General features: G+C 72.7%; 55 protein-coding genes (2 of these 55 running past the window's edge). 37 read left to right on the forward strand and 18 right to left on the reverse strand.

The window, feature by feature from the left end; all coding sequences use genetic code 11:
- From rimO to ACLJPY_RS31465, 7 genes are all read left to right on the forward strand, one after another.
- A protein-coding gene (rimO, locus tag ACLJPY_RS31435; RefSeq protein WP_410593898.1) for a 30S ribosomal protein S12 methylthiotransferase RimO crosses the window boundary here: on the forward strand, nt 1-845 show its 3' portion. Its footprint begins 583 nt before the window's first position; 845 of the gene's 1,428 nt are visible here — the last part of the coding sequence; its start codon lies off the left edge, out of view; its stop codon occupies nt 843-845.
- A complete protein-coding gene (gene pgsA, locus ACLJPY_RS31440; RefSeq protein WP_410593900.1) occupies nt 842-1,483 on the forward strand; it encodes a CDP-diacylglycerol--glycerol-3-phosphate 3-phosphatidyltransferase in 642 nt (213 codons plus the stop codon). Before rimO ends, pgsA begins: the two co-directional genes overlap by 4 nt.
- 2 nt (nt 1,484-1,485) lie before the next feature.
- On the forward strand, nt 1,486-1,947 hold the full coding sequence (locus tag ACLJPY_RS31445; protein ID WP_410593902.1) for a CinA family protein: 462 nt from the start codon (nt 1,486-1,488) through the stop codon (nt 1,945-1,947).
- 99 nt (nt 1,948-2,046) lie between these two features.
- The gene (locus tag ACLJPY_RS31450) at nt 2,047-2,505 is read left to right on the forward strand and encodes a helix-turn-helix domain-containing protein (protein WP_410593904.1); all 459 of its coding nucleotides are present in this window, start codon (nt 2,047-2,049) and stop codon (nt 2,503-2,505) included.
- 422 nt (nt 2,506-2,927) lie between these two features.
- On the forward strand, nt 2,928-3,767 hold the full coding sequence (locus tag ACLJPY_RS31455; protein WP_410575073.1) for a PspA/IM30 family protein: 840 nt from the start codon (nt 2,928-2,930) through the stop codon (nt 3,765-3,767).
- Between the two features lie 31 nt (nt 3,768-3,798).
- A complete protein-coding gene (gene pspM, locus ACLJPY_RS31460) occupies nt 3,799-4,782 on the forward strand; it encodes a phage shock envelope stress response protein PspM (protein ID WP_410593906.1) in 984 nt (327 codons plus the stop codon).
- Between the two features lie 571 nt (nt 4,783-5,353).
- Nucleotides 5,354-6,748, forward strand: coding sequence for an amidase family protein (locus tag ACLJPY_RS31465; protein ID WP_410593908.1), 1,395 nt, complete (start codon nt 5,354-5,356; stop codon nt 6,746-6,748).
- Here ACLJPY_RS31465 and ACLJPY_RS31470 read toward each other — a convergent pair.
- The 4 genes from ACLJPY_RS31470 to ACLJPY_RS31485 all read right to left on the reverse strand — a co-directional run bounded on the left by ACLJPY_RS31470 (nt 6,720) and on the right by ACLJPY_RS31485 (nt 10,566).
- A complete protein-coding gene (locus ACLJPY_RS31470) occupies nt 6,720-7,757 on the reverse strand; it encodes a quinone-dependent dihydroorotate dehydrogenase (RefSeq protein WP_410593910.1) in 1,038 nt (345 codons plus the stop codon). The genes ACLJPY_RS31465 and ACLJPY_RS31470 overlap by 29 nt on opposite strands.
- Before the next feature lie 66 nt (nt 7,758-7,823).
- Nucleotides 7,824-8,384, reverse strand: a complete 561-nt coding sequence (locus tag ACLJPY_RS31475) for a GNAT family N-acetyltransferase (protein WP_410593912.1) — start codon at nt 8,382-8,384, stop codon at nt 7,824-7,826.
- 475 nt (nt 8,385-8,859) lie between these two features.
- The gene (locus ACLJPY_RS31480; RefSeq protein WP_410593914.1) at nt 8,860-9,669 is read right to left on the reverse strand and encodes a DNA-formamidopyrimidine glycosylase family protein; all 810 of its coding nucleotides are present in this window, start codon (nt 9,667-9,669) and stop codon (nt 8,860-8,862) included.
- Nucleotides 9,670-9,672: 3 nt separating this feature from the next.
- On the reverse strand, nt 9,673-10,566 hold the full coding sequence (locus ACLJPY_RS31485) for a ParA family protein (protein WP_410593916.1): 894 nt from the start codon (nt 10,564-10,566) through the stop codon (nt 9,673-9,675).
- A gap of 106 nt (nt 10,567-10,672) precedes the next feature.
- On the opposite strand from ACLJPY_RS31485, the gene ACLJPY_RS31490 reads away from it, so the two are divergent.
- The 3 genes from ACLJPY_RS31490 (at nt 10,673) to ACLJPY_RS31500 (ending at nt 13,360) form a co-directional block, all read left to right on the forward strand.
- Complete coding sequence (locus tag ACLJPY_RS31490; protein WP_410593918.1) at nt 10,673-11,398, forward strand: methyltransferase domain-containing protein; 726 nt, start codon at nt 10,673-10,675, stop codon at nt 11,396-11,398.
- An 86-nt stretch (nt 11,399-11,484) separates the two neighbouring features.
- Nucleotides 11,485-12,705 (forward strand): DNA polymerase IV, encoded by a 1,221-nt coding sequence (gene dinB, locus ACLJPY_RS31495; RefSeq protein WP_410594072.1) that lies wholly within the window; start codon nt 11,485-11,487, stop codon nt 12,703-12,705.
- 250 nt (nt 12,706-12,955) lie between these two features.
- Nucleotides 12,956-13,360 (forward strand): DUF3040 domain-containing protein, encoded by a 405-nt coding sequence (locus tag ACLJPY_RS31500; RefSeq protein ID WP_410575081.1) that lies wholly within the window; start codon nt 12,956-12,958, stop codon nt 13,358-13,360.
- A 570-nt stretch (nt 13,361-13,930) separates the two neighbouring features.
- Here the strand turns inward: ACLJPY_RS31500 and ACLJPY_RS31505 are convergent.
- The 3 genes from ACLJPY_RS31505 to ACLJPY_RS31515 form a co-directional block, all read right to left on the reverse strand.
- Nucleotides 13,931-16,462 carry a transglutaminaseTgpA domain-containing protein gene (locus ACLJPY_RS31505; RefSeq protein ID WP_410593920.1) on the reverse strand — a complete coding sequence of 844 codons (2,532 nt, stop codon included), beginning with the start codon at nt 16,460-16,462 and terminating at the stop codon, nt 13,931-13,933.
- A gap of 307 nt (nt 16,463-16,769) precedes the next feature.
- A complete protein-coding gene (locus ACLJPY_RS31510; RefSeq protein WP_410593922.1) occupies nt 16,770-18,044 on the reverse strand; it encodes a DUF58 domain-containing protein in 1,275 nt (424 codons plus the stop codon).
- A 92-nt stretch (nt 18,045-18,136) separates the two neighbouring features.
- On the reverse strand, nt 18,137-19,204 hold the full coding sequence (locus ACLJPY_RS31515) for an AAA family ATPase (RefSeq protein WP_410593924.1): 1,068 nt from the start codon (nt 19,202-19,204) through the stop codon (nt 18,137-18,139).
- Nucleotides 19,205-19,498: 294 nt separating this feature from the next.
- Here ACLJPY_RS31515 and ACLJPY_RS31520 point away from each other — a divergent pair, with 294 nt between their 5' ends.
- The 17 genes from ACLJPY_RS31520 to ACLJPY_RS31600 all read left to right on the forward strand — a co-directional run bounded on the left by ACLJPY_RS31520 (nt 19,499) and on the right by ACLJPY_RS31600 (nt 38,158).
- Nucleotides 19,499-19,849, forward strand: coding sequence for a hypothetical protein (locus ACLJPY_RS31520; protein ID WP_410593926.1), 351 nt, complete (start codon nt 19,499-19,501; stop codon nt 19,847-19,849).
- A 4-nt stretch (nt 19,850-19,853) separates the two neighbouring features.
- Nucleotides 19,854-20,399 carry a DUF3558 domain-containing protein gene (locus ACLJPY_RS31525; protein WP_410593928.1) on the forward strand — a complete coding sequence of 182 codons (546 nt, stop codon included), beginning with the start codon at nt 19,854-19,856 and terminating at the stop codon, nt 20,397-20,399.
- A gap of 14 nt (nt 20,400-20,413) precedes the next feature.
- The gene (locus tag ACLJPY_RS31530; RefSeq protein WP_410593930.1) at nt 20,414-20,971 is read left to right on the forward strand and encodes a PPE domain-containing protein; all 558 of its coding nucleotides are present in this window, start codon (nt 20,414-20,416) and stop codon (nt 20,969-20,971) included.
- Nucleotides 20,968-21,693, forward strand: a complete 726-nt coding sequence (locus ACLJPY_RS31535) for an ESX secretion-associated protein EspG (RefSeq protein WP_410593931.1) — start codon at nt 20,968-20,970, stop codon at nt 21,691-21,693. Before ACLJPY_RS31530 ends, ACLJPY_RS31535 begins: the two co-directional genes overlap by 4 nt.
- Before the next feature lie 609 nt (nt 21,694-22,302).
- A complete protein-coding gene (mraZ, locus tag ACLJPY_RS31540; protein WP_004561064.1) occupies nt 22,303-22,734 on the forward strand; it encodes a division/cell wall cluster transcriptional repressor MraZ in 432 nt (143 codons plus the stop codon).
- A gap of 212 nt (nt 22,735-22,946) precedes the next feature.
- Nucleotides 22,947-23,900, forward strand: coding sequence for a 16S rRNA (cytosine(1402)-N(4))-methyltransferase RsmH (gene rsmH, locus ACLJPY_RS31545; protein WP_410593933.1), 954 nt, complete (start codon nt 22,947-22,949; stop codon nt 23,898-23,900).
- Nucleotides 23,897-24,628, forward strand: coding sequence for a hypothetical protein (locus ACLJPY_RS31550; protein ID WP_410593934.1), 732 nt, complete (start codon nt 23,897-23,899; stop codon nt 24,626-24,628). Before rsmH ends, ACLJPY_RS31550 begins: the two co-directional genes overlap by 4 nt.
- Entirely contained in the window at nt 24,628-26,553 is a 1,926-nt protein-coding gene (locus ACLJPY_RS31555; protein WP_410593936.1) for a peptidoglycan D,D-transpeptidase FtsI family protein, read from the forward strand. Before ACLJPY_RS31550 ends, ACLJPY_RS31555 begins: the two co-directional genes overlap by 1 nt.
- 233 nt (nt 26,554-26,786) lie before the next feature.
- Entirely contained in the window at nt 26,787-28,331 is a 1,545-nt protein-coding gene (locus ACLJPY_RS31560) for a UDP-N-acetylmuramoyl-L-alanyl-D-glutamate--2,6-diaminopimelate ligase (protein ID WP_410594074.1), read from the forward strand.
- Nucleotides 28,328-29,830, forward strand: coding sequence for a UDP-N-acetylmuramoyl-tripeptide--D-alanyl-D-alanine ligase (locus tag ACLJPY_RS31565; protein WP_410593938.1), 1,503 nt, complete (start codon nt 28,328-28,330; stop codon nt 29,828-29,830). The genes ACLJPY_RS31560 and ACLJPY_RS31565 overlap by 4 nt, the downstream gene beginning before the upstream one ends.
- A complete protein-coding gene (mraY, locus tag ACLJPY_RS31570; protein ID WP_410593940.1) occupies nt 29,827-30,909 on the forward strand; it encodes a phospho-N-acetylmuramoyl-pentapeptide-transferase in 1,083 nt (360 codons plus the stop codon). Before ACLJPY_RS31565 ends, mraY begins: the two co-directional genes overlap by 4 nt.
- A gap of 1 nt (nt 30,910) precedes the next feature.
- Entirely contained in the window at nt 30,911-32,317 is a 1,407-nt protein-coding gene (murD, locus tag ACLJPY_RS31575) for a UDP-N-acetylmuramoyl-L-alanine--D-glutamate ligase (RefSeq protein WP_410593942.1), read from the forward strand.
- Nucleotides 32,304-33,815 (forward strand): putative lipid II flippase FtsW, encoded by a 1,512-nt coding sequence (ftsW, locus tag ACLJPY_RS31580; protein ID WP_410593944.1) that lies wholly within the window; start codon nt 32,304-32,306, stop codon nt 33,813-33,815. Before murD ends, ftsW begins: the two co-directional genes overlap by 14 nt.
- Nucleotides 33,812-34,936 carry an undecaprenyldiphospho-muramoylpentapeptide beta-N-acetylglucosaminyltransferase gene (gene murG, locus ACLJPY_RS31585; protein WP_410593946.1) on the forward strand — a complete coding sequence of 375 codons (1,125 nt, stop codon included), beginning with the start codon at nt 33,812-33,814 and terminating at the stop codon, nt 34,934-34,936. The genes ftsW and murG overlap by 4 nt, the downstream gene beginning before the upstream one ends.
- The gene (gene murC / locus ACLJPY_RS31590) at nt 34,929-36,326 is read left to right on the forward strand and encodes a UDP-N-acetylmuramate--L-alanine ligase (protein ID WP_410593948.1); all 1,398 of its coding nucleotides are present in this window, start codon (nt 34,929-34,931) and stop codon (nt 36,324-36,326) included. Before murG ends, murC begins: the two co-directional genes overlap by 8 nt.
- A gap of 4 nt (nt 36,327-36,330) precedes the next feature.
- Complete coding sequence (locus ACLJPY_RS31595) at nt 36,331-37,176, forward strand: cell division protein FtsQ/DivIB (RefSeq protein ID WP_410593950.1); 846 nt, start codon at nt 36,331-36,333, stop codon at nt 37,174-37,176.
- 151 nt (nt 37,177-37,327) lie between these two features.
- On the forward strand, nt 37,328-38,158 hold the full coding sequence (locus ACLJPY_RS31600) for an NAD(P)H-binding protein (protein ID WP_410593952.1): 831 nt from the start codon (nt 37,328-37,330) through the stop codon (nt 38,156-38,158).
- On the opposite strand, the gene ACLJPY_RS31605 is transcribed toward ACLJPY_RS31600, so the two are convergent.
- Entirely contained in the window at nt 38,155-39,009 is an 855-nt protein-coding gene (locus ACLJPY_RS31605) for an EamA family transporter (RefSeq protein WP_410593954.1), read from the reverse strand. The genes ACLJPY_RS31600 and ACLJPY_RS31605 overlap by 4 nt on opposite strands.
- A gap of 84 nt (nt 39,010-39,093) precedes the next feature.
- On the opposite strand from ACLJPY_RS31605, the gene ACLJPY_RS31610 reads away from it, so the two are divergent.
- Complete coding sequence (locus ACLJPY_RS31610; protein WP_410593956.1) at nt 39,094-39,984, forward strand: LysR family transcriptional regulator; 891 nt, start codon at nt 39,094-39,096, stop codon at nt 39,982-39,984.
- Nucleotides 39,985-40,219: 235 nt separating this feature from the next.
- On the opposite strand, the gene ACLJPY_RS31615 is transcribed toward ACLJPY_RS31610, so the two are convergent.
- Nucleotides 40,220-41,389, reverse strand: coding sequence for an MFS transporter (locus ACLJPY_RS31615; protein WP_410593958.1), 1,170 nt, complete (start codon nt 41,387-41,389; stop codon nt 40,220-40,222).
- A gap of 81 nt (nt 41,390-41,470) precedes the next feature.
- On the opposite strand from ACLJPY_RS31615, the gene ACLJPY_RS31620 reads away from it, so the two are divergent.
- Complete coding sequence (locus tag ACLJPY_RS31620; protein ID WP_410593960.1) at nt 41,471-42,016, forward strand: CGNR zinc finger domain-containing protein; 546 nt, start codon at nt 41,471-41,473, stop codon at nt 42,014-42,016.
- On the opposite strand, the gene ACLJPY_RS31625 is transcribed toward ACLJPY_RS31620, so the two are convergent.
- From ACLJPY_RS31625 to ACLJPY_RS31635, 3 genes are all read right to left on the reverse strand, one after another.
- Nucleotides 41,997-42,164, reverse strand: coding sequence for a hypothetical protein (locus ACLJPY_RS31625; protein WP_410593962.1), 168 nt, complete (start codon nt 42,162-42,164; stop codon nt 41,997-41,999). The two genes, ACLJPY_RS31620 and ACLJPY_RS31625, sit on opposite strands and share 20 nt — an antisense overlap.
- Before the next feature lie 524 nt (nt 42,165-42,688).
- A complete protein-coding gene (locus tag ACLJPY_RS31630; RefSeq protein WP_410593964.1) occupies nt 42,689-43,675 on the reverse strand; it encodes a HEAT repeat domain-containing protein in 987 nt (328 codons plus the stop codon).
- The gene (locus ACLJPY_RS31635; protein ID WP_410593966.1) at nt 43,669-44,343 is read right to left on the reverse strand and encodes a HEAT repeat domain-containing protein; all 675 of its coding nucleotides are present in this window, start codon (nt 44,341-44,343) and stop codon (nt 43,669-43,671) included. Before ACLJPY_RS31635 ends, ACLJPY_RS31630 begins: the two co-directional genes overlap by 7 nt.
- 276 nt (nt 44,344-44,619) lie before the next feature.
- On the opposite strand from ACLJPY_RS31635, the gene ACLJPY_RS31640 reads away from it, so the two are divergent.
- The 4 genes from ACLJPY_RS31640 to ACLJPY_RS31655 all read left to right on the forward strand — a co-directional run bounded on the left by ACLJPY_RS31640 (nt 44,620) and on the right by ACLJPY_RS31655 (nt 47,741).
- Nucleotides 44,620-45,681 carry a hypothetical protein gene (locus tag ACLJPY_RS31640; protein ID WP_410593968.1) on the forward strand — a complete coding sequence of 354 codons (1,062 nt, stop codon included), beginning with the start codon at nt 44,620-44,622 and terminating at the stop codon, nt 45,679-45,681.
- Between the two features lie 370 nt (nt 45,682-46,051).
- A complete protein-coding gene (locus ACLJPY_RS31645; protein ID WP_410593970.1) occupies nt 46,052-46,780 on the forward strand; it encodes a hypothetical protein in 729 nt (242 codons plus the stop codon).
- Nucleotides 46,781-46,950: 170 nt separating this feature from the next.
- Nucleotides 46,951-47,115, forward strand: a complete 165-nt coding sequence (locus ACLJPY_RS31650) for a hypothetical protein (RefSeq protein ID WP_410593972.1) — start codon at nt 46,951-46,953, stop codon at nt 47,113-47,115.
- An 11-nt stretch (nt 47,116-47,126) separates the two neighbouring features.
- Nucleotides 47,127-47,741: a hypothetical protein gene (locus ACLJPY_RS31655; protein ID WP_410593974.1), complete on the forward strand. Its 615-nt coding sequence runs from the start codon at nt 47,127-47,129 to the stop codon at nt 47,739-47,741.
- 30 nt (nt 47,742-47,771) lie between these two features.
- On the opposite strand, the gene ACLJPY_RS31660 is transcribed toward ACLJPY_RS31655, so the two are convergent.
- The 3 genes from ACLJPY_RS31660 to ACLJPY_RS31670 are packed head-to-tail and all read right to left on the reverse strand — an operon-like array spanning nt 47,772 to nt 50,014.
- On the reverse strand, nt 47,772-48,641 hold the full coding sequence (locus ACLJPY_RS31660; RefSeq protein ID WP_410593976.1) for an ABC transporter substrate-binding protein: 870 nt from the start codon (nt 48,639-48,641) through the stop codon (nt 47,772-47,774).
- 12 nt (nt 48,642-48,653) lie between these two features.
- Nucleotides 48,654-49,397: an SDR family NAD(P)-dependent oxidoreductase gene (locus tag ACLJPY_RS31665; RefSeq protein WP_410593978.1), complete on the reverse strand. Its 744-nt coding sequence runs from the start codon at nt 49,395-49,397 to the stop codon at nt 48,654-48,656.
- Entirely contained in the window at nt 49,394-50,014 is a 621-nt protein-coding gene (locus ACLJPY_RS31670; RefSeq protein WP_410593980.1) for a TetR/AcrR family transcriptional regulator, read from the reverse strand. Before ACLJPY_RS31670 ends, ACLJPY_RS31665 begins: the two co-directional genes overlap by 4 nt.
- A gap of 137 nt (nt 50,015-50,151) precedes the next feature.
- Between ACLJPY_RS31670 and ACLJPY_RS31675 the strand changes: the two genes are divergently transcribed.
- Both ACLJPY_RS31675 and ACLJPY_RS31680 read left to right on the forward strand, forming a co-directional pair.
- Nucleotides 50,152-50,832 (forward strand): hypothetical protein, encoded by a 681-nt coding sequence (locus tag ACLJPY_RS31675; RefSeq protein WP_410593982.1) that lies wholly within the window; start codon nt 50,152-50,154, stop codon nt 50,830-50,832.
- 38 nt (nt 50,833-50,870) lie between these two features.
- Nucleotides 50,871-51,632 carry a DinB family protein gene (locus tag ACLJPY_RS31680; protein ID WP_410593984.1) on the forward strand — a complete coding sequence of 254 codons (762 nt, stop codon included), beginning with the start codon at nt 50,871-50,873 and terminating at the stop codon, nt 51,630-51,632.
- Between the two features lie 10 nt (nt 51,633-51,642).
- Here the strand turns inward: ACLJPY_RS31680 and ACLJPY_RS31685 are convergent, their stop codons facing one another.
- Nucleotides 51,643-53,946, reverse strand: a complete 2,304-nt coding sequence (locus ACLJPY_RS31685) for an SEFIR domain-containing protein (RefSeq protein ID WP_410593986.1) — start codon at nt 53,944-53,946, stop codon at nt 51,643-51,645.
- A gap of 56 nt (nt 53,947-54,002) precedes the next feature.
- The gene (locus ACLJPY_RS31690) at nt 54,003-54,644 is read right to left on the reverse strand and encodes a hypothetical protein (RefSeq protein WP_410594076.1); all 642 of its coding nucleotides are present in this window, start codon (nt 54,642-54,644) and stop codon (nt 54,003-54,005) included.
- A gap of 152 nt (nt 54,645-54,796) precedes the next feature.
- Here ACLJPY_RS31690 and ACLJPY_RS31695 point away from each other — a divergent pair, with 152 nt between their 5' ends.
- Complete coding sequence (locus tag ACLJPY_RS31695; protein WP_410593988.1) at nt 54,797-55,303, forward strand: SigE family RNA polymerase sigma factor; 507 nt, start codon at nt 54,797-54,799, stop codon at nt 55,301-55,303.
- Entirely contained in the window at nt 55,303-56,175 is an 873-nt protein-coding gene (locus ACLJPY_RS31700) for a hypothetical protein (protein ID WP_410593990.1), read from the forward strand. The genes ACLJPY_RS31695 and ACLJPY_RS31700 overlap by 1 nt, the downstream gene beginning before the upstream one ends.
- Before the next feature lie 51 nt (nt 56,176-56,226).
- Here the strand turns inward: ACLJPY_RS31700 and ACLJPY_RS31705 are convergent, their stop codons facing one another.
- A protein-coding gene (locus tag ACLJPY_RS31705; protein WP_410593992.1) for a S1 family peptidase crosses the window boundary here: on the reverse strand, nt 56,227-56,443 show its 3' end. It continues 551 nt past the right edge of the window; 217 of the gene's 768 nt are visible here — the last part of the coding sequence; the start codon falls outside the window, past its right edge — the gene reads right to left on this strand; its stop codon occupies nt 56,227-56,229.

Below are 56,443 nucleotides of genomic sequence, written 5' to 3' on the forward strand. Positions count from 1 at the left end.
TCCGCGGCTCGTTCGTCTCGCGGCAGCCGGACGAGATCGTCGCCGAGGCGCTGTGGCTGGCCGAGCACGGCGTCAAGGAGCTGTTCCTGGTCAGCGAGAACTCCACGTCCTACGGCAAGGACTTCGGCCGCGACGGCGCCACCGCGCTGGAGCGGCTCCTGCCGCGGCTGGCGGAGATCGACGGCATCGAGCGCGTCCGCGTGTCCTACCTGCAGCCGGCCGAGACGCGCCCGCAGCTGGTCAAGGCCATCGCGACCACGCCGGGCGTCGCCGAGTACTTCGACCTGTCCTTCCAGCACTCCAGCGAGCAGGTGCTGCGCCGGATGCGCCGGTTCGGCTCGACGGACTCGTTCCTGGCGCTGTGCGAGCAGATCCGCGAGTACGCGCCCGAGGCGGGCATCCGGACCAACGTCATCGTCGGCTTCCCCGGCGAGACCGAGCACGACCTGAGCGAGCTGGAGCGGTTCCTCACGGGCGCGCGCCTGGACGCCGTGGGCGTCTTCGGCTACTCGGACGAGGACGGCACCGAAGCCGAGGGCTACGACGGCAAGCTCGACCCCGAAGAGGTGGCCAAGCGCGTCACGCGGATCTCGGCGCTGGTCGAGGAGCTGACCGCGCAGCGCGCCGAAGACCGGATCGGCACGTTCGTCGACGTCCTGGTGGAGCTGGACGACGACGGCGAGCTCACCGGCCGCGCCGCGCACCAGGCCCCGGAGGTCGACGGCGAGTGCATCATCCTCGACGCGCCCGAAAAGACGCAGGTCGGCGACTTCCTCCGGTGCGAGGTCGTGGACTCGGCGGGCGTGGACCTGATCGTCCGCGCGGTACCGGACGCCGACCGGTGAGTGCGCTCCCCAGCGACGCCGCCGACGAGGGCCTCACCCACGAAGCCGCCGCCGGAGTTCCGGCGCCGACCCCGGTCCCGACGCTGAACGTCGCGAACCTCCTGACGCTGTCGCGGCTGGTCCTGGTGCCGCTGTTCGTCGTCGCCCTGTTCGTCGGCGACGGCCAGGACACGACCTGGCGCGCGATCGCGACCGGGTTGTTCGCGATCGCCTCGGCCACCGACCAGCTGGACGGCTGGGTGGCCCGCAAGTACGGCCTGATCACCGACTTCGGCAAGATCGCCGACCCGATCGCGGACAAGGCGCTCACCGGCGCGGCGCTGGTCGGGCTGAGCGTGCTCGGCGAGCTCGGCTGGTGGGTCACGATCGTCATCGCCGTCCGCGAAATCGGCGTCACGCTGCTGCGGTTCTGGGTGATCCGGCACGGCGTGATCCCGGCGAGCCGGGGCGGGAAGGCCAAGACGATGGCCCAGATCGCGGCCATCGTGGCGTACCTGCTGCCGCTGCCGGCCGGCGCGGACCCGGTGCGGTGGGCGCTGATGGGGCTGGCGCTGGTGCTGACCGTCGTCACCGGCGTCGACTACCTCGTGCGCGCGGTGCGGCTGCGGGCGGCCGGGCGCCGGGTCACCGGGAGCTGAGGGTGGACGAAAAAGACCTGGTCGCGGCCCTGACCGCGCGCGGCGAGACCGTTGCGACGGCCGAATCGCTGACCGCCGGGCTCGTCTGCGCGACCCTCGCCAGGGTGCCGGGGGCGAGCGCGGTCCTGCGCGGCGGACTGGTGGTCTACGCCACCGAGCTGAAGGCCGTCCTGGCCGGCGTGTCGGCGGAGCTGCTGGCCGAGCACGGCGCGGTCCACCCCGAGGTCGCCGCGCAGCTCGCCGAGGGTGCGCGCGAGAAGTGCGGCGCCACGTGGGGTCTCGGGCTCACCGGCGTGGCGGGGCCGTCGGCGCAGGACGGCGTCGCACCGGGCACCGTGCACGTCGGGCTCGCCGGGCCGGGAACACGCACAGTCCGTACGCTGGCCCTGGACGGCGATCGCGACTTGATCAGGACCGAGTCGGTCTTGGCCGCGTTTGCCCTGCTCGGGGAACATTTGGCGTGAAACACGCGTTCGCCCTTGGCGTACGTGCACACCAACTCCTGCGCCCGGGGCACCGCTCTGGGTAACGTAGGGGGTACTTGTTCGGAAGGGAGGCGCGTGATGACCGTGCTGTTGCGTGAGGCGATCGGTGATCGGCTCCGTCATGCCCGCACCAACCAGCGTCGTACGCTGCGCGACATCTCCCGCGCCGCCAGGGTCAGCCTCGGCTACCTCTCGGAGGTGGAGCGGGGTCAGAAGGAGGCGTCGAGCGAACTGCTGGCGTCCATCTGCCAGGCCCTGGACCTTCCGCTCGGCGAACTGCTGCACAACGTGGCAGCGGACGTTTCGGCCCTCGACAACGTCGAGGTCCCACCGGTCGACGAGCGGATCGTGGAAGGCGCGCCCCGGGAGAAGCGGGGCGCCGAGGCCTCGGCAGCCGGCATCGAAGGCGGCCGCCTGATGTCCGAGCTGATCGGCAACGACCTCGCCGACCTGCGGATCTCCCCGGCGCCGCGGATGAACACGACGTTGCGGACGACGATCGGCCAGCCGAAGCTGGCCTCGACCATCGCCGCGTAGATCGGGCTCGGAGGCTGGGAGGCTGGGTGAGGTGTGCTCGCGGAGAGCGCTCGGAGGTCAGGTGAGGTGTGCTCGCGGAGAGCGCTCGCCGTAGCCTCCTCGCCGTGTCCTCTGGGGGCCGAGCCCCCAGACCCCCGCCGGGGGCGAGCCCCCGGACCCCCGGCCCGGCGCGAGTCGGCGGGCTGCTTCACCGCTGAATTTCGGCCGACGGCCCCGGGCAACCCGCCCGGGGCCGTCCGCGTTGTCTACGGGTAGTGATCGGGGTGATCCCTGAATTCGGCCGGGTCGCCTGGAACGGACGTGGCCGACCTGACACGATGGAACCCGACGCCGGGGTTGGTGCGTTGGACAGGCAGCAGGGGAGCGACGCCCCACACCCCGAGTACCTAGGCCCGTGGGACGCAAGAAGGCAGGCGGAGGAGATGGCCAACCCGTTCGTGAAGTTCTGGAAGTACATGATGGCGGCGTTCTCGTCGAAGATCGACGAGCACGCCGACCCGAAGGTACAGATCCAGCAGGCCATCGAGGAGGCGCAGCGCAACCACCAGGCGCTGACGCAGCAGGCCGCCTCCGTGATCGGCAACCAGCGGCAGCTGGAGATGAAGCTCAACCGGCAGCTCGGCGAGGTCGAGAAGCTGCAGGCCTCGACCCGGCAGGCGCTGGTCCTCGCCGACGAGGCGCGCGCCAAGGGCGACGAGCAGAAGGCCACCGAGTTCGAGAACGCCGCGGAGAGCTTCGCGACGCAGCTCGTCACGGCCGAGCAGAGCATCGAGGACCTGAAGACGCTGCACGACCAGTCGCTGCAGGCCGCGGCCCAGGCCAAGAAGGCCGTGGAGCGCAACTCGCAGATGCTGCAGCAGAAGCTGGCCGAGCGCACGAAGCTGCTCTCGCAGCTGGAGCAGGCGAAGATGCAGGAGCAGGTCTCCGCTTCGCTGAACCAGATGAGCCAGCTGGCCGCGCCGGGCAACACGCCGTCGCTGGAAGAGGTCCGCGACAAGATCGAGAAGCGCTACACCACGGCGCTGGGCTCGGCGGAGCTCGCCCAGAACTCGGTTCAGGGGCGCATGATGGAGGTCCAGGCCTCCACCACGCAGCTGGCCGGTCAGTCGCGGCTGCAGCAGATCCGCGCGTCGATGCACGGTGACTCGGTCGCCCAGGTGACCGACGGTGGCGCGGCCCAGAAGCCGGCGAGCAGCTCGGCCGACATCCAGCGCGAGATCCAGGCGCGCGTGCAGGCCGAGCAGGGCAAGAACCCGGCCTGACCGGGCGATTCGTTCGAAGGGGGCGAGCACCATGGCGCAGCAGGGCAGACGGCGTGACTTCGGCGAGCTGAGCGCGAAGCTGGAAAAGCACATCGAGAAGCTGCCCGACTACGCGGTGCGCGCCCAGGAGAAGCTCCAGAAGGTGCAGAAGTACTTCCCGCCGGCCGAGCAGGCCGGCGGGAAGTACGCCCGCCCCAACCCGTTGCAGCGGCCGCCGGTCCGGCGGCCCGACCTGACGGCCACGACCTGGTCGTCGGTGGCGAACCAGGTTCCGGTGTTCGCCGAGGCCCGGGCCAAGTGGGACCGCTGGAACCACCCGGCCGCGAAGCTCGAACGCCGCAAGCGCCGGACGTCTCGCGCGCTGACGCTGTGGATCCTCCTGACGATCCTGTGCGGCGTCCTCACCCTGGCCGCCGGCATGGGCTGGATCAGCGCCGCCGGGACGCCGATGATGCCGCAGGCGATCACCGCGTTCGCCGGGGCCGTCGTGTTCGGCACGTTCGGCGTCCGCTCCGGCCTGAAGCTGCGCGAACTCAAGCGCATCCCGATCCCGTCGGCGCCGGCCGGCCCGCCGCCGCTGCCACCCGCCCGCTCGGCGGCTCGCGAGCCGATGGAGCGGCTCGCCGAGTGCGAGGCGTCGCTGACGGAGCTGCTGCGTCAGCTTTCGGTGCCGTCCTCGCTGGGCACGCCCCCGGTCTCGGAGATCTCGGTGGCGGACGCCCGCCAGACGGCCACGGAGGCGGCGGCCGCACTGCGCGGCCTGGCGGCCCGCATTCAGGCGATCGAGCGCGGCCGCGACTCCGCACCCGCCCGCGAGAAGGCGGCCCTCGACGCAGCGGTGACCAAGCTCCGCGAGCAGCTCGAAGACGGTCTCGAGGGCTACCGCGGCCTGGTGGCCGCGGCCGGCCACACGGTCGCCGCCTCGAGCGACGGCCTGGTGACGTCCAAGCAGGCCCTCACCGACGCCACCGACCGCCTGGCCGGCCTGGCCATGGCCCTCCGCGAACTCTCCTGACCCACCCCCGCCGTACCTGGAGGGTCGGCTCGCGTACCCAGCCGGTCGGCCTGCGTACCCAGACGGTCGGCTCGCGTACTCAGACGGTCGGCCTGCGTACTCAGACGGTCGGCCTGCGTACTCAGACGGTCGGGCCGCGTCCGACCGTCCAGATACGCCAGCCGACCCTCCAGGTACGCGGACCGACCTTCCGGGTACGCCAGCCGACCCTCCAGGTACGCGAGTGCCGGGCTCAATCACGTGAGTTACGGGCTCAATCACGCGAGTTGCGGGTTCGCTGGGCCGTCCGGGTGCCTGGTTCGGCCGTTCGAGGGCGGCCGGATGGCCGAGCCGGGTCTTCGTCACCCGGCGTGCGTGATCGTGCGTTTCACCCCGGCGTCGCGCCCTGTTCACCTTCCGGTGCCGAAACCGGCGCGTAATCGGAAACTGATGGCTACGGAAACGTCCGCGACCTAACGTTTCTGTCATGCATGCCGAGGTGTCACTCGCCGGGAGGCCCGCCGTGGACTGAGGTTCGCCGGCGCCGACCGTACACAGTGGACTTTCTCGACCGCCGAGGAAAGGACGCCCCGTGAACACGCTCCCGCCGGACCCGGACCCCGTCCCGATCACCCCGCCGACCGCCTCCCACCGCGTCATCGCGGCCTTCGAACGCCTCACCGAGGCCGGCCGCCCCGAACTCTGGACCACCCTCCGCGCCGTCGAAGACGTCCTCGTCGACGCCAAGGCCGTCGACGCCCGCGTCCAGGCCGGGGAAACCCTGCCGCTGGCCGGCACGGTCATCGCCGTGCAGGACCGGATCGACGTCGCCGGGCAGCCGTCCGGCCACGGCGTCCCGGAAACCAGCGCCGCGGTCGTCACGCGGCTCACCGCCGCCGGTGCCGTCGTACTCGGCAAGACCGGTGCCGCCACGATCCCCGCCGCCTGGGACCGCACCAAGGTGGGCGGCGACGGCGGGGCGGTCGCCGTCGCCCTCGGCGTCGTCGACCTCGCCCTGAGCACCGCAGGGGCCGTCCCCGCCGCGCTGAACGCCGTCGCCGCGGTGAAGCCGACGCGGGGCCTGCTGCCCGACGACGTCTCCGTGTACGCCAACGGCCTGGTCACCGCCCACCGCGCCCTCGCCGTGATGACCGGCGGCGACCGCTCCTGGCCCGCCGACGTCCGCCTCGGCGCGGGCGAGCACCCCCGCATCGGCTACCCCGCCGGCCTGCCCCTCGGCGAGGCGGCGAACCTCGCGCTCGAGACCGTCGTCGCGCGGCTGACCGCGGCCGGGGCCGTGCTCACCCCGATCTCCGAACCGGACTTCGACGGCCTCAACGCCCTGGTCGTGCCGGCCGTGCCGGAGCACCCGGAAATCGCCGAGGCACTGGCCGACCCGGCCGGCGTGGGCCACCGCCTGACCGTCTGCACCGCCTTCGCCAACCTCCTCGACGTCGCCGCGGTGACCGTCCCGGTGCTGCCGGGCGACCGACGGCCGTTCGGCGCCACCTTCCTGACGCGCGCGTTCGAGGATCAGATCGCCCTCGACCTGGCGGCTGTCTGCACGGACGAGCCGATGACGCCCTACCCGGAGCCGGGCGAGGACGTCGTCGTGTTCGGCGCGCACCTGCGCGGCCAGCCGCTCAACGCCGACCTCACCGCGCTCGGCGCCCGCTTCGCCGGGCCGGTCCGGACCACCGAGGCCTACCGGATGGTGCTCCTGGACACCGAACCGCCGCAGCCGGGCGTCGTCGAGGGCGGCTCGTGCCTCGACGGCGAACGCTGGCGGCTGTCCCCGGCCGCGTTCGACCGCTTCGCCGCGTCGCTGAAGGAGCCGTTCGTGCTCGACCGCGTGGTCCTGGACGACGGCAGCGCACCGCTGGCCGTCCGGTGCCTGGCGGCGGACGGACCTGGTCTGGACCGCTACGAATCCTGGCGCGGGTACGTGCGCTTCGCGTCTACCGCCGGGCCGCGAGACCCCGGCTGACCCGGCGCACCAGGCCCGGCCCGTGCAGCGCGAAGCCCGTGTAGAGCTGCACGAGCGACGCGCCGGCGTCGACGAGCCGGACCGCGTCGTCCGGGCCCATGATCCCGCCGACGCCGATGATCGGCAGGTTCCCGCCGGTGTGGTCGTGCACGAACCGCACGACCTCGGCCGCGCGGGTGGTCAGCGGCCGGCCGGACAGTCCTCCCGCCTGTCCGGCCAGGCCGCTTTCCGCGGCGGCGATGCCCTCGCGCGCCAACGTCGTGTTCGTGGCGATGATCCCGGCGACGCCGTGCTCCAGCGCGACCTCCAGCAGCTCGGCCAGCGCGTCGTCGGTCAGATCGGGCGCGACCTTCACCAGCACCGGCGTCGGCGCACCGCCACCGGCGAGCTCGAGCGACGTCGAACGCAGCTCGCCGAGCAGTTCGGCGAGCGCGGTGCGGTCCTGCAGCTGCCGCAGGCCCGGCGTGTTCGGCGAGCTGACGTTGATCGCGAAGTAGTCCGCGTACGGGTGGAGCACCCGCAGCGAGAACCGGTAGTCCTCGACGGCGTCCTCGAGCGGCGTCACCTTGGACTTGCCGATGCTGATCCCCAGCGGGACGCCGGGTTTGCCGTCGCGGGCGAGCTTCGCCGCGAGCGCTTCCGCGCCGTCGTTGTTGAAGCCCATGCGGTTGATCACCGCATCGCTGGCCGGCAGGCTGAACAGCCGCGGCTTCGGGTTGCCCGGCTGCGCCAGCCGCGTCACCGTGCCGACCTCGACGAACCCGAAGCCTAGCGCGGCCCACGCCGGCAGCGCGCGGCCGTTCTTGTCCATCCCGGCGGCCAGGCCGACGCGGTTGGGGAACCGCAGCCCCAGCACGGTCACCGGGTCGTCGACGCGGAACGCGCCCCCCAGCACGGGCGCGGCCTTGCCGAGCCGCGCGAGGACGCCGATCGTGCGCTCGTGCACCAGCTCGGGGTCGTGGTAGGACAGCCGGTACAGCGCCGGGCGGACGATCTTGTCGAAGAGCACGCCCCCATGCTGCCAAACCGCCCGGGACCCGCGACCCGAGCGGGCACTTTCACGTGAAAGTGCCCACTAGTCGCGGTCCTTCCACTCGTCCTCGAGCATCGCGTAGATGAGCTCGTCGGCCCACTCGCCCTTGACGATCTCGTTCTCCTTGAGGTGCGCTTCGCGGCGCATGCCGAGGCGCTCCATCAGCGCGGCGGACGCGGTGTTCCGGCCGTCGCAGCGGCCGATGATGCGGTGCAGCCCCAGGTCTTCGAAGCCGAGCCGCAGCAGCTCTGTGGTCGCCTCGGCGGCCAGGCCCTTGCCGTGGTGGTCCGGGTGGAAGACGAACCCGATCTCGCCCTGGCGGTGTTCGCTGCTCAGCCACTCGAGGTTCAGGTCGCCGATCAGCTGTCCCGTCGCGGCCAGTTCGACCGCCACGGCCAGGAACTGCCCCTCCTGCGTCAAGGTCGAGCTGTGCACCCGTTTGGCGAGCGCGGCGGCCGACTCGGCGCGGCTGCGCGGGCCCCAGTACAGGTACCGGGCGACGTCGGCGCGGGACTGGAAGGAGTTCAACGCGTCGAGGTCCCCGGGCGTGAACGGGCGCAGGATCAGCCGGGCCGTGGTGATCGGGTAGTCGGGCCTGAGCATGCGTCCAGGCTAGCGAGGATCAGCCGTCCGGGGGACAGAACACCGCAACGCTGATCGCCGGACGGTCGTCCCACCACGCCCGGTGGCAGGACCTGCCCGAAGGAGCGGGAAATAAGGGACCCCCGGGGTCGCTCTCAAGCGCCGTCAAACGCCTGAGCCCGAGCCGGACTGGTGCTCGGGAACCCCGGAGGCACGGTGACTGCCTGGTATTCGCTATCAGGCACCACGTGAAGCAGGCGATGAGCCGAAGGTGGCTCGGTTGTATCGCTGCTCAAAGTCCTCCACGTGCCATCCGCTAGCGGACAGCCACCTCACGAGTCCTGTTGGAATACAACTTAGGACCACCTCCTTTCTCGTGTACTGCCACGCTAGGTGAAGTCCGCGGTGCTGTGCAACGTCATTTCTGTGATCTCGGTCCGCAGGACTGCTCAGGTCCGCGGGCTGTTCGCGCAGCGCGAACACGAGCGTCCCCGGCTCACTGGGGCGGGTACGGTCCGGCCTGGTCCTTCGGGCAGAACCACGTCGGCCGCCGCTGGACGTCGTGGCCCTGCGTCCGCACCAGGAGCTTGCCGCCGCAGCGGAAGCAGCCCTGGCGGGTGCGCTCGTACACCCAGTTCTTGCGGTTGCGGTCGAGGTGCCCGGTGGTGCTCTGGTCGAAGCGCCCGGCCAGGGCGTTGGCCAGCAACAGCTTGCGGGCCAGCGCGACCGTGCGCGTGGCGTCCACTTCGGACACCGGAGTCCACGGCGTCACCCCGAGCAGGAACGCAATTTCGCACTTGTAGAGGTTCCCGACGCCCGCCATCACGCGCTGGTCGAGCAGGGCGAGGCCGAGCTCTCGGCCCGGGTCGGCGGTCAGGTTCGCGACCGCCCGCGCCAGGTGCTCGTCCGTCCACTTCGGATCCAGCAGGTCCGGGCCGAGGTGGGCGACGAGGTCGTGTTCCTTCGCCGTGGCCACGAGTTTCAGGTCGTGGACGCGGAAGCCGATCACCTGGACGTCGGCCGCGGTGAAGATCACGCGGGCGTGGTGGCCGGGACGCCGCCACTTCGCGCCCGCCGGGTAGACGTCCCACATCCCGTCCATCAGCAGGTGCGAATGCAGCGTCAGGTCGCCGGAGAAGCGGGTGAACAGGTGCTTGCCCACCGTGCCGACGCCGAGCACCTCGCGGCCGGAGAGGTCCACAGTGGCCAGTTGGGGTACGCGGAATTCGCCGCGCAGCAACGTCTTCCCGGTCATCGCCTTCGCGAAGCGGCGGGCGACCAGGAAGACGGTGTCACCTTCGGGCACGGCTCACCCCGCGGATTCGGTCACCTCGGCCGGTGCCTCGGGGGTCTCCGGAGCCGGGCCTTCGGGCCAGTCCGGGCCCTCGGGCTCCTCGCCGGCGATGCGGTGCCGTCCCGCCCGGTTGGAGCGGAGGATCTTCGCCAGGACCATGTTGAACGTCAGGGCGATCTCCTGGGCACCCGGCGAGTGCCACTCGTGGATCGGGCTGCACGCACCCTGGGCCTGCTGCACGGCGAGCCGGTCGGTGATCGCCGTCGGCATCACCAGCGAGCCGAAGTTCTCGCGCAGCTCGGCGATCCGGAACTGGTGCTCGTAGGAGCGCACGCGCAGCTTGTTCACCAGGACGCCGATCGGGCGCAGCTCCGGGTTGAGCTCCTTGCGGATCTTCTCGATCGCTTCCAGGGCCCGTGACGCGCCGGCGACGGCGTACATCGTGGGCTCGGTCACGATCAGCGCGCTGTCCGCGGCGACCAGCGCCGACTTCGTCAGACGGCCCAGCGACGGCGGGCAGTCGAGGATCACCAGCTCGTACGGGGTTTCGCGCAACGGCGTGCGGTGCAGTTCGTCCAGCGCGCGCGAGAAGTTCGCCAGGCGCTCGCTGTCGGCGTCGGGGTCGTTGAGCAGCTCCAGCTCTTCGGAGCCGACGAGGACGTCCACGTCCTCGCTCCAGACGCTCGGCGCGATCGCGGTTTCCAGCATCGCCCGGGTCGGGTTCTCGAGCACGTCCGCGAGGGTGGCGTCGGTGAACGGCGGGTCGAGCGACGTGGTGGCGTTGCCCTGCGGGTCGAGGTCGACCACCAGCGTCCGCGTGCCCCTACGCAAGGCGGCGGACGCGATACCGAGAGCGACCGTCGTCTTGCCGACGCCTCCCTTGAGGCTGAGTACGGCGACCGTGTGCACGAAGACCAGCCTACGGGTGCGCGGGGGAGGCGCCGCCGGGCAAGGGCCGTTCACTCGAAGGGAGGAGCTCGGGAGGCGGGCGGGCGCGGGCACTACCCTGTGCGACATGAAGACGGAGACCGTGGCCGCCCGGGGTTCGGGCGCCGTCCGCCGGGTGCTCGAGGCCGAGATCCAGGCCGCCCGCGCCCGGGGTGCCGAGCACCCCCGCGTCGTCGACGTGGGTGGCGGCAGCGGTGGCTGGGCGGTGCCGTTCGCGGCGGCGGGCTGCCGGGTGACGGTCGTCGAGCCGAGCCCGAACGCGCTGGCCACGCTGCAGCGGCGGGCCGAGGAAGAGGGCGTCGCCGAGCTGATCACGGTGGTCGCGGACGACGCCGACGCGCTCGGGCGGCACGTCGAGGCCGGCTCGGCCGACCTGGTGCTGGCGCACGGGCTGCTGGAGATCGTGGACGACCCGGCCGCGGTGCTTTCGGCGCTGGCCACGGCGGTCGCGCCCGGCGGCGCGGTCTCGGTGCTGGTCGCGAACCGCCACGCGGCGGTGCTCCACCGCGCGCTCGCGGGCCGCGTCGGCGACGCCCGGCGCCTGCTGGAGAGCGCGGCCGGGGCCGTCCAAGGAGACACGGTGCTGCGCCGGTTCACCACCGACGGCCTGCGTGCCGACCTCGAGGCCGCCGGCTTGGCGGTCACGCTGCTGCAGGGCGACCGGGTGATCTCGGACCTGGTGCCCGGCGGTGTCCGCGACGACGAGCTGGCGGAGTTCGAGCGGGCGGCGGCGAGCTCGCCGGTGCTGCGGGACGTCGCCGGCCGGCTGCACGCGGTGGCGCGGCTCGCCTGAGCTGCCGTTCCCCCGGCCGTCCGAAACTGTCGGTGGTGGCAGGTAGCGTCCCGGGTGTGGGGCGAAATGCTGAGTTGCCGGGCGGGATGGGCCGGTTCCGCGTCCGGCCGGGGGAGCCGGCGCCGGACGACACCGGGTGCGGGCTGCTGCACGTCGACATGGACGCGTTCTTCGTGTCGGTCGAGCTGCGGACCCGGCCCGAGCTCGCGGACAAGCCGGTCGTGGTGTCCGGCGGCGGGCCGCGGGCCGTCGTGGCCGCGGCGAACTACCCGGCGCGGAAGTTCGGCGTGCGCTCGGCCATGCCGTTTTCCACGGCGAAGCGGCTGTGCCCGCAGCTGATCAACATCCCGCCGACGTCCGGGCTGTACAGCTCGGTGTCCCACGGGGTGATGGGCATCTTCCGCGAGCTGACTCCGCTGGTCGAGCCGCTCAGCCTGGACGAGGCGTTCCTGGACGTCAGCGGGGCGTTGCGGCGGCTGGGCGCGACACCGGCGGAGCTGGGTGCGGAGATCCGCGCGCGGGTCGCGGCCGAGCACGGGATCACCTGCTCGGTGGGGGTGGCGAAGGTCAAGTTCGTCGCGAAGCTGGCGTCGGGGATGGCGAAGCCGGACGGCGTGGTCGTCGTGCCCGCGGCGGAGACGCTGGCGTTCCTGCACCCGCTGCAGGTGTCGGCGCTGTGGGGCGTCGGCGCGCGGACCGAGGAGCACCTGCGGCGGCTGGGGCTGGCCACGATCGCCGACGTCGCCGCGTTCCCGCCGGAGCGGCTGAAGAAGTCGCTGGGTGTCGCGATGGGCGAGCACCTGTACCGGCTCGCGCACGGGGTGGACGAGCGGTCGGTGGTGGTCGACTCGCCGGAGAAGTCGATCGGGGCGGAGCACACCTTCGACGTCGACCTGCATTCCCGTGCTGCGATCGAGCTCGAGTTGCTGCGGCTGTCTTCGCGGGTGGGGGCGACGTTGCGGGCGCGGGGCGTGCGCGGCCGCACGGTGTCGATCAAGGTGCGGTTCGCCGACTTCCGGACGATCACCCGGGCGCGCACGCTGGTCTCGGCGACGGACGTGGCGCGCGAGATCCACGCGGTGGCCGTGGCGCTGCTCACCGAGCACGCGCCGACCGGGGCGGTGCGGCTGATCGGCGTCCGCGTCGAGGGGCTGGACACGGGCGAGGCGGGGGAGCAGCTGGTGTTCGACTCACCGGCACCGCGCTGGCGGGACGCGGAGGTGGCGGCCGACGTCGCGCGGTCGAAGTTCGGGTCGGCGGCGGTGCGGCCGGCGTCGCTCCTGGGCCCGCGGGAGCACGGAGGGTGATCTTGGGCTCGTCGGCGTTCCGCCACAACGGCGGTGGGGCCGCAAAACGGTCACGATCGGCAACGGTGACGGTCCGCAATGCCCTTCGGGCAGGATTTAGCCCAATTCGATCCCTTCTGAGTGCGGGATCGGGTAGTCGTGCGGGCGCGGGCCTCGTATCCTGGACAGTGCCACCCCGCCTGGGGTTGGCTGTTGGGTCCAGGACGTTGCGCGGCCCGGCGCCCGCGACAGCTGTGCCGGAGGAGGAAAGATGCCACTCTCCGAGCATGAGCAGCGGCTGCTCGATCAAATCGAGCGCGAGCTCTATGCCGAGGACCCCAAGTTCGCATCCACGGTGCGTGGCACCCGGTTGCGTCGCCCCGCTCGCCGACGGCGTATTCAGGGCATCGCCCTGTTCGTAGTGGGCGTGGCCCTGCTGGTGCTGGGCGTGGTGGTGCCGCAGTTCCGGGTGGCCGACATCCCGCTGATCAGCGTGCTCGGGTTCCTCGTGATGTTCTTCGGAGTCATGATGGCCGTCACATCGATTCGGCACGGCGCCGACGGAGACGGCCGGGGCGGTGGACCGGGTGCCCGCGGTGGCAAGCCGTCGGGCCGCCGAAGTTCCTTCACCCAGAGGATGGAGGAGCGCTTCCGCCAGCGCTTCGAGGAGCAGTAGCGCCGCAAGACCACGAGATCCGCGTCCCGCTCCGGGTGGGACGCGGATCTTCTTGTGTTCTCACCCACTCCGCGAGGCTGATGGGTTAGCTGCGGTAACAGTGGGTGACTCCCACACGGGTGATCCCAGCCGCGCCCCGCTCCGAACCCGGCGCCCAATCCTGCCCTCTTGCGGACCTCGGCCCGCGCGCCCGGCCCTCAGCCTCCTCGCTCGCGCCCACGCGGCGATCACCTCGGACGTGATCGAGACCGGAACTCGCGTGACTGAACCCGCGACTCACGTGATCAGAGGCGTAACTCGCGTGATCAGCGGCGTAACTCGCGTGATCAGCGGCGTAACTCGCGTGATCAGCGGCGTAACTCGCGTGATCGGGCGGGGATCTCGCGTGATTGGAGAGGCATCTCGCGTGATCGGGCGGGCATCTCGCGTGATTAAGGGGGCATCACGATGATGCCCGGCTGATCACGGGAGATTCCCCTCCAAACACGCGTGATGCCCTTCCAATCACGGCTAATGCCCCTCTGATCACGGGTGATGCCCCTTCAGGGAACGTGTGCCGGGCCGTGCGGGTCAGGTGCGGTTGCGGAAGATCGAGCGGGGGAACAGCTTGCCCTTCCACGAAAGGGGGGCGTTGCGGCGCAGGCTTCGCCGCAGGCCGTCGAAGGCCGGGGGGAGCTCCGGCTGGGGGGTGTCGTCCCCGCCGTACCAGGACCTCTCCAGCACTCCGATCACCGTCCGGAGGCTTTCGCGGCCGTCGTCGTCGAGGTGGTGCTTGGCCGCCAGCTTCTGGCCCGCCACGCGGACCGTGTCGCTGTTCGGGACCGGCAGTCCGCGGTCCGCGCACTCCGCGCGCAGCTCCGCCCACGCCGCGTCGGCCGAACCCGGTTGCTGCTGGACTATGCGCTGCAGCCGCCGTCGGCGGACCCCTTCGCGAATCATCGCCGGGCCCGCCACCACGAGCAGGAGCACCACCACCAGCAGGCCGAGCCACCAGGCCACCGTCGCCGCCAGCAGGGCGAGCGCGGTGATCCACAACCCCGTCGCCAGCAGCGGCAGCCAGCCGAGCAGCGCCTGCGAGCGGGACGGTGCCGCCGCCGGTGCCCGGACGAGCAGCGCGCCCTCGCTGCGGTCGTCGGCCGGTGGCCCACCGTCCCGCGGTACGAGCAGCCGCCGCAGCAGGGCCGCCGCGACCAGCGCGGCCGCGCCCAGTGCGGCGAGCGCCAGCGCCAGGTCGAACAGCCAGTCGTCGCTGCCCGAATCGGTCTGGGCCGTCGGCGCGGGGACGTTCCGGTCCTTGTCCTGCGGGGCGTTGGTCGGCGCCACGCTCGGCTGGACGGTGGTCGGCGCGACCTGGGTGTCGTCCGGCTGGTCGCCGTTCTGGGGGCCGGCCTGCAGGTACGACGGGGTGATGCCGCGGCCGTCGGACAGCGGCGTCGGGTCGAACGTCACCCAGCCCTTGCCGCCGAAGTACGCCTCGACCCACGCGTGCGCGTCCTGCGTGCTGATCGACAGGTAGTCGTTGACCTGCGTGCCCGGGGTGAACCCGATCGCCACCCGCGACGGGATGCCCGCGACCCGCAGCATCACGGCCATCGCCGACGCGAACTGCTCGCAGAAGCCGCGCTTGCCGTTGAGGATGAAGTCGGCGAGCGCGTCGGCGTCGTTCGCCGGCGCGGTCTTCGTGTCGTAGACGAACCCGTTCTGCGCCGTGAAGTAGCGCCAGATCGCCGAGGCGCGGTCGAAGTCGTTGGACGCGCCGGCGATCAGCTGCCGGGTCTTCGCGCGGACGCGGTCGTCGACCTTGTCGAGCTGGGTGTAGCGCGGCGGCAGGTCGTCGACGCGCGGGGTCACCCGCAGCTCGGCGGCCGTCGGTTCCTTCAGCGACGCGTACTCGGTGTACGCCGGCGGCGCCTCGCTGCGGGTGGTGAACACCGTGCCGCTGACCGGGTCGTAGAGGTAGCCGTTGGCCGCCCCGTCGAGCACGCGGGGCGCGCCGAACACCGGCAGCCAGTTGTCCCGCCAGCTGGTCGGCTCGATGTCGATCCGGCGCGCGGCACCGGTGCCGTCGTCGCCCGGCGCGGCCGGCAGCTGCGGCCCGACCGGGATGCCCTGCTGCGAACGGCCTTCGTCGTGCAGGCCCCAGCCCTTGTTGGGGTAGTAGGTGTCGAGCGTCATCGCGCGCAGCAGCCGTCGGTCCGTGCCGAGGCCGCGGACCTTGAACAGCTCGTGGTTCGCGCCCTGGTCGAGCATGCCGCGCAGCTCCGTGAACGGCTGGATGCCGAAACCGCCGGAGCCCGCGCCGGCGCCGTTCCCGTTGCCGCCGAACGGCATCCGCCCGACGGTGCCGACCCAGGTGATCGCCCCGCCGAGCAGGCCGAGCACGATCGCCGCGCAGACGACCGCGACCGGCGCGGACAGCACGCCCGGTTTGCCGCTGCTGCCGGGAGCCTCCCGCGTGCGCCAGCGCCGGTGCCGGTGGTTGCCGTCGACGGCCAGCAGGCCGGCGAACGCCGAGCCGCCGAGCAGGAACGTCCACCACGGCAGCATGTCTTCGCTCAGCGCGGCCGGCACGGCGTAGACGCAGAGCAGCACGAGCCCGGTGGCCGCGGGCGCCGCGGCGGCCACGGTCAGCGTGTCGACGAGGACGGCCACCAGCCCGATCAGGATGGTGACGAGGCACAGGATGGGCTGGCTGCCCTCGACCGGCGGCAGCCCGACGCGGATCTGCTCCGCGGCGGCCGAGAGCGTGGTCCCGATCTCGGAAAACGCTTCCGGCCCGGGGATGACCTGCAGGATGCCGTGCGTGGTGAAGGCGCCGGTGACGAGGAAGAGCAGGACGAGCAGCTGCCCGAAGCCGACCAGGACGGTCGGCACCTGCAGCGAGCGGAGCGCGAGCCCGGCGGCCCCGATGAGCAGGACGGCGACGAAGAGGTACCCGAACCAGGCCAGCCCGGAGACGACGCTGCTGACCGAGGTCGCGGCGCAGAGAGTGGCCACCCCGGCGGCGACGGGCGCGAGAACGCTGCTGCGCCAGGCGGAAAGCGGCCGTTCGGGCCGGGGCGAGGGCCGCTCGACGTTCCGCGGCGGTGCGGCGGTGCTCATCGCGGACCCCCGATGGAGATGCGGCGGGATGTGGGGCAGGTGCGGCTCGGATGGGGTGCGGCCGGGAGGATTCGCACGTTGTGGCGCGGCTGGGCGCACGCGGTCAGCGCGCCGCGGTTGGGCGTGGAGTGGCTGCAGCTGGTGTGGGCTGCGGCTGGTGTGGAGCTCCCGGCGAGCCGCACGTTGTGGTGCGACCGTCCGCAATCGTGGTGAGCGGTGGTCGGCATCGAGTTCCCGCCGCGGCGAATCGGCGCGAGCCGCTGGGCGGCCTGGCGTGTGGGGCGGGAGTGGCCCTCCGTGGCGGCGCTCATCGCGGCCCTCCGATCAGCGTGCCGCGGCGGGCGCCGCTGCGGCACAGTTCGGCCCACACCTGGGGCATCGGTGAACCCGGTCCGGCGACGATCACGCCCCAGCCCGCCGCGCGCAGCAGCGCTGCCGAGTCCTCCGTGGCCGCCGCTCGCTGCTCCGGGGCGCTCACTCCCGCCGACCACGTCGGCGTGTCCAGCAGGACCGCGAGGCTCCTGATCCCGCGCGGGCGGAACTGGGTCAGCTCGTGCACCGCCTCCGTGCTCACCGTGCCCAGCACCGCGATCAGCTCCTGGCCTTCCGCCGGGTCGCCGGCCAGCGTGATGTCGCGCTGGTGGGCCGGCTGCAGGGCCGCCAGCGCGTCGAGCACCACGTGGTCGTAGTGGTCGCCGCCGTCGCCCGGGGTGTCCGCCAGTGTGACGCCGTGCTCGCTGACCAGGCGGACCCGGTGGCCCGACCGGCGCAGGTGCAGCGCCGCCGACGCCGCGAACGACACCGCCCACTCCAGGCTCGCCGCCGGGCCGGTGCCGTGGTGGGCCGCCGCGCGGTGGTCCAGCAGCACCGTCGTGCCGCCGCGCCACGGGCGTTCCTCGACGCGGACCATGATCTCGTCGCGGCGGGCCGTCGAGCGCCAGTGCACCTTCCGCAGGTCGTCGCCCTGGCGGTACTGGCGGACGATCACGTCCGCCTCGCCCTGGCCGGCGTGCAGCCGGACCGTGCCGTCGTCGCCGACGCCGATGCCCGCGCCGCTCGGCAGGCCCCACAGCGAGACCACCCGCGGCACCACGACCAGCCGCGAGTGCCCGATCAGCTCGCGCTCGAATTCGCACAGCCCGAACGGGTCCGTGATCGTCGCGCGCAGCGGCCCGACCTGCTGGATCCCGCGCAGCACCGGCTGCAGCGGGTAGCGCAGGGCGACACGCCTGTCGTGCGGGAGCCGCTCGACTACGAACCGCGGCCGCGAGCCCAGCGCGTACGGCACGCCGTCCTCGAGGAGGATCTCGCCCGCGGGCAGCCGGCCGCTGCGCCACAGCTCCAGCTGGACCTCGCCGTTGCCGCCGACCGCGACGCGCTGCGGGCGCAGCGTGCGGGTGGCGCCGATGCGCAGCCGGGTCGCCGAGATGAACGCGGCGACCAGCAGCGGCAGCGCCACCACGAACACCGCCACGCGCAGCAGGTCGCGTTCGTTGAGCACGAACGAGCACACCGCGGCGGCGATCCCCGCGGCCAGGAGGCAGCGGCCGCGGGTGGTCAGGCCGGACAGGGCACGCAGCATGCCGTTCTCTTCCCCTTCGGGCGGTGCACAACTCTTTCGAGGGTCCGGGTGGCGGAGCCCCCGACCTGGGGCGAAGCCCCAGCTGTCACCAGCTAGGGCCGGGTACCCTGCGGCACCGGCACCCGGTGCAGCACCGCGCGCACGACGTCGGTCGCCGACCGGCGGGCCGCATGCGCCTCGGTCGTCAGCACCAGGCGGTGCGCGAGCACCGGGACCGCCACCGTGTGCAGGTCGTCCGGCACGACGTAGTCGCGGCCCGACAGCGCGGCCTGCGCGCGCGCCGCGCGGACCAGGTGCAGCGTCGCCCGCGGGGACGCGCCGAGCCGGATCTCCGGGACCTGCCGGGTGGCCGCGACGACGTCGACGGCGTACCGGCGCACCTCCGGCGCGATGTGCACGCCGCGGACCGTCTCGATCAGCCTGTGCACGGTCTCGCCGTCGGACACCGGCTGCAGGTCGTCCAGGGGGTTGTGGCCGGCGTGCTCGTCGACCATGGCCAGCTCGGCCTGCTGGTCGGGGTAGCCGATGGAAACCCGCGCGGTGAAGCGGTCGCGCTGGGCTTCGGGCAGCGCGTAGGTGCCTTCCATCTCGATCGGGTTCTGGGTCGCGATGACCATGAACGGCTCGTCGAGGTGGTAGGTCGATGTGTCGACGGTGACCTGGTGCTCTTCCATGCACTCCAGCAGCGCCGACTGCGTCTTCGGCGAGGCGCGGTTGATCTCGTCGCCCACCACGATGTTCGCGAACACCGGGCCGGGGCGGAACTCGAACTCGCCGGACTGGCGGTTGTAGATGGAGACGCCGGTGACGTCGCTCGGCAGCAGGTCGGGGGTGAACTGGATGCGGCTGACGGTGCAGTCGATGGACCGGGCCAGTGCTTTGGCCAGCGACGTCTTGCCGACGCCGGGCACGTCTTCGACCAGGAGGTGGCCTTCGGCGAGCAGCGTGACCAGTGCGATCCGGATGACGTCGGGTTTGCCGACCAGCACGCGCTCGACGTTCGCGGCGATCCGCCGGGCGGTTTCGTGCAGTTCGTCCAGGGGGACTCTGCCGGGGTGGCCGTGGACCCGGCCGTTGCCCGCGGGCTCCGCCGGGTAAGGCGGCCGCCCGGATGCCTGCTCGCCCGATCCGGGCGCGGCAGACTGGATTCTCGACGTCACTCGACCTCCTGGTGGCGCGTGGCCGCGCGCACTGTGCGCACCGCCGGGCCGAACGGCCCCCTCGCTGCTGTCCGCGCGCAGCGACCAGCCTTCCACCCAGTGTGTCAAACCCGGGCGAACCGGGGGGCGGAACCCCGCGAGCACCTCCGGTACCGCGGGTGATGACACTGCGCAAGCAGGGACGATACCCCGAACGGGTGCCCCTTCACCCGATTCTGGGTGCTCCCGCTGACACCCTGCTCTGTCGTATGCTGCGTTTCGAGGTCGCCCGGCTACGGAGAGGCGTAACCCCTTATGAGCGAGGTGCGAACGCAGCCGCCCTTCGACGTGCGCGGCTTCGCGGTCGCGCCCGAGCTGGCCACGGACGCCTACGCGAAGCTCGGTCAGCTGCAGGACGTCGTGGGCGAGATGGTCCGCGAGGCGAAGGTGCTCGGCCGCACGGTGCCGCTGGGCGGCGGGTACGCGGGCGAGATCGGCGAATTCATGGCCGAGTACGGCATCGGCGGCCAGGGCTCGGCGGTGCAGCAGCTCACGGCGTTCGGCAGGGAGCTGGAGACGCTCAAGCACCGGATCGGCGAGGCGCTGGCGAAGTACCAGCACGCCGACGAGGCCGCCGCCGAGGGCGTGGACTGCACGGGTGGCTGAGCCGGTGAGCAAGGGCCGAGCGATCGCGTGCGGGCTGCTCTTCTTTTCCCTCGCCGCCTGCGGGCAGCAGACCACCCCGACCGCCGCCGTCGGGCACACCTCCGCGCAGGCGTCCGCGCCGGCCGTGCCGCCGCCGTCCGCTTCGCCCACCGGGCTCGGTGCCCTGGATCCCTGCGCCCTGCTCGGCCCGCAGGACCGGTCGGCGGCGGGGGTGAACGTGCTCGGGAAGCCCAAGGACATCGCCGGCGCCCGGGCGTGCGACTGGACCGTGCCGGGCACCTTCGGCGTCACGGTGACCTTCGACGAGAAGCACGGCCTGGCCGATCTCGACGTCGCGAAGAAGAACGCCACCAAGACGACGGTCGGCCGGCACCCCGCGCTGAAGGTCGCCGACAAGAAGGCCGCCGACGGCACCTGTGCCGTCCTGCTCGGCGTCGGCGACGGCGCCAGCGTGCAGATCGACGTCAGCAACACCGGCTTCTCGGACACCCCGCTCGCGTGCCGCCGCGCGGGCACGGTGGCCGGGCTGGTCGAACCCAAGCTGCCCTGACCAGGAGGTGCGCCGTGTCCGAACCCCCCGTGCCCACCGCGCGGTACGAGGCCTACAGCCACGAGGCGATGGCCGCGGAGGTCGAGCGCGGCAACGACCCGGTCGCCGCCGGCGAGGCGGGCGCGCGCTGGGACGGGCTGGCGAAGCGGCTGCAGGAGTCGACCGCCGACGTCGCCGCGCTGGTCGCTTCCTCGGAGGAGCACTGGCGGGGCCAGGCGGGGGACGCCGCGCGGGCGGCGCTGGGCCGGGCCGCGAAGTGGCTCTCGCACTCGGCCGCCGTTTCGGCGTCGGTGGGCCGGGCCGTCGGCGCGCAGGCCGACGTCGCCGCCCGGGCCCGGGCCGACATGCCGCCGCCGGTGACCTACGACCCGGCGTCGATGATCCGCGAGGCGGCGTCCAGCGGGAACGTGCTCGTCCTCGCCGGGCTGGCGGGGGAGATGGCGGCCCGCCGCGCCGAGGCCGAGGCCGCGCGGCAGAAGGCCATTGACGTGCTGCGGACGCGGGACACCGCGCTGCACGGCCAGGTGCCCGCGGAGGCGTTCCCCGCGCCGCCATCGCTGGGGCGGGCTTGATCCGCGTCTCGGCGTCGGCGTTCGACATCCTCTGGACCGACCTCGGCCACGACCGGCCGCCGGAGCCGCTCAGCGTCCGCAGCGTCGGCGTGACCGACGCCGAACGCGCCGAGGTGCGGGTGGCCGTCTACGGCAACCTCGCCGAGCGCGGCCTGTACGACGGGTCCCGGCTGGAGCCGGCGCTGGCCGCGCGGCTGGAGCTGCTCGCGGGCGGGGAGGTGTTCGTCGCGTGCGAGGCGCTGGCCGACATGACGGCGGCGACACCGTTCCGCGCGGTGACGGCGGCCCGCGGCGGCCGCGGTGTCCTCGCGACCCAGCCGGAGCAGACGATCGGCCTGGATTCGATCCGCGAGGGCGAGCTCGCGTCGGCGATCGTCGACGTCCTGCCGGAGCTGGCGGCCGGCCCCGGCTACGGCATCAGCCTCCCGGCGTCGACGCTCTCTTCCGACGCCGCCTCGGGGACGGCGTCGGCGCAGCTCGAGGAGGTCCGGGCGATCCAGGCGCGGCCGGTGTACGCGGCGGGGCAGTTCAGCGTGAGCCGCCGGTCGGGGTCGGGCCGGGTCGAGCGGGTGGGCGGGCTGACGTGGTTCGACACCGACGTCGGCGCGTACTGCGCGACGAAGACCCCGGGCCGGGGTGGGCAGGAGTGGGTGACGGTCACCCCGGTCGACAGCACCCGCCTCGCGGCCCGCGTCACGGCGTTGTTCAACCCGGAGGACTGAGCGCCGAGGGGCATCACGCGTGTCTGGAGGGGCATCACGCGTGATTGGAGGGGCATCACGGCGTGATCCGGGGCGGAACTGGCGTGCTGGGGGACGCGACTGGCGTGATTGGAGGCGGAACTCGCGTGATTGGGGGCGGAACTCGCGAGTTACGGCTTTGATCACGCGAGTTCCGTGCCTGATCACGCGGGTTACGGGTTGGGGCACGTGAGTTGCGGGGGTGAGCACGGGGTGCGGGAGGCGGGCGGCCCCCACTGGGGCCCACCTGGGCTCCCCACTTTGGGCCACTCTGGGGCCGCCTGGCTCCCCACTTTGGCCCACGGGGAGGGTGGGAGGGTTCTTTCGCGGCCGTTATGCGGACGCATCAGGAACAGCTGAGGTTGCTCCGGCCCCCGGCGCGGGGGATCTTGGCCACCGTCCCCCACTACACCCCCCACCCGGCCCCACGCTGCTGACCTGCGCAAATAGAACACTCGACGGAGTGAGCCGCCGGTTTCTCGCGTTGACTGTGGTGAAAAGTGGGGTACGGTGGTGGCCAGTGGGGCGGAAGGGAAGCCCCGTGGCCGTCCGGGGTGGTTCGCCACCGTGGGCGGTAGGGAGGTGGAGGTCGTGTTCCTCGGCACCCACACCCCGAAGCTGGACGACAAAGGGCGGCTCGCGCTGCCCGCGAAGTTCCGTGACGCCTTGGCGGGTGGGCTGATGGTCACCAAGGGGCAGGACCACTGCCTCTTCGTCTTCCCCCGCGCCGAGTTCGAGCAGATGGCGCGCAAGGTCGCCGAGGCCCCGTTCACGAACGAGGCGGTTCGGGCCTACCAGCGCTACCTGTTCGCCGGCACGGACGAGCAACGTCCTGACGGCCAGGGGCGCATCACCATCGCGCCCGAGCTCCGCCGCTACGCGGGGCTCAGCAAGGAGTGCGTGGTGATCGGGGCGATCACCAGGCTGGAGATCTGGGACGCCCAAGCGTGGCAGGCGTACCTGGAGGAGCACGAAGACAGCTACGCGAAGGCTCGAGAGGAAGTACTGCCGGGCGTCTTCTAGGCGTGCGGTCGCGGTGCACCTTCGTCGTCGGGGGACGAGGGGTTCGCCGCCCGCGCGTGGAGGGGAAGCCCACCCGGATGCCGTGAGGCCTCTGTCCGCTCAACAGCCCTGGTGCACCTTCCCCGGTACCAGGTCCGCAGCGGGCGGACAGGGACCTGACGGCATCCGCCATATTTCCCCCGGGCCGCCCAGGCGAGAGAGGGGGAGGGAACATGACGGCACCCGAGCACGTCCCGGTGCTGCTCGCGCGCATCGTCGAGCTGTTCACCCCCGTGTTCGCCGACCGCGACGGCGTCCTGGTGGACGCGACGGTCGGCCTCGGCGGGCATTCCGACGCCCTGCTGGAGGCGTTCCCGCGGCTGCGCCTCGTCGCGCTGGACCGCGACCCCGCCGCGCTCGAGAAGTCCGCCGAACGCCTGGCCCGCCACGGCGACCGCGTCGACTTCGTCCACACCGTCTACGACGGGCTGCCGGAAGCCCTCGCCGGGCTGGGCATCGCCAAGGCCGACGGCATCCTGTTCGACCTCGGCGTCTCGTCGATGCAGCTGGACCGCGCCGAACGCGGGTTCGCCTACGCCAAGGACTCCCCGCTCGACATGCGGATGGACCCCACCACCGGGTTCACCGCCGCCGACGTCCTCAACACCTACGCGCCCGGCGAGCTGATCCGGATCCTGCGCGACTACGGCGAAGAACGGTTCGCGCAGCGGATCGTCAAGGCGGTCGTGGCCGCGCGGGAGAAGGAGCCGTTCACGAACAGCGGGCGCCTGGTCGAGCTGCTCTACGACGCCGTCCCGGCCGCCACCCGGCGGACCGGCGGGCACCCGGCCAAGCGCACGTTCCAGGCGCTGCGGATCGAGGTCAACGGCGAACTGGAGGTGCTGCGCCGCGCCATGCCCGCCGCGCTCGGCGCGCTGAAGGTGGGTGGGCGGATCGTCGTCGAGTCGTACCAGTCCCTGGAGGACCGGCTGGTCAAGCAAGCGCTGGCCGAGCTCGCGAAGTCCCGCACCCCGGAAGGGCTCCCGGTGGAGCTGCCGGGGCACGGACCGGAGCTGAAGCTCCTCACGCGCGGCGCCGAGAAGGCCGGCGAAGAGGAGATCGAACGGAACCCGCGCGCCGCTTCGGTGCGGCTGCGGGCCGCAGAGAGGATCGGAGAGCCGCGATGACCGCTCCCGCGAAGTCCCGCCGCCGGGCCGCGCCGGCGACGCGGGGCCGCACCGAGGCCGCCCGCACCTCGACGACCGGCGTCGAGCCGGACCCGCAGCCGGGCGCGCCCCGGCGCGGGTCGCGCGGCCGCACGTCCGCGGCCGAGCGCGCCTACGCGCGCCGCGCCCAGCGCGCCGACCTGCTGAAGGAGCGCGAGGCGCGCCCGGAGCCGAAGCCCCGGCCCGCCGAGCAGGCGGAACCGCCGAAGTTCAAGCTGAAGTCGTTGCTGCCGAAGTCGCGCGCGTCCTTCGTGCTGATGATGATGGCGCTGCTGGCCGCCGGGGTGGCGACCACGCTGTGGCTGACCACGCAGGCGATCGCCGACTCCTACCGGCTCGAGCAGCTGCGCACCACCAACGCGAACCTGGCCGAGCAGAAGGAGCAGCTGCAGCGCGACGTCGCCAAGGCCGAGTCGCCCGCTTCGCTGGCCCCCGCGGCCCAGCAGCTGGGCATGGTGCCCGGTGGTGACCCGGCGCGGATCGTCGTCGGCCCGGACGGGAAGACCTCGCTCGTCGGCGAGCCCAAGAAGGCCAAGGCGGACGCCCCGGTCGTGCCGGCCGCACCGCCCGCCGCGCCGGCCGCGGGCACGCAGTCGCAGCAGGGCGCGCCGATCGAGGGCGACCAGCCCGCTGTGCCCGCCGAAGAGCAGCCCGCCCCGCCGCCGGCCCAGCCGGGAGCCGGCCAGTGATGGCTTCCGGCCGCAGCCAGGCCCGCGCGCGGGCCGCCGGCAGCGCCCGGCGGACGTACGCCGCCGGCACCCGCAGCGCGGCCGCCCGCCGCGGCAACGGCGGGCACCGCAGCCGGTTCTCCGCCGTGCGCCTGCTGCTGGTCGCCGTGCTGCTGGTCGCCGGCGTGAAACTGGTGCAGGTGCAGTGGTTCGACGCCGCGGCGCTCTCGGCCGCGGCGGAGCGGCAGCGCGCCCAGACCATCGACATCCCCGCCCAGCGCGGGTCCATTGTGGACCGCAACGGCGCGAAGCTCGCCTTCAGCGTCGAGGTGCGCACCCTTTCGGTGAACCTCAAGGCCCTGCACAAGAGCATGGACGACTTCGCCGCGAAGAACCCCGGCACGGCGAAGACCTTCGACAGCGAGACCGCCGCGGCCGCGAAGTACATCGCGGGCAAGCTGCCGAACGTGATCAGCGAGCAGCAGCTGCTCGACCTGTTCCACAAGCAGGCGTCCTTCACCTACTTGGTGAACAACGTCGAGCCGTCCATCGCCGCCGACATCGTGAAGCACTTCGCGTGGATCGGTGTCGAGAAGCGCGCGCTGCGGGAGTACCCGGGCGGCAGCCTGGCGGCGAACATCGTCGGCGCCGCGAACTGGCGCTCCGAAGACCAGGACGTCTCCAAGCACAACCTGCACGGCCTCGTCGGGCTCGAGCTGCTGCGCGACAACGACCTGGCCGGGACGCCGGGCCGGATGCTGGTCAACACGAAGAACGGCAGCGACAACGTCGTCATCCCGGGCACCGAGCGCGACCTGCAGGCCGCCGTCCCCGGCTCGGACCTCGAGCTGACCATCGACTCCGACCTGCAGTACGAGGTGCAGCGGCAGCTGGCGGACTACGTCGAGCAGTCGCACGCCAAGGGTGGGCAGGCGGTCGTCCTCGACGCCAAGACCGGCGAGGTCTACGCCCTGGCCAACAACACGACGTTCGACCCCAACGACCAGAGCACCTGGACCACCGACGACCTGGCCAACCCCGCGGTCACCACGCCGTTCGAACCCGGGTCGGTCAACAAGCTCGTCACCGCCACCGGGGCGATCGACTACGGCATCGCGACGCCGGAGTCGACGGTCGAGGTGCCCGGCGCCCTGCAGGTGGCCGACAAGACGGTGCACGACGCCTGGACGCACGGGACCCAGACGTTCACCACCACCGGCATCTTCGCCAAGTCGTCCAACATCGGCACGCTGCTGCTGGCGCAGAAGATCGGCGAGGAACGCTACTCGAACCTGCTGAAGTCCTTCGGCCTGGGCCAGCGCACCGGCGTCGGCCTCCCCGGCGAGAGTGCGGGTTCGGTGCCCGCCCGCAGCCAGTGGTCGGCGACCACCTTCGGCAACCTGCCGATCGGGCAGGGCCTGTCGATGACCATCCTGCAGATGGCCGGGATGTACCAGACGATCGCCAACGACGGCCTGCGCGTCGAACCCCGGATCGTCAAGGCCAAGGTGAACCCGGACGGCACGACCGTGCCCGAGCCGGCCCCGAAGACGGTCCGGGTGGTCGGGCCGCAGACCGCCAAGACGGTGCGCGACATGATGCGCGCGGTCGCCCAGAACGGCAAGGGCCTGCAGAAGGGCACCGCGCCGACGGCCGCGGTCGAGGGCTACCAGATCTCCGGGAAAACCGGCACCGGCCAGCAGGTCGACCCGCGGACGCACGCCTACAGCGACCACCTGTACAACATCACCTTCGCCGGCATCCTGCCCGCCGACCACCCGCGGTTCGTCGTGGGCATCCGGCTGGACGCACCCGACACGACGCTGCCGGTGGGGCACTCCGCGGCACCGCTGTTCCACACCATCGCGTCGTACCTGACGCAGCGGTACCAGATTCCGTTGTCGGACGGGCCGTCGCCGGAGGTCCCGCTCATCATCGCCCCGTAGGGCAGGCACTGTCCGTCAAGGCCCCCTCACCCGAGGGGGCCTTGACGGTCGAGCGTCCACATCGGTCGGCGGCGGGAAAAGTGTTGCGGGGCAACGGGGAGCGAGCGGGGGTCTAGCACATGTGCCTCAGCCGCCCGCAATCGCCGTACCGCGTGCGGGTGCCCGAACCGGCCGCCGGTAGCCTCTTGGCCGTGTCCGTGTCCTCGTCCAGTTCCCAGGTGCCGGAAAGCCCGGTGAAAGCGGTGCCCGCGCCGCCCCGCCCGGCGCGCATCGACCCGGTCCCGCTGGCGACGCTGCTCGCCAGGGCGGACGCGCGCCTCATCGCCGGCTCGCCCGACGCGGCCGAGCTCACCGTCACCGGCACCACGCTGCGCGCGCAGCACGTGCTGCCCGGTGACCTCTTCGCCGCCCTCCCGGGCGCCCGCGCCCACGGCGCCGACTTCAGCGACCAGGCGGTCGCCGCCGGGGCCATCGCGGTGCTCACCGACGCCGCCGGCGCCGAGCGGCCCGCCCTGCGGGACGCCGGCGTGCCGATCCTGGTCCACGCCGACCCGCGCGCCGCCTTGGGCGAGATCGCCGCCTGGATCTACGGCGAGCCGTCCCTCGAGCTGGCCGTCCTCGGCGTCACCGGCACCTCCGGCAAGACCACGACGTCCTACCTGGTCGACGCCGGCCTGCAGGCCGCGGGCCTGACCACCGGCCTGATCGGCACGGTGGAGACCCGGATCGCCGGCGAGCGCCTGGTCAGCGGGTTCACCACGCCGGAGGCGCCGGACCTGCAGGCGCTGCTCGCGGTGATGCTCGAACGCGGCGTCACGCACGTGCCGATGGAGGTCTCCAGCCACGCGCTCGCGCTGGGCCGGGTCAACGGCACCCGGTTCGCGGTCGGCGCGTTCACCAACCTCTCCCAGGACCACCTGGACTTCCACAAGGACATGCAGGAGTACTTCGAGGCGAAGGCGCTGCTGTTCGACGGCCGGTCGACGCACGAGGTCGTCGTGGTCGACAGCGCGTGGGGCCAGGCCCTGCTCACGCCGCAGACGATCACCGTGACCACGGACCCGGGCACCGACGCCGCGTGGCAGGCCACCGACATCGAGGCCACCCCGCAGGGCGAGCAGACGTTCACCCTGCGCGGCCCGGACGGCGCCCGCGCCGCCGCCCGGCTCCCGCTGCCCGGCGAGTTCAACGTCGCCAACGCCGTGCTCGCCGCCGCCATCCTGAGCACCGCGGGCGTGTCGCTGGAGTACATCGTCACCGGGCTGGCGCAGGTGCAGGTGCCGGGCCGGATGGAGCGCGTCCACGTCGGCCAGGAGTTCACCGCCGTCGTCGACTACGCCCACAAGCCGGCCGCGGTCGCCCAGGGCCTGGACGCGCTGCGGGCCCGCACCGAGGGCCGGATCATCACCGTGCTCGGCTGCGGCGGCGACCGGGACACCGCCAAGCGCCCGATGATGGGCGAGGCCGCGGCCCGCCGCAGCGACGTCCTGATCGTCACCGACGACAACCCGCGCTCCGAGGACCCGGCCGCCATCCGCGCCGCCATGCTGGCCGGCGCCCGCGCGGTCGGCCCCGCCGAGGGCGGCCAGGTCGTCGAGATCGGCGACCGCCGCGAGGCCATCGCGCACGCCGTCTCGCTCGCCGGTCCGGGCGACATCGTCTTCCTCGCCGGCAAGGGGCACGAGTCCGGCCAGGAGGCCGGCGGCGTCGTGCACCCGTTCTCCGACCGCGACGAGCTGGCCGCGGCCATCCGCAACAAACTCGAGGTGAGTGTGTGATCGTGCTCAGCCTGGCCGAGATCGCCGACGTCGTCGGCGGCCGGCTGCACCAAGCCGAGCCGGGCGCGCAGGTGACCGGCACCGTGGAGTTCGACACCCGGAAGCTCACGCCCGGCGGCCTGTTCGTCGCGCTGCCCGGCGAGAAGGTCGACGGCCACGACTTCGCCGCGCAGGCCGTCGAGGCCGGGGCGGTGGCCGTGCTGGCCGCCCGGGAGGTCGACGCGCCCGCGATCGTCGTGCCGCCGCTGCCCGCGGGCGAGGCCCACGAGCGGTCGGTCGCGTTGACCGGCGACAAGGACGGCTCCGGCGCCGCCGTGCTGGCCGCGCTGGCCAAGCTCGCCCGGTACGTCGTGCAGCGCCTCGCCGAGGGCGAGCTGACCGTCGTCGGCGTCACCGGGTCCTCCGGCAAGACCTCCACCAAGGACGTCATCGCGCAGCTGCTCGAGCCGCTCGGCCCGACGATCGCGCCGCCCGGGTCGTTCAACAACGAGCTCGGCCACCCCTGGACGGCGCTGCGGGCCGACGCGGCCACCCGGCACCTGGTGCTGGAGCTCTCCGCGCGGGGCCCGGGCCACATCGCCCACCTCGCCGAGATCGCGCCGCCGAAGATCGGCGTCGTGCTCAACGTCGGCAGCGCCCACGTCGGCGAGTTCGGCTCGCGCGAAGGCATCGCGAAGACCAAGGGCGAGCTCGTCGAAGCCCTGCCCGCGGACGGCGTCGCGGTGCTCAACCTCGACGACCCGCTGGTCGCGGCCATGGCGAGCCGCACGAAGGCCCGGGTCGTGTTCGTCGGCGAAAGCCCGTCCGCGCAGGTCCGCGCGGAGCACATCACCCTCGACGACGAGGCCCGCGCCTCCTTCCGGCTGATCACCCCGGCCGGCGAGGCCGACGTCAAGCTGCCGCTGCACGGCGAGCACCACGTCGGCAACGCGCTGTCCGCCGCGGCGGTCGCGCTGGAGCTCGGCGTGAGCGCCGCGGACATCGCCGCCCGGCTCTCCGGTCTCGAACGGCGGTCCGCGCGCCGCATGGAGGTCGTCACGCGGCCGGACGGCGTCACGATCCTCAACGACTCCTTCAACGCCAATCCCGAGTCGATGCGGGCCGGCCTGAAGGCCCTCGCCGCGATGACGCGGGAGACCGGCCGCCGCTCCTGGGCCGTGCTCGGCGTGATGGGCGAGCTCGGCGCGGACTCGGTCAACGCCCACGACGAGATCGGCAGGCTCGTCGTCCGGCTGAACATCGCCAAGCTCGTCGTGATCGGGCCCGAGGCGGCGGCCATGCACCAGGGGGCGTTCCAGGAGGGCTCCTGGGGCGAGGAATCCACTCTGGTACCCGACGTCGAGGCCGCGATCGCCCTGCTGCATGATCAGCTCCGCCCCGGGGACGTGGTGCTGGTGAAGGCCTCCAAGGCCGCCGGGCTCTGGCGGGTCGCCGAAGCCCTGCTCGAACCCCGGGAAACCGACAACTCCGAGAATCGCTCGAACGGTGGTGACGCGTGATCAGCATCCTGATCGCGGCCGCGGCGGGCCTGCTGATCTCCATCCTGCTCACGCCCTACCTGATCCGGGTCTTCTCCCGGCAGGGCTTCGGCCAGGAGATCCGCGAGGAAGGCCCCCAGGGACACAAGTCCAAGCGCGGTACCCCGACCATGGGCGGGGTCGCGATCATCATCGCGATGGTCGTCGGGTACTTCGCCGCGCACCTGATCAACTGGATGTTCAACGCCCGCAGCGGCGCGCCGACGGCCTCCGGGCTGCTCGTGCTGATGCTCGCGGTGGGCCTGGGCGTCGTCGGGTTCCTCGACGACTTCATCAAGATCCGCAAGCAGCGCAACCTGGGGCTGAACAAGACCGCGAAGCTGGTCGGCCAGCTCGTGGTCACCATCGCGTTCGCGGTCCTGGCGCTCAACTTCCCGAACCAGCACGGCATCACGCCGGCGTCGGAGAGCCTTTCCTACGTCCGTGACCTCGCACTGATCACCTTCCCGTCGGTGATCTTCGTGATCTTCTGCTACGTCGTGATCTCCGGCTGGTCGAACGCGGTGAACTTCACCGACGGCCTCGACGGCCTGGCCGGTGGCGCGGCGGCGATGGTGCTGGCCACCTACGTCGTGATTTCGTTCTGGCAGGAGCGGCTGTCCTGCGCCAACGCGCCGGCCGCCGCCTGCTACGACGTCCGCGACCCGCTGGACCTGGCCGTGGTCGCCGCCGCGGCGACCGGGGCGTGCGTCGGGTTCCTGTGGTGGAACGCGGCCCCGGCGAAGATCTTCATGGGCGACACCGGCTCGCTGGCCCTCGGCGGCCTGGTCGCCGGCCTGTCCATGACCACCCGCACCGAGCTGCTGGCCATCGTCATCGGCGGCCTGTTCATGGTCGAGATGATCTCGGTGGTCGCGCAGATCGCGGTGTTCCGGACGACCCGGCGCAGGCTCTTCCGGATGGCGCCGTTCCACCACCACTTCGAGCTCGCCGGGTGGGCCGAAACCACGGTGATCATCCGGTTCTGGCTGCTCTCGGCGATCTGCTGCATGTTCGGGCTCGGCCTGTTCTACAGCGAACAGCTGGGTCTTGGCGGCTGACATGGATGTTGCCGGTCGTCACGTTCTCGTCGCCGGAGCCGGCGTCACCGGTAAGTCGGTGGTGCCGGTGCTGGTCGAGCTCGGTGCGCGCGTCACCGTCACCGACGGCAACGCCGAGCGCCTCGCCGAGCTCGAAGGCCTGGGCGCCGAGCTGGTGCCGGGCCTGACCGAGCCACCGGAAGGAACGGCACTCGTCGTCACCAGTCCCGGCTGGCGGCCGACGTCGCCGCTGCTCGTGGCCGCGGCCGAAGCCGGCGTCGAGGTGATCGGCGACGTCGAGCTGGCCTGGCGGGTCGGGCAGCTGCGCGAGCACCCGCCGTCCTGGCTGGTCGTGACCGGCACCAACGGCAAGACGACCACCGCGGGCATGCTGGAGTCGATCCTCAAGTCGGCCGGCAGCAACGCCGTGGCCTGCGGGAACATCGGCTACGCGGCGCTCGACGCGGTGCGGGCGGGCTACGACGTGCTGGCCGTGGAGCTGTCGAGCTTCCAGCTGCACTGGTCCTCGACGCTGGCCCCGGACGCCGCCGTGGTGCTGAACCTGGCCGAGGACCACATCGACTGGCACGGCTCGATGGCCGAGTACGCGGCCGCGAAGGGCCGGGTCTACACCCGCGCCAAGGTCGCGGTGCACAACGCCGACGACGACTGGTCCACCCGGATCGCCGCCGAGCACGCGCCCGAGAGCGCCCGCCGCGTCGGCTTCCAGCTCGACACCCCGCGCACCGGGGAACTGGGCGTGGTCGAGGACCTGCTGGTCGACCGCGCCTTCGTCGCCGACCCGGACAACAGCGCCGAGGCGCTGGCCACCCTCGCCGACGTCCGCCCGGCGGGCCCGCACAACGTCGCCAACGCCCTCGCCGCGGCCGCGCTGGCCCGCGCCCACGGCGTCTCGCCGGACGCCGTGCTGAAGGGCCTGCGCGAGTACCAGCCGGCGCCGCACCGGGCCGTCGAGGTCGCCGAGGTGGCCGGGGTCCGGTACGTCAACGACTCGAAGGCGACCAACCCGCACGCGGCCGCCGGGTCGCTGCGCGCGCACGAGAGCATCGTGTGGATCGCCGGGGGCCAGCTCAAGGGCGCCTCGGTCGACGAGCTGGTGAGCAGCATCGCAGGCCGCCTGCGCGGGGTTGTGCTACTCGGCGTGGATTCACCCGTGATCGCCGCCGCGGTTGCGCGACACGCGCCGGATGTCCCGGTGAACAGCCTCCGTCCGGGTGACGATGAACCCATGACTGCGGCGGTGAGTGCGGCCAGCGCGATGGCCCGGCCCGGTGACGTGGTGCTGCTGGCACCCGCCGCGGCGTCGTTGGACATGTTCTCGAGCTACGGCGAGCGCGGCGACGCGTTCGCCGCGGCCGTGCGTGTCCTCCGCGACGACGCAGCGGGGGAGCCGAGTGACGACAGCTGAACCCAAGCCCGAACCGCCGCCGAAGCGCCCGCGCCGCGAGCGCAAGGAGAGCGGTTTCGTCGCCGTCCGGACCGCGCTGACCGCGTGGCTCTCGCGGCCGCTGGCGTCGTTCCACCTGGTGCTCGCCCTCACCGGCGTGCTCACCGTCATCGGCATCGTCATGGTGCTCTCGGCGTCGTCGGTCGCCTCCTACAACCCGAAGACCGGCAGCGGCGTGTACTCGCTGTTCGTCAAGCACCTCGTGTTCGTCGCCCTCGGCTCGGTCGTGTTCTGGCTGGGCCTGCGGGTCAAGCTGGAGCGGATCCGGCGGATGTCGGCGACGGCGACGGTGGTCTGCCTCGGCCTGCTGGTGCTGGTGCTGACCCCGCTCGGGTCGACGGTCAACGGCTCGCAGGGCTGGTTCAAGATCGGCGAGTTCACCTTCCAGCCGGTCGAGGCCGCGAAGGTCGCGCTGGCCTTCTGGGGCGCCCACATCCTGGTGATCAAGTACAATGTGATCCACCAGTGGCGGCACCTGCTGGTGCCGGTGGTGCCGATCGCGCTGCTGATGTTCGCCCTGGTCATGCTGCAGCCCGACCTCGGCGGCACGGTGACACTGGCCGTCGTCCTGCTGGCCCTGCTGTGGTTCGCCGGCGCGCCGAAACGGCTGTTCGGCGTCATCCTCGCGGGCGGCCTGGCCGGGGTGCTCGTGCTCGCCCTCATCGCGCCCTACCGGCTCGCCCGCGTGATGTCGTTCCTCTCGCCGGACGCCGACACGAGCGCGGAGGGCTTCCAGGCCAACCAGGCCAAGCTGGCGCTGGCCGACGGCGGGTTCCTCGGCAAGGGCCTCGGCCAGGGCACGTCCAACTGGGGTTACCTGCCGAACGTGCAGAACGACTTCATCTTCGCCCTGATCGGCGAGGAGCTCGGGCTGATCGGCTGCGTCGTCGTGCTCGTCCTCTTCGGCGGGGTCGCCGTCGTCGGCCTGCGGATCGCCACCCGCAACATCGACCCGTGGATCCGGATCGTCTCCGGCACGCTGACGGTGTTCCTCGTGGCCCAGGCCGGCATCAACATCGGCTACGTCGTCGGCCTGCTGCCGGTCACCGGCGTCACGCTGCCGCTGATCTCCTACGGCGGCACCTCGCTGGTGATCACCATGCTCATCATGGGCGTGCTCGCGAACGCCGCTCGGCACGAACCGGAGGCGGTGGCCGCGCTGCGCACACAGGGGCCGGGTAAATTCGGGCGTCTGCTGCGGCTGCCCGCGCCCGACCCGTACCGCCCGCCCGCCACGCGCAAGGCGGCGGGGCGGAGTGGGGCGAAGGCGGCCCGGCCGGCGCCCCGTGCGGCCCGGCCCGCGCCGGCGCAGGAACGACGGAGGTCGGTCCGCGAACCGGTGCGCCGCAGCGCGGCACGGACGAGCACGGCCCGCACGAGCACGTCTCGCGGCGGGGCCGCGCGGACAACAGCGAGCCGTGGTACCCGGAGTACCGCGAACCGGAGAGGTCATAGGTGAGTAAGCCCGTCAAGGGAACCGAGCGAGCCGCCGCGGGCAAAGCACCCGTGGTCGTGGTCGCCGGAGGTGGCACCGCAGGACACATCGAACCCGCCCTCGCCCTGGCCGACGCCGTCATGCGGCTGCGCCCGGACGCGAAGGTCGTCGCGCTCGGCACCGAGCGCGGCCTGGAGAACAAGCTGGTCCCGGCCCGCGGCTACCCCCTCGAGCTGATCCCGCCGGTGCCGCTGCCGCGCAAGCCGACGCCCGAGCTGGTCCGGCTGCCGCTGAAGGTCCGCGACTCGGTCCGCAAGACCCGCGAGGTCCTGGACCGGGTCGGCGCGGACGTCGTCGTCGGCTTCGGTGGGTACGTCGCCCTGCCGGCCTACCTGGCCGCGCGCGGGCGCGTCCCGATCGTCGTGCACGAAGCCAACAAGTCGGCCGGTCTGGCGAACAAGGTCGGTGCGCGGTTCGCCGCGCGCGTCGCGGTCGCCGTCCCGGGGACGCCGCTGCCGAAGGCCGAGGTCGTCGGGATCCCGCTGCGGCGGTCGATCACGACCCTGGACCGGGCCGCGCTGCGGGCCGAGGCGCGCGCGCACTTCGGGCTCGACCCGGACGCGCCCACGCTGCTGGTGTTCGGCGGTTCGCAGGGCGCGCAGTCGATCAACGCGGCGGTGTCCGGTGCGGCGAAGGACCTCGCGGACGCCGGCGTCGGCGTCCTGCACGCCCACGGGCCGAAGAACACGCTGGTCGTGCAGGAGTTCCCCGGGAAGCCGGCGTACGTGCCGGTGCCGTACCTGGAGCGGATGGACCTGGCCTACGCCGCGGCCGACGTCGCGATCTGCCGGTCGGGTGCGATGACCGTGGCCGAGGTGACCTCGGTCGGGCTGCCCGCGGTGTTCGTCCCGCTGCCGATCGGCAACGGCGAGCAGGCGTCCAACGGCCGTCCGGCGGTCGACGCCGGGGCCGCGCTGATGGTCGCCGACGCCGACCTGTCCCCGGCCAAGGTCGCCGAGCTGGTCGTCCCGCTGGTCACCGACGCCGACCGGGTCGCGAAGATGAGCGCGGCGGCGGTCGGCATGGGCCACCGCGAGGCCGACGAAACCCTCGCCCGCATCGTCCTGGAGGCCGCCCGTGCTTGAGCTGCCGGAAGAACTGCGCCGGGCGCACCTGATCGGGATCGGCGGGGCCGGCATGTCCGGCATCGCGCGGATCCTGCTGGCCCGCGGCGCTTTCGTGTCGGGCTCGGACGCCAAGGAGTCGCGCGCGCTGCTGTCGCTGCGGGCGCAGGGCGCAGAGCTGTTCGTCGGCCAGAGCGCCGCGAACATTTCGGCGCTCTCGCAGCCGCCGTCCGCGGTGGTCGTCTCGACGGCGATCAAGGAGACCAACCCCGAACTCGCCGCGGCGCGCGAAGCCGGGATCCCGGTGCTGCACCGAGCGCAGGCGCTGGCCGGGCTGATGGCGGGTCACCGCGTCGCCTGCATCGCGGGCACGCACGGCAAGACGTCGACGACGTCGATGCTGACGGTGGCGCTGCAGCAGTGCCGGCTCGACCCCTCGTTCGCCATCGGCGGCGACCTCAACGAATCCGGCGCCAACGCCCACCACGGCGAAGGCGGCATCTTCGTCGCCGAGGCCGACGAGAGCGACGGCTCGTTCCTGGCCTACTCGCCGTCGGTCGCGGTGGTGACGAACGTCGAGCCGGACCACCTGGACCACCACGGCACGGCCGAGGCCTACACCAAGGTGTTCACCGACTTCCTCGACCGCCTCGATCCGGCCGGGCTGCTGATCGTCTGCGCCGACGACGAGGGTGCCGCCGCGCTGGGCGACGAAGCCGAGAAGCGCGGGGTCCGGGTGCAGCGGTACGGCCGCGAGGCCGACGGCGTAGACGACGCCCGGGTCAAGTCCTACCAGCCGCTGCCCGACGGCGGGATCGTGCAGGTCTCGCTGCGCGGCGAGCCGGTCGACGTCCGGGTGGCCGTGCCGGGCGAGCACATGGCGCTGAACGCGCTCGCCGCCCTGCTGGCCGGGATCGAGCTCGGGGCGCCGGTCGACGGCATGGTCGCGGGGCTGGCGGCGTTCGGCGGGGTGCGACGGCGGTTCGAGTTCAAGGGCCGGGCCGGCGACGTCCGGGTCTACGACGACTACGCCCACCACCCGACCGAGGTGTCCGCGCAGCTGCGCGCGGTGCGGACCGCGGCCGGGTCCGGGCGGGTGATCGTGGTGTTCCAGCCGCACCTGTACTCGCGGACGAAGACGTTCTCGGCGGAGTTCGCCGAGGCGCTTTCGCAGGCGGACGAGGTCGTCGTGCTGGACGTCTACGGCGCGCGCGAGGAGCCGGAGCCCGGTGTTACCGGCGCGCTGATCGCCGACCGGGTGACGGCGACGGTGCACCACGAGCCGGCGTTCGACCGGGCCGCGCCGCTGGTGGCCGGCCTGGCCAAGCCCGGCGACCTCGTGGTGACCATGGGCGCCGGCGACGTCACCCAGCTGGGGCCGGAGATCCTCGCCGAGCTGGAGAAGCGCTGAGGTCATGAGTCCGACCCGGGAACGCCGTCCGTCCGCCTCCGCAGCAGCCGCGGAGGACGTGCCGGACCGCGCCGCCCTGGCCCGGCAACGGCGGGGGCGGCGCTCCGAGGAGGAGCGCCGCCGGACCCGCGCGGCGCGGCCCAAGCCCAGCGCCCGCAACCGGCCCAACCGGCAGGTGGAGATCCGCCGCCGGTGGGTCGCGCTGCTGTCCGTGCTCACCGTGGTGGCCCTGGTCTACCTGCTGTTCTTCAGCTCGATGCTCGGTGTGCAGGACGTCTCGGTCAGCGGGGCCCGCACGGTGCCCGCCGACCAGGTCCGGACGGTGGCGGCGGTCCCGGCAGGCAAGCCGATGCTGCGGCTGAGCACCGACGAGATCCGGGACCGGGTCGCGGCGATGCCGGGCATCGCGACGGTCGAGGTGTCGCGCTCCTGGCCGAACACGGTCGACATCACGGTGACCGAGCGGACGGCGATCGCGTTCTTCGACAGCGGCCCGGGCGGCGACGGCGTCCACCTGGTCGACGGCGGCGGCGTGGTGTTCAAGACGGTCCCGGCCCGGCCGGCGGGCCTGCCGGAGCTCAAGCTCCCGAAGGTGTCGGCCGACGACCCGGTGACCCGCGCGGTGACCGCGGTGCTCGGCGTGATCCCGGAGCAGCTGCTGAAGCAGGTCACGACGGCGACGGCGAAGACGCCGGCGAGCGTGGAGTTCACCCTGGCCAACGGGAAGATCGTCCGCTGGGGCACCGCGGAGCAGACCGACCGCAAGGCGAAGGTCCTGGCGGCGTTGCTGACGCAGGACGGCAAGGTCTACGACGTCGCCGCGCCCGAGCTGCCGACCATCACCTCCTGACCGACCCTCCAGGTACGCAGCCCGACCCTCCAGGTACGCACGCCGACCCTCCAGGTACGCAGCCCGACCCGTTGAGTTCGCAAGTCATGTGCGCCGGGGTTCTCGTATGCCGTACGATCTCGTACGACATACGAGAACGAGGAGGGTGTCCATGACGATCCTGGTGACGGGCGCGACCGGCAGCGTCGGCCGGCTGATGGTCGACGAACTGCTGGCGCTGGGGGCGCCCGTGCGGGCGCTGACGGTCGACCCGAAACGCGCGCAGCTGCCGGCGGAAGCGGAGGTCGTCGTCGGGTCGCTGGCGCGGCCGTCGACGCTGCCGGTGGCGTTGAAGGGGGTCTCGGCGGTGTACCTGGCGCCGATGGCCCGGACCGTCCGGCGGTTCTGCGAACTGGCCTCCGACGCCGGGGTCGAGCGGGTCGTCGCGCTGTCGGGCAGCAGCGTCGGCGACGAGCACGAGGGTTCCAGCGGCCACGAGTACGCCGCCGTCGAGGCCGCCGTCCGGGAGGCCGGGTTCGCCCGGACCTTCCTGCGGCCGGGCGTTTTCATGAACAACACGCTCGGCTGGGCGCCGATGGTCCGCGCCGGCGAGGTGGCGACGGCCTACGGCGACGCGACGCAGACACCCATCGACCTCGGCGACATCGCGGCGGTGGCCGCCCGCGTCCTGGTGTCGGACGGCCACGACGGCGCCACGTACGTCCTCGGTGGACCGGAGGCGATCAGCCAGCGCGAACAGGTCGAGACGCTGGGATCGGTGCTGGGCCGGAAGATCCGCTTCCGCGAGCTGACTCCCGCGGAGCAGCGGGCGCAGTGGATCGCCTACGGCGTCCCGGAAGCGGCCGTCGGCTGGCTGCTCGAAGGCTTCGAGGAAACCCTGCGGCACCCGCAGGTGCCGACCGGCGTAGTCGAGGAACTGCTGGGCCGTCCGGGAACGACGTACGCGGACTGGGTGGCCGCGCGGCGGGAGGTCTTCGCCTAGACCGGCTGCCCGGCCGGCTCCCGCGTCCCGGTGCGTTCCGCGCCGATCCCGGCCGCCACGACGAACACCACGCCCGCCACCGCCCCGGCGTCCGGGACCTGGTGGAGCACGGCGAACCCGATCGTCAGGGCGATGGCCGGTTCCAGGCTCATCAGCGTGCCGAACGCGGGCGCGGTCAGCCGCCGCAGCGCCAGCATTTCGAGCGCGAACGGCACCACCGGCAGCAGCACCGCGAGCGCGAGGCCGGTGAGCAGCAGTGGCCAGGTCAGGTGCCCGATCACCTCCGGGCCGTAGACGAGCGTCGCCACGATGCCCGCGACCGGCATCGACACCGCGAGCCCGCGCACGCCCGCCACCTCGTCGCCGACCCGCTGCGTCAGCAGGATGTAGCACGCCCAGCAGACGGCGGCCGCGAGCGCGAAGCCGACGCCCGCGAGGTCGGCGCCGCCGCGCCACGGCTGGGTCAGCAGCACCACGCCGAGCGCGGCGAGGACCGGCCACAGCCGCTTGCCGCCGCGGCCGCGCGTGACGGCGACGGTCAGTGGGCCGAGGAACTCCAGCGCACTCGCCGTGCCGAGCGGCAACCGGGCGACGGCCTCCATGAACAGCATGGTCATCCCCGCCGTGACCACGCCCAAGCCGCAGCAGGCCAGAAAGGTGCTCCGCCGGAACGACGACGGGCGCGGCCGGACCAGGACGAGCAGCAGCACCCCGGCCCACGCCAGGCGCAGCCACGCCGCGCCTTCGGGACCCACGCGGTCGAACAGGCCGACCGACACGGCGAGACCGAGCTGGACGCAGAGCATGGCGGCGACCGCGAGGGTCGCTCCGGCGCGGGACGTGGATGGCACGCCGTCCAGCAAAGCCGGGGGCAACCGTTCGTGTCCACTTGGCGATGATGGACATACCGTCCGGAATTCCTGGACGATGCCGACGTGGACACCCGCCGGCTCCGGTTTCTCCTCGAGCTGTCGCGCCACGGCTCGATGCGGGCCGTGGCGGACGTGCTCGGGACGACGACGTCCACGGTGTCGCAGCAGATCGCGGTGCTGGCGCGGGAGACGGGCGTGCCCCTGCTCGAACCGGACGGCCGGCGGGTCCGGCTCACCCCGGCGGGGCGGCGCCTGGCCGAGCACGCCGTGACGATCCTCGCCGCCGTGGAGGCCGCCCGCGCGGACCTCGATCCCCACGCGGAGCCGGCCGGGACCGTGCGCGTCGCGGGGTTCGCCACGGCCGTGCGGCGGTCGGTGCTGCCGGCGGCGGCCGCGCTGGCGGACCACCACCCGCGGGTCGAGCTGCGGATCAGCGAGTACGAACCGGACGAGGCGTTCGCCGCGTTGCTGGCCGACGACATCGACCTCGCCCTCACCTACGACTACGAACTCGCCCCGGCCGGCACGGACTCCACGGTGGCTGTACGTCCACTGTGGACATCGCGGTGGGGGCTCGGGGTCCCGGCGCGCGACGCGGGCCGGGTGCGCGGCGAGGGGACGGTGGCGGTGTTCGAGGCGTTCCGCGACCACGGCTGGATCGTCAACTCCCGCAACGGCGCGGACGAGGACGTGGTCCGCCGCCTGGCGGCGATGGCGGGGTTCACGCCGGTGCTGACGCACCGGGCGGACAGCCTCGACCTGGTAGAGGACCTGATCACGACCGGCCCGGCCCCGGCGGTGGGTCTGCTGCCGGCGGCCCGGGCCCCGAAGGCGGGGGTGACGGTGCTGCCGCTGGCGGGGCCGGAGGTGCGGCAGCGCGCGTTCGCGTGCACCCGGCGGGGGCGCGAGGTGTGGCCGCCGCTGGCGCTGGTGCTGGGGTTGCTGGCTCAGTAGGCGGGGTCGGGTGGCGCGGCCGCGCGGGCGGGTTTGGCCGGGTGGGTTTGCTTGCGCCGGCTCCTGGGCGCTGGGAACTGCGGCGGCGTGGTGGAGCGGGCTGGGACGAGGTCCTCGCTCGCGCGAGCCTTCGGCTCGCTCGCTGGGCGCGGTGCGGGGCCCAGGACGCCTGCCGTCGCTCGCGTTGCGAGTGCCGCCGCGTGGTGGGAGCGGCCGGGCGCGATCACTCGCGCTGTCAGACGCGGGTGCGGGTCATCCCGGCCAGGCCCAGCAGCGGGAGCGCGCCGGCGAACACCACGACCGCCGTCCAGCCGCCCAGGTGGTAGGCGATCGAACCCGCCTGGGAGCCGATTGCGCCGCCGATGAAGAACGTGCCCAGGTAGACGCTGTTGATGCGGGCGCGGGCCGATGGGTCGAGCTGGTAGATCGTGTGCTGGCCGACCACCAGCGTCGTCTGGACCGCCATGTCGACCGCGATCGCCGCGATCGCCAGCAGGATCACGCTGTGCGCGCCGAACCCGGCGAGTGCGAACGCGGCGGCGCAGAGCACGAACGCCCCCGCCGTGAGCGGCCGGCCGTGGCCGTGGTCGGACCAGCGGCCGGCCAGTGGTGCCACCGCCGCGCCGGCCGCTCCGGCGAGCGCGAACAGGCCCACGCCGAGCTGGGAGTAGTTGAACGGCGGCGCGGTGAGGACGAACGCGATGGTCGTCCAGAACGCGCTGAACGACCCGAACATCGCCGACTGGTACAGCGCGCGGTGGCGCAGCGGCGGGTGCTTGCGCGCCATGGCGAACGTCGAGCGGAGCAGCTCGCCGTAGCGGACGTCGGTCTTGGGCGCGCGGGGCGGCAGGATGAAGCGCAGCACGAGGGCCAGCGCCGCCATCGCCGCCGCCGAAATCAGGAACACCACGCGCCAGCTGGTCACCTCGGCCAGCAGGCTGGCGACGACCCGCGAGAGCAGGATCCCGAAGAGCAGCCCGCTGACGACCCGCCCGACGATCCGGCCGCGGATGGCGTCGGGGGAGATGTCGGCGGCGAACGGGATGAGGATCTGCACGACCACCGAAGCCGCGCCGACCGCCAGCGAGGCGATGAGCAGCACGGCGAACCCCGGGGCGACGCCGGTGACGACCAGGCCGGCGCACGCGACCGCGAGCAGGGTCGCGACGAGGCCGCGGTTCTCGAGCCGGTCCCCGAGCGGCACGAGCAGCAGCATGCCGGCGGCGTAACCGATCTGGGTGGCGGTGACGACCCCGCCGGCGGCGGCCTCGCCGATCCCGAACGCCTGCCGGAGCTCGGCGAGCAGCGGCTGGGCGTAGTAGAGGTTGGCGACGGTCAGTCCACAGGAGACGGCCAGCAGCAGCACGAGCCAGCCGGGCGGGGCCTTCTGTTCGGTCTCGGTCATGCGCGCGCCCCCAGAGTCGGAACCGGTTTGATCGGTTCCCGACGGTACCAGTCAAACCGGTTCCGGCGTACTGTGACCCGTATGACGGAGAGATTCCGCTCGGGAGCGGGCCGCCTGTGCCTCGACTTCGTCCGCACGCTCCGGTACCGGGGAACGCCGTCGGAGACGGAGGAACTGCCGGACGCGCCGGCGTGGGGGGCGTGGATCGACCAGTTCGGCCCGTTCCCGTCGCCGGTCCACCCGGAGACGGCCGACGACGCCCGCGTGGTCCGCGAGGCGATCCACGAGCTGCTGACGACCTCGCCGCGCCCATCGACGCGGCAGCGGCTGAACCGGTTCGCGGCGCTTCCGGTTCCGGCGCCTTCGCTGACGCCGTCGGGCGAACTGCGTTGGCAGGCCGCGGATCCCGCGTCGGCGATGCTGGCGTTGCTGGCCAGGGACGCGCTGGAGCTGGTGACGTCACCGGAGTTCGCGAAGGTCCGGCGCTGCGAGGGCGCCCGGTGCGGCGCGTTGTTCCTGGACACGTCCCGGCCGGGAACCCGGCGGTGGTGCTCGATGGGCGTGTGCGGAAATCAGGCGAAGAAGTCGACTTATCGAGCGAAGGCGGTCACGGCCGGCGAGGCGTGAACGCTTCGGTGAGCAACGCGTTAAGAACGTGGGCCGCGGGTCCGGCGGCGTCCGCCGATCGGGGCGTGGCGGCGCGGGCCGGCGCCCAGTAACCCCAGCCGTCGAGGAGTTCGGCGGCGAGTCCGGTCAGGCCGGTGGCCGCGCCCACCGCGCCGAGCGCGGCGGCAATGACTTCGATCGCTTCGGCCGGGAGGTCGGCCGCACGCGGGCAGCAGGAGAAGCAGACGCTCCGCGGCGGTGCAGGCGAGGTCGGCCGCCACCGCGGTGACCTCGGGCCAGGAGAAGGCCAGGCCCCGGAAGTGCCCCTCGAGTGCGGCCAACCGCAGGACTGCGCCACCGTCCGCTGGGGACAGCAGGTAGTCGATGCCGGCGCCTTCGGGGCAGTTCCGGAACACGACGTGGATCCGGTGGTCGCGTGCGGGCGGGCTGAACACCGGCCAGCTGCCGGGCGACGCGAGCGACTCGGCCCCGGCGGAATCGACACCGAACGCGGTCGGCGCCGGCTCGGCACCTCCGGCGACGAGGAAGAACGCGGGCCAAAACCGCGCCGCGTCGACCGGGACAGCGGGATCGACGGGTGGCCGGAAGCTGCCGGGATAGCCCGGGATGGGCACGCCGCGGGTTACCGAAGGCGTTCGCCGATCGGAGCGTGGCGGCGCGGGCCGGCGGTCGTCACCGGCCGGTGGACTGCCCGTCGAGCAAGGCCGTGGCGAGGAGGGCGACCGCTCGCTCCTCGTCGTCCACCAACCGCCGCAGCACGTCGTGGGCGAGGGTGCCCGGCAGCTCGGCGAGGGCCTGGGTGATCCGGATCCGGACCGCCGGGGCCGCGGTGAGCTCGCCGGCCAGTGCGTCGAGGATCCGGCGGCCGCGGCCGGGCTCCAGGGCCAGCGCGCCCAGGACTTCCGCGGCTTCGACGTCGTTGGTGCCCTCGGCCACCATCGCGACCAGTACCGGCACCGCGGCGGGCGTCCCGCGGCGGCCGGCGGCCAGTGCCGCGTGGCGGCGGACGTCCGGGTCGGCGTCGTCGAGGGCGCCGGCCAACACCGCGGTCGCTTCGTCGCCGGGGAGCTCGGCGATCGCCTGGACCGCGCGCCGCCGGACGGCGACGTCGGGTGAGCGCAGTCCGGCGGCCACCGCGGCCAGGCCGTCGTCGCCCGCCCGGGCGAGAGCCCAGCGGAGCGCGCCGGCGACGTTCGGGTGCGCCTCGGTCAGGACCGCCTTGGCCAGCAGGGACACGTCCTCGATCGGCGCGAGGGCGGCCTGCTGCCGGCGTGACGGGCTCGGGGAATCGAGCTCGTGCAGCAGCTCGACGACGTGCAGCACGCCGTCCCAGCCCGCGGGCTCCGACGCGTCGATCGCCCGGAGCCGGTCGAGGAGTTCCTGCTCCCGCCGCAGCCGGTCCTCGGTCCGCCGGATCAGGTCGCTGACCAGCGTGGCCGGGGTGAAGGCTGGGTCGGCCAGCGCCTGGCCGATCTGCCGCAGCGACATCCCGAGCGAACGCAGGCCTTCGACGTGGAAGATCCGGCGGATGTCCGCCTCGGAGTACTCGCGGTAGCCGCCCACGGTCCGGCCGGTCGGCCGCACCAGCCCGAGGGAGTCGTAGTGCCGGAGCATCCGCGTGCTCACCCCGGACCGGCGGGCCACCTCGCCGATCAGCACGCGGTGCTCCCGGCCCGTTCGGGCCCGAGCGCGACGATCCGCTTCGCCTCGTCGACGGCCAGGTCGAACCCGGCGTCCGGGTCGGCCAGCAGCCGCTGCGTGGCGCGGGCGTGGGCGCGCACGCCCGGGTCGGCACTGGCGAGGCCCGGCTGCAGGGCCGCCTCGGCCGCGTCGCCGAGCGCGACGAGGGCGCGGCTGAGGCTCAGCTGCACGGCCCGGTCACCCCGGCCGAGCTCACGAGCCAGTTCCGTGGCCAGTGCCCCGTGCTCACCGGGTGGCACGAGGACGACGGCGGCCCGCCAGGCACTGCGCGCGACCTCCTCGTCGGCGTCGTGCAGCAGCGACCGGGTGAGCGCGGGCCACGCCGTCCGGTCGCCGATCTTGGACAGCGTGTGCAGCGCCTGGCTGCGCGCCTGCGCCCGCCCGGACGTCAGCTCGGCGACCAGCTTCGGCACGGTGAGCTCCGCCGGGAGCCGGGTCAGCGCCCAGGTGAGCATGTCGCGCACGAAGAAGTCCGGCTCGACCGCGCACCGAGCCACGAGCGCGTCGGCGAGCGCGGGGTCGGCCTGCGTTCCGGCGGCGAGCGCGGCCTGCAGCCGGGTGGACGAGCTCCCGGCGCTGAGCGCGGCGAGCAGGCGGGTGTCCGTTGCGTGGTTGATGGTGACCACCTCCTCTCCGCAGTGAAGACCTTGTCACAGTGTCAAGGTCAAGCGATCGGCGCCAGCCGGCCTGCGCGGGCGGCGTGGAGCTGGGGTTGCAGCTCGACGGGCGGGTGGCCGGTGGCCCGGTGGCCGACCCGGCTCGGCCTCGGCGGCGACTTCCCACCGCACGCGATCCCGCCCGGCGAGCACCGTCGCGGCTGAGCCCGTCGTCCACCGTCCACGGCGCCGACGGACCCCGGTAGGCTGCCGCGGCCGGGGAATCGGGCCGAGGGGGACAGCGTCGTGGACATCGCTTCCGGAGTGGACCGGGTCCGGGTGCACGAACCCGTGCCGAACGTGCCGTCGGGGGCGGAGGTGCTGTTCGCCGGGTTCGTCCGGCAGCTGACGACGGCGATCGTGGTCCGCATCGGGCTCAGCGGGGCGCTCGTCGCATGGGGGGTGCTGCTCGTCGCCACCGACCGGCGGGCGGACGGCTTGCCCTACATCTACTTCGGGGCCTTCGGCGCTTCGCTGGTGCTGTGGAGCTACGTGCTGAGCGTCTACCTGCGGGTCCGGCGGCGGTTCGGGGAGCCGTACCACCGGCTCGACGTCGCTTCGGATGGCTTGCTGGTGAAGGGAACGCGGGTCAGCGTCCGGCTGCCGGACGGGCGGTGGCTGCGGACGCGGCTGGCCGACGGACCGAGGGTGCAGCTGGCCGGCCAGCGGCGCCTGTGGGTGCTCGGCACCGGACGGCGGGTGTTCGTGCGGCTGCCCGGCGCGATGTCGTTGCGGGCCGCGCGGATCGAGGACGCGCCAGGGCGGGGAGCGGCTCCCGCGGAACCCGTTTCGCGCCGGCCGACCCCGCCGCGGCTCGATCCCGTGCTCGCCGCCCACCGGGCGTACCGGATCCGGCGGGTGGCCGTCGCCGGGGTGACGTACCTGGTGCTGGGCGCGGCGGGGGTGGCCGTCGTGCCGAACCTGCAGTTCGACGAGAACTCCGTCGCGGGTCCGGCCGCGGTGGGCGGCATCGCCGGCGGCAGTCTGGTGCTGGCGATGCTGGGGGTGCTGGTGCTCGTCGGCGTGCTGCGGATCCGCCGTCCGATCACCGAGGACGTGTGGGTGGAGCTGCGAGTCGCACTCGACACGCCGTTCGCGCCGCGGCGGCGTGGTCTGAGCCGGCTGACCGGCTGGGCCCTGCACCCCGACGGACGGCAGACCCGCTTCCGGCTCCTGGCCGACGTCTCCCTGGCGGCGAACGTGGCGACGACCGGGCAGCTGTGGCTGCTCGGCTACCCGCAGCCGGGCAAGCCGGCGAAGGCGGGCGTCCCGGGCTACCCGTGCACCGGGAGTTTCCGCCTGGCTTGAGGCGGGGCGGCGAGTGCGCGGCGCCAGTGTTCGGTGACGCTGTGGCGCAGCTTCTCGGGGGCGACGCTGCCGGGGTCCAGAAGCCGTTGCAGCGCAATGCCGCGGCTGTACCCGGCGTGCCCCGACGTCGGCCAGGGTGAGCGCCCGGACGCCCTGCTCGACGACCAATTCCCCGGCGGCGGCCAGTAGCGCGGCCTCGGCCTGTTCGCGACGTTCCTGCTGGGTGCGGCGTGGAGTGGCATCGGGTGGAGCTCAACAACGAAACTCGCGTGTCGGCCAGCCAGTATGCCGGTTTGCTGCCGCCGCGCGAAGGTGTCCGGCCGGGCGCTGCGAGACTGAGCGGCAACTTGACGACGCAAGGGAGCTCGCGGTGGCCTCTGACGCCCTCGACGGACCGGTGCCGGCATCGAGCGGGCCGGTCCTCGCGCTGCTGGACAAGGCCATCGGCGTGCAGGCACCGCTGGTGCGCAAGAACATCGCCCGGGCCCGCCAGCGCAACCCGGACGCGACGCCGGCGGAGGTCGTGCGCACCCTGGAGCGGATGTTCGTCAGCGCCCTGGCGGGTACTGGAGCCGCAGTCGGGGCCTCCGCGGCCGCGCCCGCCGTCGGCACCGCGGTGGCACTGGCGCTGTCGGCGGGCGAGGCGTTCTCCTCGCTCGAGCTGAGCGTCCTGTTCGTGCTCTCGGTCGCCGAGGTCCACGGGGTCCGGCTGGACGAGATCGAGCGCCGGCGGACGCTGGTCATGGGCATCCTGCTCGGCCAGTCCGGTTCCTCGACCATCGTCGGCAAGGCCGCCGAGCGCACCGGTCAGCACTGGGCCCGCCAGCTCGTGAGCAAGGTGCCGATGTCGAGGCTGAACCAGATCAACAGCGTCCTGGGTAGGAACTTCGTCACCAAGTACGGCACCAAGCAGGGCGTCATCGTGCTCGGCCGGGTGGCTCCGTTCGGCATCGGCGCGGTGATCGGCGGTGGTGCCAACGCGACGGTCGCCGCCCTGGCGGTTCGAGCGGCCCGACGTGCGTTCGGTCCTGCACCGCAGGTGTGGCCCGGTGCCGTGGTGGATTCCGTGGTTCCTGACCCGGAGCTTCCGGATCGTTGAGCGGGAACGGGGCGGAGTACGGGTCGGAGATGCGGAAAGCGTTGTCTTTGCTTAACCAGCTCGAGAGGTAGCACGTGGCGCGGGCAATTGCTGTCTTCCATCGTTGGCCGACGACGCAGCCGGTGAAACCCGGTCGTCCGAGGGTGGCCGTTGGTGGCAGGATGACGCGTATGACCACGAACCCGGCCGTCGGCTTGGCTGCGGAACCGCTGGAAGGGCAGCGCTTCGAGCTGTGGTGGAAGTTGATCGGGGCCTACACCGGTGAAGTGCCCGGACGTGTCCACGGTGGACAGTGGCGCACGTCCCAGCAGGCGCCCGGCGCGGCGAGCCGCTGACGGAAGCCATCGTGTCACCACCGGACGGTGAAGCCGATGATCCGCGCGCGCGTTTCGACGCGAGCCTGAACGGGCTGCTGGGCCGCCGGATCTCGGCGGTGGACTACTGGGATGTCCACAACTTCGCCTCCGAACCCGCGCGATGGGACTACGGCAGCTGGCACCACGCGGTGATGGGCGTCGGGCTCGTCGCCGACGCGGGGCCGGCGACCGTCACCTGGACCGATACGTTCTACACCTACGGGGTCGAAGTCCTCGACGGCCGGATCGAAGACCATCTCAGCTGGGGCGACGAAGGTCCGGAGCGCATCGGCCCCGATGTCGACCTCGGGAGCCCGTGGCATCGATACCTGAACACGCCGGTTCTCGGGACCGCCGTGCATTGGGAGCGGGTGGAAATCGGGACGGGCCGTCGGGTCGACGGCAGCGTCGGGCCCGTGGGAGCCGTGGACGTGCCGATGGCAGTGCGTCTGGACTTCGCCGCGGGGGCGGTGTGGTTCGTCGCTGCCATTCCCGACCCGCCGGAGGGGCGGCGGGTGTTCGTCGGCGGCAACGAGATCATGGTTGTGTTCTCGGGCGAGAAGATGCGCGATGTGGGCTTCGACTGCGCCGCATTCCGTCAATGATCACGCTCATCCTCATGACAGTGTGCCCGCTCAGTCGTGCTCGGTGCGGTAGAACTCTTCCGCGGCAACGGTTTCCGGCACACCGAGTTCGTCCGCGATCGCAGCGATGCCGGCGGCCCCGACGGCGAGATCCGCTTGCCCGTCGGTGGTGAAGTACGGCGCGATGAACCTGTCGTAGTGGGCGCGGGCTTCGGCCTCGGTCTGGCCGCCCAGGAACGTCCGCAGGTGCCGCACCGTGGTGTCCGGGTCGTCGTGGATCACCTGCAGCGCGCGGCGGTGGGCGCGGATCATCGCCTGCACCGCGGGGTCGTCCGGGGAGACGTACGTGGGGTCGACAGCCACGCCCACCGTGGGAATCCGGAAGTGGTCGCCGACCCAGGCCAGCAGGTGCCAGCCGTGTTCGGCGGCGATCGCTTCCGGGGCCATGGTGCTGCCGACGTAGGCGGCGTCGATCTCGCCGGACCGCAAGCGGCGCAGGTCCATGCCGTAGTCGCCCGGCTGCCGGACCACGCAGTCGACGTCGTGGTCCGGGTCGAGACCGGCCTGGCGCAGCACGATCCGGGCGAAGCAGCCGGGTGGGGTGTGCGGGGCGTGCACCGCCAGCCGTTTGCCGGCCAGGTCGGTCAGCGACGTGCCGGAGCGGGCCAGGAACCAGAACAGCGGGCGGTCGGTGTTGACGGTGAGCGCGACCCACGGGGTCCCGTCGGCCAGTCTGGACAGCAGCGCGCGGCCGAGCCCGATGGTCGCGCCGTGGCGCAGCCGCTCGATGTCCCAGGCGCAGCCGTCGTGCAGCGCCACGCGCACGTCCTCCGCGGCGTAGAGGTCCTCCTGGTCGGCGATGTAGGCGACGAGCTCTTCGTGCAGGCCTCGGCCGACGTAAGCCAGATCGATGGTGGGCATGACCGTCCTTCCTCAGTACATCGCCATGCCGCCGTTGACCGCGGCGGTGGTGCCGGTCATGAAGGAGTTGTCTTCGCCGGCGTAGAAGGCGACCACGGTGGCCACGTCCGCCGGGACGGCCAGGCGGCCCAGCGGGGTGGCGGCCGTCTGACGCCGCTTCTGCTCGTCGTCGAGGACGTGGGAGATCCTGGTTTCGGCCACCGGACCGGGTTCGACGACGTTGACGGTGATGCCCTGGGGGCCGAGCTCCTGGGCCAGGTAGCGGGCGAACTGGGTGAGCGCGGCCTTGGCGGTACCCAGCGCGATCATGCCGGCGCGGGGCTGGCGGCTCAGGCCGGTGCCCAGGTAGATCAGCCGGCCCCAGTGCTGGGCGGTCATCGCGGGCAGCACCGCCTTGGTGACCACGAACGCGGCTCGCAGCTCGTCGTCGAGCTTGCCGCCCAGTTCGTCCCAGGTCATCTCCTCGAACGACTTGATCGCATACGGCGTCAATGCGTTGTGCACCAGCACATCGATCCCGCCCCAGGCCGATCGGACCTGTTCGACCAGTGCGTCGACCGCCGCGACGTCGCGCACGTCGGCCTGGACGGCCATGGCCTCGCCGCCCGCGGCTTCGATCTCGGCGGCGACCTGCTGGGCCGCTTGCTCGCTGTGCAGGTAGTTGATCACCACCCGCATGCCGCGCTCGGCCAGCAGGCGCGCGGTGGCCGCGCCGATCCCGCTGCTGGACCCGGTGATCAGGGCAACCCTGGTCATGAGCTGACCTCCTGTTCGTCGCCGGGGCGGAGCGCCCCGTAGAGGACGGTGTCGACGGCCATCCGCAGCAGATCGGCCGCGCTGTGGTCGAGTTCGCGCGGCAGCGGGGAGTTCAGCAGCCGCTCCACCGCGCCGCGGGTGATTTCGCCGAGTAGCCGAGGGGGTGCGGACAGCATCCCGCGCCGGTGCCCGGCGCGGAAGAGGGCGTCCAGGCGTTGGTAGACGACTTCGTCGATGCGCTGCTCGACGTACTTGCGCAGCACCGCATCGCCGCGTCCGGTGGCCAGCTGGGCCGCGCCGATCCGCTCGAGCTCCCGGCCCGCCGCGAGCAGGAACCCCCGGACCTGCTCGGCGAACGGCTGGTCCTGCGTCTCCTCGGCTGCCGCGGCCAGGGCTCGTTCGATGGCATCGAACTGCCTCGCCAGCACGGCGGTCAGCAGGCTGCGCTTGTCCGGGAAGTGCCGGTACAGCGTCTTCTTGCTCATCCCCAGCTCGCGGGCGAGATCGTCCATGCTCATCCGCCCCGCGCCGGGGGAGAGGAACAGCCTGCTCGCCGCGTCGAGGATCAGCTCGACGCGAAGCCGGTCGGAAACTGGGGAAACTATGTCCGTCTCCATAGTTTCCATGGTGGTTCGGGGCACGGGTTCGGTCAAGGCGATGTCCGCTGAATCACTGGGTTGAGCGTTCGCTCAAATCGCCGTAGCCTGAAGTTTGAGCGATCGCTCAAACTCATGTGTTCGAGGGGGATGACGTGATGTCCGATGATGTGCAAGTCGATGGCGAACCCGTCGCGTGGTGGCGGCGGGGCTTGATCGTGCTCGCGGTGCTGACTGCAGCCGGCGGGGCGGCGTTGGCGATTGCGGGCGCCGCTCCTGACCTGCTGGGGGGCTATGCGATCTTCGTCCCGGTTCCCGTGGTACCGCTGTTCTTCGCGGGTAACGGCCGCTACTTTCGCTCGGCCTGCACCGTCGTGGGCTGGGGATTGTTCGTAGGCGGCGTGTTCTTCGCCGTGCTCGGCTTGATCGTCTTCGTTCCCGCGGGTTTGGTGGTGCTGGCCGCGGGGTGGGCCGAACGCCGGCGGACGGTGCTGTGGGGGACGACGTCGCTGGTGATCGCCGTGCTGTCGGTCACAGGCTGGGTCGTCGCGGACGTTCGGGCGTTCCGTCCGATGGATGCCTTCGTCGTGCAGTTCGACCGGCGCGGATACGCCGAAAACAGCGACACCCTGAGGCCGCTGCTGGACAATCCGCCGCGCTTCGGCCTCGGAGCCACCGACATCAGCAGCGGCAGCACCCAGGCCGGGCCCGAATGGTCGGTCTTCTTCCGGCCCGATCTGTCCACACAGGACAAAGGAGCACTGGAGGGCTACCTCCGTGGCCTGCCCGCGGTGGTCTCGGTCGCGCTGTGCGAGCCGCCTCCGTTCGGCTGCAGGTAGGCGTGTCCGCCACGTGACCCGTGCGCGAGACTGCTGCGATGGTTTCCGAATACGTCCGCACCGACCGGTTCCGCGGTGCTCGGATCCACCTCTGCGACCTCGCCGGCCTCGAGGTCCGCGATTGCGAGGTGACCGGGCTCAAGATCGTCGACTGCTACGGCGGCGACGTCTACCTCGGTGGTGACTTCGAGCGACTCGTCGTCAACGACGTCGACGTGACCGCCTACGTCGAGGCCGAACTCGACCGGCGGCACCCCGCGCGGGTGCTGGCGCGGGATGCGGCTTCACCCGAGGGCTACCGCGCTGCCTGGGACGCCGTCGAGACCCTCTGGGGCGCGACGCTCGACCGGGCGAGGCTGCGGCCCGAAGCCGAACTGCACGAGCGGGTCGACGGCGAGTGGTCGTTCGTCGAGACGCAGCGGCACCTGCTGTTCGCCTCCGACGCCTGGCTCGGCAACGCCGTGCTCGAGGAGGAAGCGCCCTATCACCCGTTGGGCTTGCCCGCCGGGGGAATGCCACCGGACCGAGCGGCGAACCTCGGTCTCACCGTCGACGCCAGACCTGCTCTCGACGAGGTGCTCGCGCCGCGGCTCGCCCGCATGGCCGCCATGCGGCGGGTCGTCGACGGGCTCACCGCGGCCGAGCTCGACCGGGTGTGCGGGCGCAAGCCGGCTGCGGGGTACCCCGATCAGGAGTACGTCGTGCGCCGCTGCCTCAAGGTGGTGCTGAAGGAAGAAGCCGAGCACCACCGGTACGCCGTGCGCGACCTCGCGGCGCTCGAGTCCGGCGCCACCGGCTGACGAACCCGGGCTATCCCCGGCCGCCCAGGTGGCGCTGCAGGTGCTGGTGGCGGAACTGGTGGACCGCTCCGTACTGGCGCAGGACACCGCGGTTCCGGGCGTCGTCGAGGAAGGCGAACAGGCGCCACGGCAGCTTTCCGCGGCCGGCGAGGACGAGCCGGGTGACGGTGAACCTGGCGTACGCGCTGAACAACAGCCACGCGGCGGCGTAGCCGAGGGCGATCCGGACCGCGTACTCGACGCCCAGCACGGCGAACACCGCCGCGATCGCGAGCATGGTCCCGGTGCCGGCCAGGGCCACGTTCCGGTCCGCGCGGAGGGTGCCGCCGGGACTCGTCGGCCGTTCGAGGTCGGCGAGCACCACCAACCCGTCGCTGCGGCCGTGGCGCATCCGGTGCCCCAGCCGGCGGCCGAACCGCCACGCGAGGAAACCGCCGCCGAGGGCGAGCGCCGCCAGCACCAGGGCCGCGCGGAGGTTGTGCACCAATCCCGCCGCGACGCTGCGGCCGGCGACGAGCAACGCGAGCACGCCGACCGCGAACAGCACCGCGCTCCCCAGCAGTTTCACCAAGTCGCCCGCCTCGGCACGCAGCTTGGACCTCGAGCCGTCGAACGCGTGCGGGGTTTCGACGTCGGTCACGTTGAAGCGGGCCAGGTACCGGGAGCTGCCGGCGACCGGCCCGACCACCGCGGCGGCCACCAGCCCGGGCACCACGCCGGCCGTGCTGACCAGCCCGAACCCCAGCGCGGCGCCCGCCGCGACCCGGCAGGCGGGCGCGATCCACCGGACGGGACGGTCGAGCTGCCACCACGCGATGTCCGCCGTCCCGGTCGAGGCCAGGTGCGCCAGCCAGCGCTGCACGCTGCTGTGGTGCACCCGGGCGAAGGCGCCGTGGGGACGGCGACCGGGGTGCTCCGGGTAGACCGCCCGGACGAGGTGCTGCACCAGGCGGGCCTCGATCGAATCCGGGTCCGGGAAGCGGACTCGGTCGGACAGCTCAGCGGGATCGCGGGCGAGGTCCTGGTGGACCACGCGGAGCAGCCACACGAGCAGCGGTGTCGGCGCGGGTTCCGCGCGCAGCCGGGCGAACAGCGGCGCCAGGCGGGACGCCCCGCGCGGGACCGTCTCGGCCAAGTACTTTTCGACGTCGTCGCGGTCGAGCGGCAGCAGTTCGGCGTGGGTGGCGCGCGCCAGCCCGACACCGGCGGCGTCCAGTTCGCGGTACTCGGCCGAGCCGCAGGTGACGATCAACGGAACCGACGACCCCAGCCGGTTGAGCGCGGCGATCGCTTCGGGCCGCAGGTCGTGCGCGATGGTCTCCAGGCCGTCGAGGACGGGCAGCACCAGGGCCACTTCCAGCAGCGCGGATGCCAGCGTGATGCGCGTCCCGTCGACCCAGCGGACGGTCCGGCCCAGCCGGTGGTCGCGGGCCAGGCGGCGCGCGAGCCAGTCGAAGGGGTGCAGCTTGCCCGGGTGCCAGTCGGTGACCGGGACGAGCACCGGCACCGGGCCGCCCCGGGCCCGCTCGCCCAGCAGGTCGGACACCAGCCGGATCGCGGCCACGCTCTTGCCGGACCCGGGACGGCCGAGCACGAGCAGCCGCCGCGACGGCACGTTCCGGAGGAAGAACGGCCCGATCCGGTCGAATTCGCCGCCGTCGGCGCGCCACCGGGTGACCAGCGGCCGCGGGTCGTCCAGCCCGAGCCGCTCCGACTCGCCTTTCCAGAGGTGGGCGACGGCGCCCGCCAGGCCCTCCGCGGCCTCGACCAGCGTCCGGCTGAGTTCGTCGCTCAGCACGGGGGAGCGGAACAACCCGTCTCGGTCGGCGAGCGGTCCCAGTTCGGGCTGGATGCGCCGCGGTTGACCGGTCAGGACGCGCAGCAGCTCGTCGAGTTGCGCGGGCATGGCGTACCGCGTCGCGGAGTAGGGCTGGAGGAACGCGGGCAGGTCGTCGGCGGAGCAGCCGGGGAGGACGACCGGGAGGATCTTGGGCAGCCACTGGGCCCGATCCGCCGCCAGGTGCTCGCGCAGCATGGCGAGCTGGAACCGGGCGTGGTTCTGCGACTCGCCGTCGGCGGCGGCCAGCCGCTTGTACTCGGGCGAGCCGATGGCGAGCACGAAGTCACCGTGGTCGATCTGGTCGACGACCCATTCGAGCCAGTCGCGCCGCCGATCGCGCTCCCACACGTCGAGGCGGACGTCGATGCCGAGTTTGCCGCGCAGTTGCGCGGCAAACTCGTGGACGGTGTCGGTGTGTGCACCGGAGTCGTCGGCGTACGAGACGAACACCCGGGGACTTCGCTTGGCCGGCACGCCGAGCGATCCTAGTGGCGTTCCGCGGTCGAGATCCCCCGGCGGCACGCGTGCGCTCACGGAGTCCATGCGCCGGTGAAGAGGGCCACTTCGACGTGGTCGGGTTCGCCGCCGAACTCGGGACGGGCGGCCTGGTCCGCGGCCCAGCGCAGGTAAGCCGACCAGGTGCCGGCCCACCACCCCGTCCGATATTTCCCGGCGGGTCCCGCCGACGCGGGCAGCCGGCTCGCCACGACCCGGTCCAGGATCAACGGCTGGATCCCGCCTTCGCCGCGGCGGTAGCCGGCGAAGTAGAGCAGCTTCGTGAAGAAGGCTGCTCCGAGGCCCGTGACCTTCGCGGTGGTCGTGAACCGCTCGTAGCAGTCCTCGAGCACCGCCGGGGTGAGGGCACGCGGACGCAGGCCGGCGAGCGCGGCTTCCAGCCGCTCGGCGGCCTTTTCCTGAGCGAGGATGCGGCCGGTCCGGAACGGCCCGTACCCGCGGATCCCGTGTCCCCAGGCCAATACCCCCGCCGTGAACTGCGCGCTCGAGACGTGCCGCGCGCGCCAGCGTTCGGCGAGGGCGAAAACCTCGCTGCGACTGACCTTCCCGGTCGACGCGAAGTCCGCCGGCCAGGCACCGGACGGGAGCGCGGCCGCCCAGCGTGGCCCGTCGACGGTGATCGGCTCCGGCTCACCCGGAAGCGCACCATGCAGCATGAGCACGAAGTCGGTCCGAGCCGGGAGTTCATTACAGCTTTCTGCACGTCACGCGCCTGAGCGTGCACCAGGCTCCGCCGGGCCCCCGGGCCCATCCGCGATTTCCCGGACGCGACTGCAACAGATCACCGGGGTAGCGGCGTTTTGAGGGTGTGCAGTTCGAAGAGTTCTCCCGTGAGCAGCTGCCGGGCCTGGTGCGGTTCGCCGCCGTGCTGACCGGTGACCGGGAACTGGCCCAGGATGTCGTGCAGGACGCGCTCGTGCGTGCGCACCAGGGCTGGCGGCGGATGGCGGTGGTGGACCGGCCCGACCTGTACATGCGGAAGATCGTCGTCAACGGCTACCTCTCCTGGCGCCGCCGGTGGTACCAGCGGTCCGTGCACGTCACCGCCGATGTCAGCCGGTTCGGTGAACCCATCGCACCCGATCCGGCGTGGCGGATCAGCGACGCCGACCAGCTCGCCGGGCCGCTCGCCCGGTTGAGCCGCGCCCAGCGCGCCTCGATCGTGCTGCGGTTCTACGAGGACCGCGACGACGACGAGATCGCCGCGGTGCTCGGCTGCGCGCCCGGGACCGTGCGCAGCCACATCTCACGAGGGCTGAGTGCCCTGCGGGTCCACCTCGACGAAGGCGTCAACGAAGGCAAGGAGAGCGTGTGATGACCGACCTCGACGAGCTGCGCCGGGCGCTGCGGGCCCAGGAAGTCCTGGCCCCCGATCCGGAAGCCGTGCTCGCCGTCGCGACCCGCCGGATCCGGCGGCGCCGCGCGGCCGGCGTGGCCGCGGTGGTGCTCACCGTGGCCGCGCTGGGCACCGGCGCCATCGCCCTCGTGAACCGCACCACGCCGCCGGCCACGCTCGCGAGTCCGGCGTCCGCCGTGGACGCCGTGGCGCCCGCCGCGGAGAAGGTGCCGCCGGCGCCACCGGCGATCAGCCTCGACGACGGTTCCTGGACCCTGGCGATGTGGTCGATCCAGCCGCACGTCGCCGCGCTGCACTACGGGCAGGCCCAGCGGTACGCGTTCGAGATCGACGTCCGGGACGGCGCCGCGCCGCACGGGACGCTGCTCGCGAAGCCCTCGGCGGCCGGCCAGCTCGCCAACCCGCGGGACGTCCGGTGGCAGGACGGACCGGATCGGTGGATCTGGGTGCGGACCACGAAGCCGGTGACCGCTGCGGACATGCTCGCCCTGCTGGGGAAGATCCGGACGACGCCGCCGGTGCTCGCGTCGCCGCTCAAGTCGGTCTCCATCCCGGACGGGCAGAAGGTCGACACGTTCACCAGCGAGCCCGAAACGAACACCCTGATGCTGTGTCCCGATCCCGAGGTGGCGAAACTCCCGGTCGACAGCCGGTGCCTCTCGCTCACCGTGTCGTTGACCAGCAGGTTCGCCGAAAGTTCCGTCCCGGACGACCCGCTGCCGCTGCACCGGCACCGGACAGTCGGCGCCTACACCGTCGAGGTCGACAGCTCGCACGCCAACGAGCAGGCGGCGCTGAAACTGCTCGATTCCGTTCGGCTCGACCGGTGACACAGGGCCGCCGGCCGGTCGGGGGAGCCCGGCCGGCGACCCCGGGCCGCCTCAGATGCCGCTGACCTGGCGGATCCAGCTGCGGCCCGCCGCGACACTGCCGTAGGTGGTGGTGCTGGACCGGTCGCTGGTCGAACACACGCCGACCTGCACGCCGTCGTCGATCATCGGGCCGCCGGAGTCGCCGCCGGCCACGGCGCCGTTCGGGGTGTCGGCCGCGATCGCCGGGCCGCCGAAGTAGTCGGTGGCGCTCGTGTCGGCGATCTGC

Source organism: Amycolatopsis sp. lyj-23 (assembly GCF_046549135.1).
Lineage (GTDB): Bacteria > Actinomycetota > Actinomycetes > Mycobacteriales > Pseudonocardiaceae > Amycolatopsis.

Excerpts from the sequence above, each read along its gene's own strand:
- murD (WP_410593942.1), top strand. The coding sequence starts at position 30,911 with ATGGATGTTGCCGGTCGTCACGTTCTCGTCGCCGGAGCCGGCGTCACC.
- ACLJPY_RS31600 (WP_410593952.1), top strand. The coding sequence starts at position 37,328 with ATGACGATCCTGGTGACGGGCGCGACCGGCAGCGTCGGCCGGCTGATG.
- ACLJPY_RS31505 (WP_410593920.1), bottom strand. The coding sequence starts at position 16,462 with ATGAGCACCGCCGCACCGCCGCGGAACGTCGAGCGGCCCTCGCCCCGG.
- ACLJPY_RS31650 (WP_410593972.1), top strand. The coding sequence starts at position 46,951 with ATGACCACGAACCCGGCCGTCGGCTTGGCTGCGGAACCGCTGGAAGGG.
- ACLJPY_RS31680 (WP_410593984.1), top strand. The coding sequence starts at position 50,871 with ATGGTTTCCGAATACGTCCGCACCGACCGGTTCCGCGGTGCTCGGATC.
- ACLJPY_RS31615 (WP_410593958.1), bottom strand. The coding sequence starts at position 41,389 with ATGACCGAGACCGAACAGAAGGCCCCGCCCGGCTGGCTCGTGCTGCTG.
- dinB (WP_410594072.1), top strand. The coding sequence starts at position 11,485 with ATGGGCCGGTTCCGCGTCCGGCCGGGGGAGCCGGCGCCGGACGACACC.
- ACLJPY_RS31490 (WP_410593918.1), top strand. The coding sequence starts at position 10,673 with ATGAAGACGGAGACCGTGGCCGCCCGGGGTTCGGGCGCCGTCCGCCGG.
- ACLJPY_RS31690 (WP_410594076.1), bottom strand. The coding sequence starts at position 54,644 with ATGCTGCATGGTGCGCTTCCGGGTGAGCCGGAGCCGATCACCGTCGAC.
- ACLJPY_RS31520 (WP_410593926.1), top strand. The coding sequence starts at position 19,499 with ATGAGCGAGGTGCGAACGCAGCCGCCCTTCGACGTGCGCGGCTTCGCG.
- ACLJPY_RS31550 (WP_410593934.1), top strand. The coding sequence starts at position 23,897 with ATGACCGCTCCCGCGAAGTCCCGCCGCCGGGCCGCGCCGGCGACGCGG.
- ACLJPY_RS31455 (WP_410575073.1), top strand. The coding sequence starts at position 2,928 with ATGGCCAACCCGTTCGTGAAGTTCTGGAAGTACATGATGGCGGCGTTC.
- ACLJPY_RS31510 (WP_410593922.1), bottom strand. The coding sequence starts at position 18,044 with ATGCTGCGTGCCCTGTCCGGCCTGACCACCCGCGGCCGCTGCCTCCTG.
- pspM (WP_410593906.1), top strand. The coding sequence starts at position 3,799 with ATGGCGCAGCAGGGCAGACGGCGTGACTTCGGCGAGCTGAGCGCGAAG.
- ACLJPY_RS31670 (WP_410593980.1), bottom strand. The coding sequence starts at position 50,014 with ATGGAGACGGACATAGTTTCCCCAGTTTCCGACCGGCTTCGCGTCGAG.
- ACLJPY_RS31620 (WP_410593960.1), top strand. The coding sequence starts at position 41,471 with ATGACGGAGAGATTCCGCTCGGGAGCGGGCCGCCTGTGCCTCGACTTC.
- rsmH (WP_410593933.1), top strand. The coding sequence starts at position 22,947 with ATGACGGCACCCGAGCACGTCCCGGTGCTGCTCGCGCGCATCGTCGAG.
- ACLJPY_RS31500 (WP_410575081.1), top strand. The coding sequence starts at position 12,956 with ATGCCACTCTCCGAGCATGAGCAGCGGCTGCTCGATCAAATCGAGCGC.
- ACLJPY_RS31675 (WP_410593982.1), top strand. The coding sequence starts at position 50,152 with ATGTCCGATGATGTGCAAGTCGATGGCGAACCCGTCGCGTGGTGGCGG.
- ACLJPY_RS31665 (WP_410593978.1), bottom strand. The coding sequence starts at position 49,397 with ATGACCAGGGTTGCCCTGATCACCGGGTCCAGCAGCGGGATCGGCGCG.
- ACLJPY_RS31660 (WP_410593976.1), bottom strand. The coding sequence starts at position 48,641 with ATGCCCACCATCGATCTGGCTTACGTCGGCCGAGGCCTGCACGAAGAG.
- ACLJPY_RS31595 (WP_410593950.1), top strand. The coding sequence starts at position 36,331 with ATGAGTCCGACCCGGGAACGCCGTCCGTCCGCCTCCGCAGCAGCCGCG.
- ACLJPY_RS31700 (WP_410593990.1), top strand. The coding sequence starts at position 55,303 with ATGACCGACCTCGACGAGCTGCGCCGGGCGCTGCGGGCCCAGGAAGTC.
- ACLJPY_RS31475 (WP_410593912.1), bottom strand. The coding sequence starts at position 8,384 with ATGCTCAGGCCCGACTACCCGATCACCACGGCCCGGCTGATCCTGCGC.
- ACLJPY_RS31450 (WP_410593904.1), top strand. The coding sequence starts at position 2,047 with ATGACCGTGCTGTTGCGTGAGGCGATCGGTGATCGGCTCCGTCATGCC.
- ACLJPY_RS31555 (WP_410593936.1), top strand. The coding sequence starts at position 24,628 with ATGGCTTCCGGCCGCAGCCAGGCCCGCGCGCGGGCCGCCGGCAGCGCC.